We start from the raw sequence: 56449 nt of genomic DNA on the forward strand, positions 1-56449 counted from the left end.
ATCCGCGTGAATGCGGTGGCACCCGGGCCGATCTGGACGCCGCTCAATCCGTTCGGCGGCGCCACCAAGGAAAAGCTCGCCCATTTCGGGGAAAGCACGCCGATGGGCCGGCCGGGCCAGCCGAACGAGGTCGCGCCGAGCTTCCTGTTCCTCGCCTGCGAAGATTCGAGCTACATGAGCGGTCAGGTGCTGCATCCCAATGGCGGCATGATCGTCGGCAGCTAGACCGGCGTGGCGCTACTCGGGGTCGATGGGCAGTTCGGTGGTCTGCTTGACCGTCTTGAGCGAAAAGCTGGAATTGACCGCCGTGACGCCCGGCAGCCGCAGGAGCTTCTGCTTCAGGAACGCGTCATAGGCCTCGATGCTGCGGCACAGGATCCGCACGAGATAGTCGCTTTCCCCGCTCATCGAGTAGCAGGCCACGACTTCGGGATGCCCACTCACCGCCGCCTCGAACGTGTCGAGCGTGTCGCCGTCATGATGGCTGAGCCGGACATGCGCGAACACGTCGACGACCAGACCCAGGCGCCGGGCATCGAGCAGCACGGCGCGCCCCGCGATATAGCCATGCTGTTCCAGCGCCTTGAGCCGCCGCCAGCACGGCGTCTGCGAGAGGCCGATCCGCTCCGCCAGCGCACTGATACTGATCTCCGGAGCGGCCTGCAACTCGGCCAGAATCTTTCGATCGAACGGGTCGAGAGAAAATTCTTCCGTTTTCATGGCTGAGATAGGATCATTGTTCCGGATTCATGCGCTCTGCCTCTGCAGAAAGCAATGTCGTTCCGCGGGCGGCTGTGAGACACTTCCCCGAGAAGAACAGACCTGGAGAGGTTGCCGATGAGGAATGAACCATCATTCTCTCTCTACATTCCCGAGCCGGATGCGCGCCCCGGCGGCGTGCCCGACTTTTCGCATCTGCGCCTCGAGCCGGCAGGTGCGGCGGACCGCCCCCATCCCGAGACGCGGGGGCTCGACATGCGCGAGGTGCCTTATCGCTTCGTGCGAGTGCTGGATGAGGATGGGCAGGCCGTCGGTCCGTGGAAGCCCGATATCCCTGTCGCGATGCTGATCCGCGGACTGCGCGCCATGATGCTGACCCGCATCTTCGATGATCGCATGTTCCGCGCGCACCGGCAGGGCAAGACCAGCTTCTACATGAAGTCGACGGGCGAGGAGGCCATTCCCGTCGCGCAGTCGCTGATGCTCGGCAAGGGCGACATGTGTTTCCCCACTTACCGGGTGCTGGGCTGGCTGATGGCGCGGGACTATCCGCTCATCGATCTGGTCAACCAGATCTTCTCCAATGAGCGCGACCCGCTCAAGGGGCGGCAATTGCCCATCCTCTATTCCGCGCGGGATTATGGCTTCTATTCCCTCTCGGGCAATCTGGGCAGCCGCATGGGTCATGCGGTGGGCTGGGCCATGGCCTCGGCCTACAAGGGCGACGACAAGCTGGCGCTGGCCTATGTGGGCGACGGCACCACGGCGGAAGGCGACTTCCACGAAGCGCTGACTTTCGCTTCGGTCTATCATGCGCCCTGCCTGCTGTGCATCACCAACAACCAGTGGGCGATCTCCAGCTATTCGGGCTTTGCCGGCGCGCAGGAAGCGCCGCTTGCCGCGCGGGCCATCGGTTTCGGGCTGCCCGGTCTACGCGTCGACGGAAACGACTTCCTCGCCGTCTGGGCCGCGACGCAATGGGCGGTGGAGCGGGCGCGCGCCAATCTCGGCGCGACGCTCATCGAGTTCGTCACCTATCGTGTGGCCGGCCATTCCACGTCCGACGATCCCACCCGTTACCGGCCGAGCGACGAAGCCAGCCATTTCCCCCTTGGTGATCCCGTCGAGCGGCTGAAGCGGCACCTGATCGCGCTCGGCGAATGGGACGATGCTCGCCACGCCGCACTGACCGAGGAACTCGATCAGGCGGTGCGGGCGGCCATGAAGGAAGGCGAGGCGGTCGGCACGCTGGGCAAGTCCAAGCCGCCGGTGAGCGAGATGTTCGAGCATGTGTTCAGCGAACCCGACTGGCGCGTGATCGAGCAGCGCCGCGAGATGGGAGTGTGACCGGCCCATGGCGCTGATGAACATGATCCAGGCGCTCAACAGCGCGCTCGACGTCAAGCTGGCGCAGGATCCCGACGTGGTGCTGTTCGGCGAGGACATCGGCTATTTCGGCGGCGTGTTCCGGGTGACGGACGGGCTTCAGGCGAAGCACGGGCTCACGCGCTGCTTCGACACGCCGATTGCGGAAGGCGGGATCATCGCGACCGCCATCGGCATGGGGGTCTACGGGCTGCGGCCGGTCGCGGAGATCCAGTTCGCGGACTATATCCTGCCGGCCTTCGATCAGCTCGTGTCGGAGGCGGCGCGGCTGCGCTACCGGTCCGGCGGCGAGTTCTGGGCGCCGATCACGGTGCGGTCGCCTTATGGCGGCGGCATTTTCGGCGGGCAGACGCACAGCCAGTCGCCCGAGGCGCTGTTCGCGCATGTGACCGGGCTCAAGACCGTGATCCCCTCCAATCCCTATGATGCCAAGGGGCTGCTGATCGCGTCGATCGAGGATGATGATCCCGTCATCTTCATGGAGCCCAAGCGCATCTATAACGGGCCATTCTACGCGCGGCCGGACGAACAGCTCAAGAGCTGGGCCGGCACGGGCGATCCGCTCGCCGAGGTGCCGGAGGGGCACTATACCGTGCCGCTGGGCAAGGCCGCGACGGTGCGCGAGGGCAAGGACGTGACGGTGCTCGCTTATGGCACCATGGTCCATGTCGCCAAGGCGGGCATCGAGGAAAGCGGCATTGATGCCGAGCTGATCGACCTGCGCTCCATCGTCCCGCTCGATATCGAGGCGATCACCGCCTCGGTCGCGAAGACGGGGCGCTGCGTGATCTTTCACGAGGCGACGCGCTTCGGCGGCTTCGGCGGCGAGCTTTCGGCGCTGGTGCAGGAGCGCTGCTTCTGGGCGCTCCGGAGCCCCATCCTGCGGGTCGCCGGCTGGGACACGCCTTATCCCCACGCATTCGAGTGGGATTACATGCCCGGCCCCGGCCGGCTGGCGGCCGCGCTCCGCAAGGCCATGGAGGACTGACGCGATGGGACGCTATCTCTTCCGCCTGCCGGACATCGGGGAAGGTGTGACCGAGGCGGAGATCGTCGCCTGGCATGTGCAGCCGGGCGCCCGCATCCGCGAGGACGATAATCTCGCCGATGTGATGACCGACAAGGCGACGGTGGAAATGACCTCGCCGGTCGATGGCACGGTGACCGCCGTTCATGGCGAGGTCGGCGCGATGCTCGCCGTCGGCGCGGTGCTGGTCGAGCTTGAGGTGGAAGGCGAGGGCAATGCCCCGGCGCAAGCCGCGGCCGTCGCCCCCGCCGAGCCGCCGGTGCCTCCGCCATCGGCAGCCGTGGAGAGCAGCGCGGAGGCGGCCCCCGCCGTCGCGCCGGACCGCACATCGCCTGCGCCGTCCGCGCGCCGCGCCGCGCCGCCTTCACCGTCTCCGTCCCCGTCTGAGAAAAGCCGCGCCGTGGCGGGGCGCGTGGATATCCCCATCGGCCCCCGGCAGGTCTTCGCGGCCCCGGCCACGCGCCGCCGGGCCTATGAGCTCGGCATCCCGCTCCAGTTCGTGCCCGGCACCGGTCCGGGCGGGCGCATCCTGCCGTCCGATCTGGATGACTTCATCGCATCGGGCGGCATGGCGCGCGCGCCCGGCGGGCTTGCGCCGCGCACGGGCGGCGAGGATGTGAAGATCGTCGGCCTGCGCCGCCGCATCGCCGAGAAGATGCAGGAAGCCAAGCGGCGCATCCCGCACATCGCTTATGTCGAGGAAGTGGACGTCACGCAGATCGAGGCGCTGCGCGCCGAGATGAATGCCCGGCCGGACGAGGGCCAGCCCAAGCTCACCTTGCTGCCGTTCCTCATCCGTGCGCTCGTGCGGGCCCTGCCGGACTTTCCGCAGGTCAATGCGCGCTTCGATGATGACGAGGGCGTGCTGCATGTCTCCGCCGGCGTGCATGTCGGCATCGCGACGCAGACGCCGGGCGGGCTGATGGTGCCGGTGCTTCGCCATGCCGAGGCGCTGACGCTTGCGGAGATCGCGCGCGAGATCGCCCGACTCTCGACTGCCGCGCGCGATGGGACGGCGAAGCGCGAGGAGCTTTCCGGCTCCACCATCACCATCACCTCCCTCGGGCCGCTCGGCGGCATCGCGACGACGCCGGTCATCAATCACCCGGAAGTCGCGATCATCGGGCCGAACCGGATCGTCGAGAAGCCGGTCGTGCAGGGGCAATTTGTCAGCGTGCGCAAGGTGATGAACATCTCCTCCTCCTTTGATCACCGCATCGTCGATGGCTATGACGCCGCCTCGTTCATCCAGGCGCTGAAGCGGCTGATCGAGCATCCCGCGCTCATCTTCATGGGAGACGGCGCATGAGCGGCCGGACGCTTCGCCCGCGCGTGCTTGTCGTCGGCGGCGGGCCGGGCGGCTATGTCGCCGCAATCCGCGCCGGGCAACTCGGCCTGGAGACCGTACTGGTCGAGGCCGGCCGGCCGGGCGGCACTTGCCTGACGCGCGGCTGCATTCCTTCCAAGGCGATCATCCACGCGGCGGACCTTTTCGCGGAAACGTCCCGCGCGGCGGCGCAGGGCGGCCATCTCGGCATCCGTCTCGCCGCCCCGCCGACGCTCGATCTGGCCGCGACCATGCGGTGGAAGGACGGGATCGTCGACCGGCTGAGCAATGGCGTCACGGCCCTGCTGCGACGGGCGCAGGTGACGGTGCTGAAGGGCTGGGCCAGTTTTGCCGATGCCAAGAGCTGCACGGTCGAGACGGCGGAGGGCCCGGTCAGGATCGAGCCCGAGCATGTCATCCTCGCCACTGGCTCCCTGCCGGTCGAACTGCCGTCGCTGCCGTTCGGCGGGGATGTGCTGTCCTCCACCGAGGCGCTTGCGCTCACCGAATTGCCGCGCACGCTGGCGGTGGTCGGCGCGGGCTATATCGGCCTGGAGCTGGGGATCGCCTTCGCCAAGCTGGGCGTGCGCGTGGCGCTGGTCGAGGCGGCCGAGCGCATTCTCCCGCTCTATGACGAGTTGCTTACGCGCCCGGTGCTGGACTGGCTGCATGCGCATGACGTCGAGCTTCACCTGCAGGCGCGGGCAGGCGGCCGATCGGCGCGCGGGCTGGATATCGAGACGCCGCTGGGGGATCGCTTCGCCATCCCCGCCGAGAAGATCCTCGTCACCGTCGGCCGCCAGCCGAACACGCAGGGCTGGGGCCTGGAGACCATGGCCATCGCGATGGACGGGCGCTTCATCAAGGTGGACGAGCGCTGCGCCACCTCGACCCGCAATGTCTGGGCGATCGGCGACGTGACCGGCGAGCCGATGCTGGCCCATCGCGCGTCCGCGCAGGGCGAGATGGTCGCGGAGATCATCGCGGGCAAGCGCCGCCGCTTCGATCCGGTGGCGATCCCCGCCATCTGCTTCACCGAGCCGGAGATCGTGACCGTGGGCGTCGAGCGGGCGGACGAGAGCCACGTCGTCGGACAGTTTCCCTTCATGGCCAATGGCCGCGCGCTCAGCATGGAGGCGGGCGACGGCGGCGGCTTCGTGCGCACCGTCGCGGAAAAGGGCAGCGGACGGATCGTGGGGCTGCAGGCCGTGGGCCGCCATGTCTCCGAGCTCGCCAGCGGCTTCGTGGCGCTGATCGAGATGGGCGCGACGCTCGAGGATGTGGCGGGCATGATCCATGCGCATCCCACGCTCGGCGAGGCCGTCCATGAAAGCGCGCTCAAGGCGCTGGGCCATGCCATCCATGTCTGAGACCGACGGTACGGAGCCGCATGGCGCCCTGCCGGACGAACAACCGACCATCCGCGTCACCGCAATGCCCGCCGATGCCAATTTCTACGGCGACATGTTCGGCGGCTGGCTGGTCGGGCAAATGGATCTCGCCGCGAGCGCTTTCGCCTCGCGCTACTCGCGGGGGCGGGCGGTGCTCGTCGCGATCGAGGGCATCGCTTTCCTGCGGCCCGTCCGGGCAGGCGATGAACTCTCCATCTACACGCGGCTGGACCGGCTCGGCCGCAGCTCCATGCGCATCGCGGTGCAAGCCTGGAGCCGCCCGCGCGACGGCGATGCCGCGGCGAAAGTGACGGACGGCATCATCACCTTCGTCGCCGTGGACGAGGCCGGACGGCCAAGAGCCGTGGAGCCCGGCTGAAGCGCCGGGGCGCGGCGTTGGCGTGCCCGTCAAAAGGGGCCGGCCGGACAAGAGGGACAAGGTGACGTCCGCCCCCACGACATTCCGTTGTTCCGGCGGCCGTCACAAATCTCCGAAACCCGCCCGGCAGCGAGACGGGGGCTGGCCAGTAGCCGCCTTTCCGGACACGACGCCAATGGAGACGTCACCTCTTCTCACGAAAAGTGGGAAATCTCCGCTCTCCACCCCCGTCGGTCGTCCGCCTCGCCATTCTCGGTGCCTGAAAGCCATCGGTGAGCTTGCCGCCTGGCAGCAATAGGCGTGATACGAGAAATTTGCCGCCGCAAGGTCCCTCCGCTTGCAGGAAGGAACCCACTCGCCCCCCCCCGTCCGCAACGTCACCGGCCTCGCCACGGCCCATCAGCCGTTCGTGGCTTGCGCCATGGCGAGGATGCGGCGGGCCTGCGCCAGATGGGGGCGATCGATCATGCGTCCGTCGAGCGACAGCGCGCCCGCGCCGGGATGCGTGGCGAAAGCCTCCACGATCGCGCGCGCCCGCGCGACTTCATCGGCATCGGGCGTGAAGCCGGCATTGATGACGGGCACTTGCGCGGGATGCAGCGCGAGCATCCCCGTGAAGCCGTCCCGCCGCGCGCGCGCGACATAAGCGGCGAGGCCGTCCATGTCCGAGAGGGCGGGGAACACGGTGTCGATGGCCGGCACCCCCGCCGCATGGGCTGCGAACAGGGCGAGGCTGCGCACCATTTCATAGGGCGGGGTGTAGCGCCCGTCCGCCTCCCGCGCGGTGCTCGCGCCGATGGCGGCGGGCAGGTCCTCCGCGCCCCAGCTCAGCCCGGCGAGCCGGTCCGCGCAGTTGCGGTAGCTGCCGAGTTCGAACAGCGCGGCAGGCGTTTCCGTGGCGATGGGGATCACCGGCACCGTCTCCGTGCCGAGCAGCTCGTCGAGCAGATTGATCGATGCCGCGCCTTCCGCCTTGGGCAGCATCACGGCATCCGGCCGGGCGGCGCGCAGGCAATGAATGTCTTCCCGGATCGCATCGCTGTCGAGCGGGTTGATGCGCAGGATGGCGGGGACCATGCGCTCGCCGGCCATCCACTCCGTCACGGCCGCCCGCGCCGCCGCCTTGCGCTCGGGCACGACCGAATCCTCAAGGTCGAGGATGACCGCGTCCGCGCCGCTCGCCGCCGCCTTCCCGAAGCGATCCGGCCGGTCGCCGGGCACGAACAGCAGGGAGCGCAGGGCCTTCATGCCGCCGGCTCGCGCAGGAGCAGGGCGGTGCGCAGCCCCTTGCAGACGATCTCGTCGCGCTGGTTGGAGAGGCGATGCTCCCATGTCGCGATGCCCGCATTGGGGCGGGACTTGCTCTCGCGCAGGGCTGTCACTTCGCTCTCGCAGCGCAGCGTGTCGCCGATGAACACCGGGGCGGGCAGCACGATCCTGTCGAAGCCCAGATTGGCGATGAGGCAGCCCATCGTCGTGCCCTCGACCGAGAGGCCCACCATGAGGCTGAGCGTGAAGGTCGAGTTGACGAGGATCCGACCGAACTCGGTCGCCTTTGCGGCCTCGGCGTCGAGATGCAGCGGCTGCGGATTGTGAGTCATCGCCGACCAGAGGAGATTGTCCGTCTCCGTCACCGTGCGGCGGACGGGATGGACGATGATGTCGCCGATCCTGAGTTCGTCAAAGAAGCGGGCGGTCATGCTCTTCTCCGTCGTGCTGCTGTTTGCGTGCCGGGAAGCATGCGTCAGGAGGGGGGCTGAAACAAGGTCAGGCCGATGCTACGGGCTCGATGCGCGCCAGCAATGCGTCGACCTGCACCTGCCCGCCGACGCCGGCATTGAGCGCGGCCACGGTGCCATCGAATGGCGCGGTGAGGCTGTGCTCCATCTTCATGGCCTCGAGCGTGAGCAGCTTCTGGCCCCGCGTGACGCTCTGTCCCTCGGTCACGTCCACCGCGATGATGCGGCCCGGCATGGGGGCGAGGATGGCGCCGTCCGAAGCGCCGCCGGTGGCGTCGGCCGCATAGCGGGCTTCGGTCAGCATGAAGCTGCTGCCGTCCTCATTGACGAGATAGCCCTCGCTCACGACGCCGACGGGCACGAATGCGCCGCTCTCATCCTCCGGCACGGTCAGGGCATAGTCGCGCTTGCCGTCGGTCAGGCGGATGGTGACGGGCGCTGCCGGGCCATTGAGCCGGAAGCCGCGCAGGTCGGCCCATGGTCCCGATCCCGCCGCCGCATGGTCGGTCCGGCCGGGCAAGTGATTGGTCGCGATCCGCGCCACGGCCTCGAGCGCATGCGTGCTCGGCTCGCCGGCGGGGGTCAGCTCGGCCAGCTTTCGCTCGATAAGGCCGGTATCCACTTGCCCCGCGGCAAAATCGGGATCGCGCAGCAGCCGGCCGAGGAAACCGGCATTGCACCGCACCGGCCAGCAGATCACATCCTCGCAGATGCCGCCAAGGCTCTGCATGGCGATCTCCCGCGATGCCGCATGCGTGACGAGCTTGGCGATCATGGGATCATAGAAGGGCGAGATGGCATCGCCCTGCCGCACGCCGGTCTCGATGCGGGCATGGCTGCTCTGCGTCCAGCCATCGATGTGGAAATGGGTGAGCGGGCCGGTGGACGGGAGGAAGCCTGCCGCGACATCCTCGGCATAGAGCCGCGCTTCGATCGCATGGCCCTGGATGGCCAGCTCGTCCTGCCGCTTGGGCAACGGCTCGCCGCTGGCGACGCGCAATTGCCACTCCACCAGGTCGACCCCGGTGATTTCCTCGGACACCGGATGCTCCACCTGCAGCCGCGTGTTCATCTCCATGAACCAGATGCGATCGGCGGAGAGCCCCTGGCTGGCATCGGCAATGAACTCGATCGTGCCGGCGCCGACATAGTCCACCGCCTGCGCGGCGCGCACGGCAGCGGCGCAGAGGGCTTCGCGCGTCGCCTCGTCCATGCCGGGGGCGGGCGCTTCCTCGATCACTTTCTGGTGCCGCCGCTGGAGCGAGCAGTCGCGCTCGAACAGATGGACGATGTTGCCATGGGTGTCGCCGAACACCTGCACCTCGATATGGCGCGGCGAGAGGATGTATTTCTCGATGAGCACGCGATCGTCGCCGAACGAGGCGGCTGCCTCGCGCTTGCAGGAAGCGAGAGCATCGAGGAAATCGGCGGCCGCGTCCACCCGGCGCATGCCCTTGCCGCCGCCCCCTGCCACGGCTTTGATGAGCACGGGATAGCCGATGGCGTCGGCCTCCGCCTTCAGCCGCCCGGGGGATTGGTCCTCGCCGAGATAGCCGGGCGTGACGGGGACTCCGGCCGCCTGCATCAGCGCCTTGGCGGCATCCTTGAGGCCCATCGCGCGAATGGAATGCGGCGTGGCGCCGACCCACACCAGCCCGGCATCGATGACCGCCTGCGCGAAGTCGGCATTCTCGCTGAGGAAGCCGTAGCCGGGGTGGATGGCCTGCGCGCCCGTCTGCTTCGCCGCTGCGATGATCTTCTCGCCCACCAGATAGCTCTCCCGAGCGGGGGAGGGGCCGATATGCACGGCGTCGTCCGCTTCCCGGACATGCAGCGCATGGGCATCCGCATCCGAATGGACCGCGATGGTGCGAATGCCCATGGCCCGCGCGGTGCGGATGATCCGGCAGGCGATCTCGCCGCGATTGGCGATGAGGAGGGACGTGATCATGGATGGGCTCGCGACGGCAAGGTGGTCGGGTGGCTGAAGGCTGAAACCAGCTCGGCATGGCGCGGATGAGGAAGGCCGCACGTCATATCCATCACATCCGGAACAGCCCGAAGGCTGCCCTTTCCGGGATGGGGGCGTTGAGCGTCGCCGCGAAGGCGAGGCCCAGCACGTCCCTCGTCTGCGCGGGGTCGATGATGCCGTCGTCCCACAGCTGGGCGGTGGCGTGCCAGGGATTGCCCTCCGCCTCGAAGCGCTCGCGGATCGGCGCCTTGAAGGCTTCGGCTTCCTCGGGCGTCCAATTGTCCGCGTCGCGGTGGACGGTGGCGAGGACGCTGGCCGCCTGCTCGCCGCCCATCACGCTGATGCGGCTGTTGGGCCAGGAGAAGAGGAACCGCGGGGAATAAGCGCGCCCGGCCATGCCGTAATTGCCTGCGCCGAAGCTGCCGCCGATCAGCACCGTGATCTTGGGCACCTGCGCGGTGGCGACGGCCGTGACGAGCTTTGCGCCATGTTTCGCAATGCCTTCCGCTTCATATTTTCCGCCGACCATGAAGCCTGAAATATTCTGGAGGAAGAGCAGCGGCGTGCGGCGCTGGCAGGCCAGTTCGATGAAGTGTGCGCCCTTCTGCGCGCTTTCGCTGAACAGCACGCCATTGTTGGCGAGGATCGCGACGGGCATGCCCCAGATATGGGCGAAGCCGCAGACCAGCGTCGAACCGTAGAGCGCCTTGAACTCGTGGAATTCGCTGCCGTCCACGATCCGGGCGATGACCTCATGCACGTCATAAGGCGCGCGGACATCCTCGGGGATGATGCCGTAGAGCTCCTCGGGATCATATTTCGGCGGGCGGGGGCGGGTGAGCGGGATGTCCGCCGTGCGGTCGGCGGGGAGGTGGCTCACAATGTCCCGCACGATCGTCAGCGCATGGTCGTCATTCTCGGCGAGATGATCCGCGACGCCGGACTTGCGGGCATGCAGCTCGCCACCGCCCAGGTCCTCGGCGCTGATCTCCTCGCCCGTCGCGGCCTTCACCAGCGGAGGCCCTGCAAGGAAGATGGTGCCCTGGTCCCGGACGATCACGCTTTCGTCGGACATGGCGGGCACATAGGCGCCCCCGGCCGTGCAGAAGCCCATCACGCAGGCGATCTGGGCAATGCCTTGCGCGGACATGTTCGCCTGATTGAAGAAGATGCGGCCGAAATGATCGCGATCCGGGAAGACCTCGCTCTGGTGCGGGAGGTTGGCGCCGCCGCTATCGACCAGATAGATGCAGGGCAGGCGGTTTTCCGCTGCGATCTCCTGCGCCCGCAGATGCTTCTTTACCGAGAGCGGATAATAGGTGCCGCCTTTCACAGTGGCGTCGTTGCAGGCGATCATCACCTGACGACCCGCCACGCGGCCGATGCCGGCGATGATGCCGGCGCCGGGCACGTCCCCGTCATACTCGCCATGAGCGGCGAGCTGGCCGATCTCGAGGAAGGGGCTGCCCGGATCGAGCAGTCGCTCGACGCGCTCGCGGGGCAGCAGCTTGCCGCGCGCCACGTGCCGATCCCGGGCACGCTCGCCCCCGCCGAGAGCGGCCTTCGCGACATCGGCATGGAGCCGGTCCCGCAGCGCCCGGTTGTGCGCGGCGCGGTTCGCGAACTCGGGACTCGCGGCGTCGATCGCCGTGGGGAGGATGGGGCCGGTCATGCGGGCGCCTTCTTGCGAATGAGATAGCGATAGACGCCGGTCGCGTTGATGACGAGCAGCGCGATGTTCTGGAAGCCGATCCCTTCGCTGTCCGGCTGGAGGAAGCCCCAGGTGATCAGCGCGAGCGAACTGGTGACGAAGAGCACGAAGGCCCAGCCCGTCACGCGCCTGCCGAGATCGAGCGCCACGATCAAGGCGGCGAGGGTGGCGGCGGCCGCGCCATAATATTGGAAGGCAGTGAGGAGGGAATCGCTCATGAGGTGCTCCGACCGGCGCGTCCATGCCGCTCCGTGGTGCGGCTGGCGGCTGTGCGGCCCGGCATCTGCGGCTCTGTCCCCGCCCGGCGATGGCGGAGCAGGCGGATGGCGCGCATGGTCATCCCCCGGCGCCCACCAGTTCCCGGCCGATCAGCATGCGGCGGATCTCGTTGGTGCCCGCGCCGATATCCAGCAGCTTGGCATCGCGCAGATAGCGCTCCACCGGCCAGTCTGTCGTGTAGCCCGCGCCCCCAAGCGCCTGCACCGCCTCCAGCGCGACCTTCACGGCATTCTCGCTGGCGAGCAGGATGGCGCCGGCCGCGTCGAAGCGGGTGGTCTTGCCCGCGTCGCAGGCCTTCGCCACCGCATAGACATAGGCGCGGGCCGAATTGAGCGCGACATACATGTCCGCCACCTTGGCCTGCATGAGCTGGAAGGCGCCGATGGGCTTGCCGAACTGGCGGCGCTCGCGGACATAGGGCAGCACCGTGTCGAGGCAGGCCTGCATGATGCCGAGCTGGACGCCGGACAGCACGACGCGCTCATAATCGAGGCCGGACATCAGCACCTTCACGCCGCCGCCCAGCTCCCCGAGGATATTCTCCTGCGGCACATGGCAATCATCGAACACCAGTTCCGCCGTGGGCGAACCGCGCATGCCCATCTTCTCGATCTTCTGGCCGATCGCGAAGCCGTCCATGTCCTTCTCGATCAGGAAGGCCGTGATGCCCTTCGATCCGCCGGCCGCGTCAGTCCTCGCATAGACGACGAGAGTCTGGGCATAAGCGGCGTTGGTGATCCAGAATTTGGTGCCATTGAGCACATAGCCGCCCTGCACGGCGTCGGCGCGCAGCTTCATGGAAACGACGTCCGAGCCCGCGCCGGTCTCCGACATGGCCAGGCTGCCGATATGATCGCCGGCGATGAGACCGGGCAGATATTTCGCCTTCTGCTCCGGGGTCGCCCAGCGCGCGATTTGGTTGATGCACAGGTTCGAGTGCGCGCCATAGGAAAGGCCGACGGAAGCCGAGGCCCGGCTGATTTCCTCGCAGGCGATCACATGCTCGAGATAGCCAAGCCCGAGCCCGCCATCCTCTTCCTTGACGGTGATGCCGTGCAGGCCGAGCGCGCCCATTTCCGGCCACAGGTCGATGGGGAAACGGTCTTCACGGTCCACCTGCGCGGCGATCGGCGCGATCCGGTCGGCAGCGAAGCGGCGGCAGGTCTCGCGGATCATGTCCGCTGTTTCGCCGAGCGAGAAATCCAGTTGCTCCATGCGCCTCTCCTGTCCGGCCGCGCCTTACCCGGCGGCCTGTTCCTGTCCTCATTATCCTAACGGGGTGCATTGGAAAAATTGAAATCAAGGGAAGCAAGACATAGACAGCATCTATGCTGGACCGATATCTCCTGCGCTACTTCCTCGCCGTGGTGGACCAAGGCAATTTCTCCCGTGCAGCGGCGTTATGCCACGTCTCGCAGCCCACGCTTTCCGTGGGCATCGCAAAGCTGGAGAACGAACTCGGCGCGGCGCTGTTCCTGCGCTCCAGCCAGCGGGTGGAACTGACCGCCGCCGGCGCGCGGTTTCTCGTCCACGCGCGGCGGATCGAAAGCGAGTATAATCTGGCCGAACGCGCGCTGGCGGATGTCCAGCCCGCGCGTCGCTTGCGCATCGGCTGGCTGTCGAGCGTGCCATCGGATCGCCTTGCAGCGGCGCTTGGCGCCGGCCGGGGGGAGAGGCCAGGAAGCCAGATCGAGATCGTCGAAGGCAATGAACGGGACATCCACGCCCATCTGGCGCGCGGGCGGATCGACCTGGCTGTGTCCATCATCCGCCCCGGCGAGACACGGTTCCGGGAAGAGGCGATCCTGGAGGAGGGCTACCGGCTGGCAATGCCCGCGGGCCACAAGCTGGCGCAGCAGTCCGTCCTGACCGCCGAGGCGCTGGCGAGCGAGACGATGATCGTCCGGCGCCATTGCGAAGCGCTGGCGGCCACCAGCCGGCATTTCACCGAACGCGGGGTTCGCCCCTTCTTCGCCATGCGATCGACCAATGACGAGCGGGTGCTGGCGATGGTGGCGGCGGGGCTGGGCATCACCGTCATGCCGGAAAGCCATGCCCATGAAGGCGTCGTCCGACCGTTGCTCGCGGGGTTCGACCTGCGCCGGACGATCGGCTTCCTGTTCGGACCGCATGGCGATCCCCCGGCGCTCGCCGATCCGCCGTTCCTGGACGCGCTCCGCACTGCGCTGCGGACGGCGAGGGTTGGCGCGCGGGAGCCCCTCTGAGATCGGGGCGCAAGATAGAGGGGGACATGGCTCTCTTTGCCATTGGCTTGTGTTTCGCCGCCATCGGCGACAAGAGGGCAAAGTCAACTTGGGCTTGCCTCGCTACGGAGTCGCAGGCGGAGCCTTGTGGAGAGGGAGAACAATCATGTCGAAAATCGCGATCCTTGGCGCCACGGGCAATGCCGGTCAGCGCCTCGTCGATGAAGCGACTCGCCGGGGGCACAGCGTCACCGGCATTTCCCGCCATGCGGACGAGCAGGCGCCCCGCGACGGCGTGACCTGGGCGAAAGCGGACATCAACGATGTCGATGCCACAGCCGCATTGCTGGCCGGCCATGACGCTGTCATTCTCTCGATGCCGTTCAAGGACCTGAATTTCGATGCGGTCTTCGCCATCGCCGGGAAAGCAGGCATCCGCCTGCTCGTGGTCGGCGGGGCCGCGAGCCTGAAGAATGATGACGGCGTCGTGCTTCTCGATACCCCCGGCTTTCCGGACTTCATCAAGGTGGAAGCCGCGCCGGCGCGCGATTTCCTCAATCGCCTCAAGGACAGCGCCAGTTTCGAATGGACCTTCCTGTCGCCCGCGATGTTCTTTGGCCCCGGCGAGCGCACGGGGACGTTCCGCCTCGGCAGCGACACGCTGCTCACGGCCGGGGACGGCAAGAGCTCGATCAGCTACGAGGATTTTGCCATTGCGATGATCGACGAGATCGAGGAGCCCCGGCACAGGAACATGCGCTTCACCGTCGGCTACTGAGCGCTGGGAGCGGGCGCGGGCGCGGGGCTTGGCGCGCCATGCCCCGCTCAGTCGCGTATGCATTTCGTCGCAAAGACCTTCAATCCGGGGCGGGAATCCGTTAGGTTCGCGATGCTTCTGAACAGGGGAAGCTCAACAAAAACCGTACGGAGACGAGCGCATCGTGATGATGGGCCGCAGACCGATTCAGGCCACGCTGCTGCTGGTTGCCGCCAGCCTGACGGCGCTTGCCATGGTGCCTGCCGGTGCGAAGCCGGCCCCCGGCCAGCAGTCAGGCAGCGAGGCGCCGCGCCGGTTCATGGCCGAGCTCGCCGCGTTCGCGGAGAAGGACGCAGGTCTGCCGGCGCAGGCGGGCGGGGTCCTGTTCCTGGGCTCGTCCAGCGTCAGATTGTGGGATCTGCGGGCGAGCTTCCCGACAGCCCATACCGTCAATCGCGGCTTTGGCGGCTCGACCGTGACCGATGTGCTGGCGAGCTATGATGTGCTGGTAGCCAAGCAGCGACCGGACAGCATCGTCGTCTATGTCGGGGAGAATGACATCGCGCTTGGGCGCGGCGCCGGCACAGTGGCGCGGGACGTAGCCAGGCTGATGGCGCGCCTGCGGAGCGACTATCCCGATGCGCGCATCGCCTATCTGTCCATGAAATATGCGCCCGCTCGCAAGGAGCGCCACGGGACGATCAAGCGGGCGAACCGGCTGATCGAGAGGCAGGCGCGCAAGACAGGGTCATTCGCCTTTGTCGATGTGGCCTCGGACCTGCTGGGCGAGGAAGGCCCGGATCAGGCCTGCTACGGCCCCGACCGGCTCCATCTGAGCACGATTGGTTACGAGCGGTGGAACAGGATCGTCGGCGATTATCTCGCGGCCATAGTTCCGCAGGCGCAGGCCGTGCCGACAGACACGCTCAAGGCGAACTGACAGGCCACCCTTTCCAGGGCTGTGGGCGCTTAAGGGTTGCCCGAATCGTCATCACCCCCCAACAAGCGCTGGACCAATGGCGCGGAGCCCGCGCCCCAGCGCATTCCCGGGGAGGAGATCGGATGAAGACACGTGCTGCCGTCGCGTTCGAGGCGAAAAAGCCGCTTGAGATCGTGGAACTGGATCTCGAGGGGCCGAAGGCTGGCGAAGTGCTCGTCGAGATCATGGCGACCGGCATCTGCCATACCGATGCCTATACGCTCGATGGCCTGGACAGCGAAGGCATCTTCCCGAGCGTCCTGGGTCATGAAGGCGCGGGAATCGTGCGGGAAGTCGGCGCCGGTGTCACCTCGGTGGTGCCGGGCGACCATGTGATCCCGCTTTACACGCCCGAGTGCCGCCAGTGTAAGTCCTGCCTGTCCGGCAAGACGAACCTGTGCACCGCCATCCGCGCGACGCAGGGCAAGGGGCTGATGCCGGACGGCACGACGCGCTTCTCCTACAAGGGCCAGCCGATCTACCATTATATGGGCTGCTCGACCTTCTCGAACTTCACTGTGCTGCCCGAGATCGCGGTTGCCAAGATCCGCGAGGACGCGCCCTTCAAGACGAGCTGCTATATCGGCTGCGGCGTGACGACTGGCGTTGGTGCGGTCATCAACACCGCCAAGGTGCAGGTCGGCGACAATGTCGTCATCTTCGGCCTCGGCGGCATCGGCCTCAACGTGATCCAGGGCGCGCGGCTTGCTGGTGCGAACAAGATCATCGGTGTCGACATCAACCCGGACCGCGAGGAATGGGGCCGCAAGTTCGGCATGACCGACTTCCTCAACAGCAAGGGCATGAGCCGCGAGGATGTGGTGGCGAAGATTGTCGCGATGACCGACGGCGGCGCGGACTATACCTTCGACGCGACCGGCAATACCGAAGTGATGCGCACGGCGCTGGAAGCCTGCCATCGCGGCTGGGGCACCTCGATCATCATTGGCGTGGCCGAGGCGGGCAAGGAGATCAGCACGCGTCCGTTCCAGCTCGTCACCGGCCGCAACTGGCGCGGCACGGCCTTCGGGGGCGCCAAGGGCCGCACGGACGTGCCCAAGATCGTCGACATGTACATGACCGGCAAGATCGAGATCGATCCCATGATCACGCACATCATGGGCCTGGAAGAGATCAACACCGCCTTCGACCTGATGCACGCCGGCAAGAGCATCCGCTCGGTCGTGGTGTTCTGATCGCATCGATCGGCTGACCGCGCTTTTCGTTTCCGGGAGACACGCCCTTGTTGAGGCATATGGTTCTGGGTGCAGACGATCTTGCATCGGCACGCGCCTTTTATGACGCGACCTTCGCGGCGATCGGCGTCGCGACGGCGCAGGCGGACGCCAAGGGCCGTCTCCTGTATCGGCATCAGGGCGTGATCTTCATTGTCGGCCATCCGATCAACGGCCAGCCCGCAACCCATGCGAACGGCGGCACCGTCGGCTTTCTTGCGCCTTCGCCGGAGGCAGTGAAAGCCTGGTATGCCGTTGGCCTGACGCATGGCGGCCAGGCCTGTGAAGGCGAACCGGAATATCGTACCTCGTCCGGCACAGGCCGGGGCGTCTGGGTTGCCTATCTGCGCGATCCGGCCGGAAACAAGCTTTGTGCCGCCTGGGATGAGCCGGATTAAGGCCCAGGGCGCGCAGGGAAATCCAATCAAGACCACTCCACCCAATATTGAGGAGAGAGATACAATGTTTACTCACGTCATGGTCGGCACCAACGATCTCGCGCAGAGCACGAAGTTCTACGATGCGGTTCTTGGCGCGCTGGGCGCCGGTGCAGGGCACAACATCGGCGACCGCGCTTTTTACTCGCACAATGGCGGCACCTTCGGCTTCGTGACGCCGATCGATGGCGCGCCGGCCACGCATGCCAATGGCGGGACCATCGGCTTCGCGGCGGCTGACAAGGACCAGGTCGATGCCTTCCACGCTGCCGGCCTCGCCAATGGCGGCACCTGTGCGGGCGAGCCGGGCAAGCGCCCGCAGGCGCCCGGCAACGCTTATGGTGCCTATCTGCGCGATCCGTTCGGCAACAAGGTTTGCGCCTTCTGCCAGCTGCCTGAAGGGGCCTGATCCATGACGCTGGAGACGCTCTCGACGAACAAGGCCTATGGCGGCGTCCAGGGCGTCTACCGGCATGACTCGGCGGAGACGAAGACGGCGATGACCTTCGCCGTCTTCGTTCCAGACCATGAGCCCGGCGAAACCCTGCCGGTGCTGTTCTATCTCTCGGGCCTTACCTGCACGCATGCCAATGTGATGGAGAAGGGCGAGTATCGCGCGGCGTGCGCGGCGGAGAAGATCATCTTCGTCGCCCCCGATACCAGCCCGCGCGGCGAGGGCGTCCCCGATGATCCCGAGGGCAAATATGATTTCGGGCTCGGCGCGGGCTTCTATGTCGACGCAACGCAGGCGCCATTCGCGGCCAATTACCGGATGCGCAGCTACATCGAGCAGGAATTGCCGGCGCTGGTCGCGGCGCACTTCCCCGTGGATATCGATCGGCAGGGCATTACTGGGCACAGCATGGGCGGCCATGGCGCGCTGACCATCGCCCTGCGCAATCCGGATCGCTTCCGCTCGGTCTCGGCCTTCGCGCCGATCGTCGCGCCCGCGCAGGTGCCATGGGGGCAGAAGGCGCTGGGCGGCTATCTGGGCGACGATGTATCGGCCTGGGCGCAGCACGATGCCGTGGCGCTGATCGAAGGCGGCGCGAGACTGCCCGACCTGCTGGTCGATCAGGGGGACGCGGATAATTTCCTGGAGCAGGAGCTGAAGACGCATCTGCTTGAGGAAGCCTGCGCGAAGGCCGGGCAGAAAGCCACCATCCGCATGCAGCCCGGCTACGATCACAGCTATTATTTCATCTCGACCTTCATGGCGGAGCATGTCCGCTGGCATGCGGCGCGCCTGAAATAACGAGAGGCAACGGCGAGGGGGGGGCGGTGGCGCCCCCACCCCCCGGATCAGACCCGGCGAAGCGCCGAGAGCGCGGCTTCCCGGCGCCTGAGATAGGGATCGTTGAGGAATGTCCCGAACGGGAAGAAGGAGGCCAGCGTCGTCCTGATCCAACCCAGCGCCCCGAAGCCCCTGCCGGGCAGCACGAACAGCATCACGGCGATATAAGCGAGAAACGCTATGCCGTGGATCATGCCGACCGGACGGATCAGCACCGGATTGTCGAAGCCATATTTCAGCGGCATCGCGACGAGGAACAGGGCAAGCGTGGTGATGCCCTCGACCAGCGCGACATAACGGAACAATCTCAGCACATTGCCTCCCTGCCTTGTTGCTGGCCTTCTGTAAGCGGGCATGGCGGCGGAGGCCAGTCCTGTTAAAACACCGGCTGGATGCGGTGCCGCCGGCCCGGCAGGCGCACAGGCTGCCGTCGGTGACAAGTCAGTGGACAGAGTCCACGAAGGCGCTAGGCTGGGCACGACCTGCTCGGGGGAGAGGATCGCTTGGACGCCTGGCTTCAACCACTGATCGACTGGCTCAACGGCCTGCCGCTGCAAGCGGCCATTCGCGAGACGAGCTGGGCACTGCCGCTTATCCAGACCGTGCATATCCTCGCCGTTGCGATCGTGCTGACGGCTTCCCTCATCATCGCGCTGCGCGGCATAGGTCTGGTCGGGCGCGACTGGAGCCTCGCGCGCTGGCAGGCGCGGTTCGGGACGTCCGCCGCCCTGGCGCTCTGGACGTTGCTCGGCACGGGGTTGCTGATGATCCTGGCGGAGCCCGAGCGTGAACTGTTGAACTGGCTGTTCCGCGCCAAGATGCTGCTGGTGATCGTCACGCTCATCCTGGCGCACGCTCTCGCGCGGGCGTTGCGGGCCACGCGGACGGACAGGCAGGCCGGGCCGGGTGTCCGGTTGCTCGCAGTGGTGGTTTTCGCGGCCTGGATCGCGGTCGCGATGGCCGGCCGCTGGATTGCTTATGTGGGCTGAGGGAGGCGAGGCGTGATCGAGACCCTGCTCGAAGCGATCGGCAACAGCGCCATCGGCACCTATGTGGCCGAGGACCCGCTGGCGTTCCCCTGGATCGAAACAGCCCATGTCATCAGCCTTGCGATCCTGTTCGGGTCGATCCTTGTGGTCGATCTTCGGCTGATGGGGCTTGCCTCGCGCGATTATCCGATCCGGTCCCTCGGCCGGTCCATCCTGCCCATCACCTGGATCGCGTTCATCGGTGCGATGGTCACTGGCGGTCTTCTGTTTGCTTCAAATCCCTATGGATATTTCGGCAACACCGCCTTTCGCGCCAAGATGATCCTGCTGGTGCTGGCAGGCGTGAACATGGCGCTGTTCCATCTGGTGGTGCAGCGCGGGAGCCGGCTCGATCGTCGCGGGCCGCCACCGGGGAGCGCGCGGCTTGCAGGCTTTCTTTCGATGGCGATATGGATCGCGGTGATTGCCTGCGGGCGCTGGATAGGCTTTACCATGTCGCCTTTCTGAGCAGGGATTGGAGGATCAAGATACTGTCGGAGCTGATCGAGGAGCGCGTGGAGACATCGGAGCGGGAGCCCCTGTATCTTCGGATCGTGGGCGCCCGGCTCTCCAACCTGCTGCGCCTGATCCGGGAAAGCGGTCTGCCGGTTTACGAGCGCGAGGTTGGTTACAAGGAGATCCATCGCCAGCTCATCATCATGATCGGCATATCGGGCGGGCTCAGCTCGCAGGAGATCGTGGCGATCACGGGCCACGAGAAAGCGCAGGTGAGCCGGGCGATCAAGCCGCTGGAGACCGCGGGGCTGATGGAGCGCGAGCGGCTGCGGGCCAAGCTGACGCTGCTGCCCCCCGGCCGCAGGATCTACGAGCGCATCATGGCGATCGGCCGGAGCCGCGATGGCGTGCTGACGAACGGCATCGCGGCGGCGGACCTCAAGCGCTTTGCCGCCCTGTGCGAGCAGCTCACGGTTCAGGCGGCCCAGCTCTACGCGGAAGAGCGGCAGCTGAGCGCGGAAGCGGGCATCATCAATGCGCTCTCGCAGCCTCCGCTGCCCTCGTCCTGGTCGACCGGGGCGGACGGGCGGCCGATCCGGCCCCCACCGAGCCATCTGGTCACGCCCCGGATCATCAGCCTCGTCGCTTATCTCAAGCGCAGCGCGATGCTGGCTTATCAGCGCGCGTTCGGGCTTTCCCATTTCCAGTGGCAAGTGCTCTCGATCATCGGCGAGAGCCCGCCCATGCCGCTTGCCCGGCTCATCCAGCTCATGGCGCGGGACAAGAGCCAGATCGGCCGCACTGTGGGGCATCTGGAGCAGGCGGGTCTCATTGTCCGGTCGCGCCCGACGCGTCGCCGCGACATCATGCTCGAGACCACGGCCGAGGGCGCGGCCATGTTCGAGAAGATGTACCAGCTCGCCGCCTGTCGCGAACAAAGACTGTGGAGCGGGCAGGAGCCTGGAGAGCGCATGTTCTTCATCAGCATCATCGATGCGCTCACCGAGAACGCGCGGCAGATGATCGAGGACGGCAAGGCGCAGGATCAGTCCTAGGCGCCCGGGCGGGTTCAGGAACCCGGCCGGTCGGGCCGCGTCGTCGGGCTGTCGAGCTGGCGCTTGACGGTTCCATCGCTCAGCTTGACCGTCACGTTGAAGCCGCCCTTGCGGCCGTCCTTGAGCGGATAATAAGTGAGGTCGATCCGGTCGCCGGGCTTGAACATGCGCTTGCTCCAGCCGGTCCGTCCAAGATGATTGGGGCTCATGCCTTCGAACGCCCAGTGCTCGGTCTGGCCATTCTTGCCCGGGAGCGCGACGTACAGGAAGGTGTGCGGATTGGTCCAGTCCCAGCGCTCCACCACGGCGCCCTTCATTTCCACTTCCTTGCCCCAGTGGAACATGGCGGTGGAATGATGCGCCGATGCGGGGATTGCGGCCAGCATCAACCCGGTCCCGCCAAGCAGGACAATTCCAAGGCGACGATTGCGGACAGGCTTCCCGGGCATCATCCACTCCTCCATCGCCCCGTGCGCGGGGCGGGCCGGCTTTTGTCGGCACATGACCTTCATCTGCCGTTCGCAATCGATGAGGTCAACAGTCATGCGCGCGCGGAAGGCGTGCGGCGACGGGCTGCATGACCGCTGCCGGCAGGGATCGGGCGCGAGATGACGCTTGACTCGCAGTTGAGGGAATCCACTATGCAAGCGCACCGGATCAGGAACGCGCGCAAACGCACGGCGTCGGTGAGGGAGGACGCATGAAGCCTGCCATGCAGAGAAGCATCCCGGCATTCGCTGCCGTGCTGGCGGTCTGGCTCGCGGTCGGGGCAGGGCCAGTGACGTCTGCCTTTGCGCAGGATGACGCGGCGAAGAGCCGGCCGGATTATTCATCGCTCAATGATCTGCCCGACTGGACGATCGGGGTCTGGCAGCCGGACTGGTCGCGGCTGTTCGGCGCCGGCACGAAGCCTCAGTTCACGCCGGAGATGGCCAAGGCAGTGGAGGCTTTCAATGCGCGCAAGCAGCATGGCGAGAATCTCCAGAGCGCAGCCGCCAATTGCCGCCCTACCGGCATGCCCGGCATCATGCGCCAGCCCTATCCGATCGAATTCCTCTTCTCGCCCGGTCGGGTGACCATCCTGCATGAGACGTTCAGCCAGGTACGCCGCATCTATACGGACGGGCGCGCATTGCCCGACGATCCCGATCCCGCCTTCAATGGCTGGTCGGTTGGCCGGTGGGAGGGGGATGTGCTGGTCGTGGATACGAATGGCCTCAATCCCATCACCAGCCTGATGGAAGGCGTGCATCCCACCGAGAACACCCGCATTCGCGAGCGCTTCTTCCTGAGCGCGCCGGACGAGATGACCGTGGAGACGATCATTACCGATCCGGCCATCTTCGCCGAGCCCTTTCGCGTCACCCAGACTTATCAGCGCAAGCGCGACTGGCAGATCCGCGAATATGTCTGCGAGGAGAATAATCGCGACGCTGCCGACGAGCAGGGCCGTCCTACGATGAACATCGAGAAGTAGGGACGGCGGGAAGCCGGTCGCCATGAAGCACAGCGAGACCGAAGCCCGCAATCTCGCGATCGCGACCGCCATGTATCGCGACATGCTGATGAAGTTCGATTCGCGTCACGTCGATCGCTTCATCGCGGAGGATTATATCCAGCACAGCACGGCCGCGAGCGGCGGACGCGAGGGGCTTCGCGCCTTTCTGGATGATCGCCGGGCGGGATTTCCCGACGTCGATATCCGCATCAAGGCGCGTTATGCAGACGGCGACGTCACCATCTTTCATATCCATACCGTCCGCCATCCCGGCGACCCGGGCATGAATATCGTCGACATATTCCGACATGGCGCTGACGGGAAAGTGTGCGAGCATTGGGAAGTCGTCCAGGAAATTCCCGAGCGATTGCCTCATGATAACGGGATTTTCTGAGAAGATTTGCGCGTCGGGCTCCGGCTGAATCGGTCGGATGACGTCGCGCGCCTGCCCTCACTGCGCCGGCGTGCCAGCGCCCTCAGCGATTGGCTTCTCCAGCGCGTCGAGCGAATCCTGCTCCTGATCGAGGTAGAGGCCGAACGGATCGAGGCAACTGGCACCCAGTGCCGCTTCGAAGCCCGCCTGTGACGACTGTGCGGCGAGCTCGCTTTCCGCTGCGCCGCTCAGGTTCGATCGGAAGATGCCGGCCGCGCTGACGGGCAGGAAGTCCTCATAAGTGATCGGCGTGGCGACCAGATGGCCGGCCTCCACCAGAGCCTCAGGCGATCCGGCCGGCAACGGGCCCTCGCCCAGTGCCGGGGAGCGGGCATAAGTGAAATAAGCGAGGCCGTGCCGACGGATCGTTTCGAGATCGTCGGGGAAGCGCGCGAAAGCAGCGGCGAGGCGCGCCTGATAATCGCCGGCATCGGCGCGGGCCGCCTCCACATCCGCAAGAATCTCGTCATAAAGCGCGCGCCCGGCCGGCGTCAGTGCGATGCCGCGCTGCTCGATCTCGCCGAAACGGGCCGTGTGGGCGCCCTGCACCGCATCGTCTCCTTCGCGGAACAGGATCGGTTCTTCCAGTGCCTGAAAGCTGGTCTGCCGCAGCAGGATCGGCACGTCGCGGCGTGGCGGCCCCTCGATCAGCGGCTTGGCACGAATGCCACGCGCGACCATCTCGGCCTGCGCGGCATCGATGTCGAGCGCGCGCGGCGTCAGATGATTGATGTGGGGGCCGCGGAAGCAGACGATATCGGCGATCAGGCGATGCGTGTCGTGAAAGGCGCGATAGGTCGCGTGGTCCACCAGCGCTTCGCCATGCCAGCGAAAGGTCTCGAGCGCTTCCAGGACGAAGGCCTCGGCATCTTCCGCCATCAGGCCGCCTTCGGCCTCGAACCGCTCGATCATCATCAGCGCGCCATCGGTTACGATACGGCGCCGGGCGAGGATTTCGCCGGCGCGGTCACGCAGCGCCGGGTCCGCGATGAGATCGATGCGCAGCAGCGAGCAGAATATCCGGAACGCGCAGCGGGAAAGCGCGGCATTGTCGATCGGGCGAAAAGCAGTGGAGTGGACCGGCAGGCCGGCTGCGGCCAGATCGTAATAGCCGACCGGCACCATGCCCATGACTGCGAAAAGGCGGCGCATGAGCGCCAGTTCCGCTGCCGTGCCTACCCGGATGGCGCCATGACGCTCGGCATTGAGCCGATCCAGTTCGCCATTGGCGCTCAGAGCAGCGCGCAGGGCGGGATCGGCCGCCAGAACACGCTCGTTCGTGGTGGAAACGATGTCCAGCAAATCACCGTAAAGTGGCACTTCCTGGCGATACATGCGGGACATGGCATCCGAGAAGGCCAGCCGGATGTCGTCGGCCGGAACGAAATGGGAAGCAGTCATGTCAGAGGCTCCTCAAGCGCGTCGAGCAAAGTCGTCCGGGCATGTTCGATGGCGTCCCAGGTCTGCGGGAGCGCCAGATCGGGCAGGGAAAGCTGCGCGGGCCAGTGCGCCGAGATGATCCGTTCGAGACGGTCGGCGCTTCGCTCGTCGAGCAGATGAGCTGGGTGGACGGCGCGTTCGGCCTGCGCGGAAAGCAGCACGCGCAGCCGCAGGCAGGCGGGGCCGCCGCCATTATGCATGGACTCGCGCACGTCGACGAACCGCACGCCATGGATAGGGCCATTGGCGCCGACATTGGCGTCGATCCATGTCTTGACCGAGGGAGTCTCCGCGCATTCCATCGGGACGACGAGCATGCGGCTGCCATCCGGCAAGGTGACCAGCTGCGAGTTGAACAGATAGGATGCAATGGCATCCTCCAGCGACACCTCGTTCGCCGCGACTTCCAGGATCACCACATCCGGGCAGCGCGCCTCGATGGCGCCGTAGAGGGCGGCCTTGTCGGCAAAGGCATGTTCATGGGCGAACAGGATGTTCTCATGCGCCACGGCCACGACATCGTTGTGAAAGGCCCCCGCCGCGATGGCACGCGGGGATTGCTGGGCGATGAGGCCATCCTCCACGCCATGGGCACGGAAGATCGCGCGGCATGCTTCGGCTGACTGGCGGGCAGGGAAGGGGCCGCCCGGCTCTCCATAGACCATGATCTCGATGCCCGGATCATGCGCGGGTGCCGCCAGCCGCATGAAGTTGGCCGCGCCCTCGTCGCCGAAGCGCCCGGGTACGGGCCCGTGCACGGCGAAGAAGCGCGGATCGGCGAAGATGCGGCGCAACTGCGCCAGCGTCTCGGGCCATTCATGGCTGCGATGCGCCATGGTGGAGAGATTGGCCGGGGTGAAATGGACGCGCCCGTCTGCGGTGTCCGGCGCGGGCGACACGGTTGCCGCGTTGGCGGCCCACATGGGTGAAGCGCTGGTCGCCTGCACGAACAGCAGCGGCTCTTCCGCCCAGGCCTTCGCGCAGACCTGATGATCGCTGCCGTCGAAGCCGAAGCGGCGCAGCCAGCCCACATCGGGGCGCTCGTGCGGAAGGAAGAAGCCCTGTCCCAGCCCCAGCGAAAGCATGAGCCGCATCTTGGCGAGACCCTCCAGCGCCGCCTGCCGAGGGCGGGAAACCTGCCCGGCATGCATGGTCGCTGCGAGATTGCCGAGGCTCAGCCCGGCATAATTATGGCTGGGGCCGATCAGGCCATCGAAGTTGACTTCGCGAAAGGGAGGAGGCGTCGTCATGTTTTTCAGGCAGCCGGTCGACCGGAGGGGAAGGGCGAGCCTTGCCGGAGCATGTTCATCCCTTCAGGCCCACGCCGAGTGTGCCCTCGATGGCGGCGGCTTCCATGCCCGCGACGGGCCATGCGCAATAATCGGCTGCATAATAAGCGCTTGGCCGCAGGTTGCCGCTGTCCCCGGCGCCGCCGAAAGGCTGGGCCGAGCTGGCGCCGTTGGTCGGCCGGTTCCAGTTGACGACGCCGGCCCGGGTCTGCGTGCGAAACCTGTCGAACAGCGTGCGCGTCCCGCCCAGCATCGCGGCGGACAGGCCGAAGCGCGTCGCATTGGCGCGTGCGACGGCGGCATCGAAATCCGTCTCCCGGTAGAGCTGCACGACGGGGCCGAAAATCTCCTCGTCCGGCGCATCCTCAATGCCGGTCATGTCGATCAGCGTCGGTGTCAGGAACGGCAGATCGGGTGCGCGGCGGATCAGCGGGCGGATCGGCTGCCCGCCCAGCGCCAGCAGATCGGCGACGCGGCGTTCCACCATGTCCGCTGCGCGATTGTCCACCACCGGCCCCATGAAGGGTTGCGGCTCGTCGAATGGCGCGCCCACGATCAACCGGTCGAGTGTTTCCGCGATGCGCGGGATCAGCGTGTCGGCAAGGCTCTCCTGCACGATCAGCCGGCGCGCGCAAGTGCAGCGCTGCCCGGCGGAGAGCCAGCCAGACTGGACGATGAGCGCGACGGCAGCATCGATGCCATCCGCCGGCAGATCCCAGACCAGCAGCGGGTTGTTGCCGCCCATTTCGAGCGCGAGGATGCGCCCCGGCGTCTCCGCGAACTGGCGGGCGAGAAGCTTGCCGGTGGTCGAACTGCCGGTGAACAGCAGTCCGTTGGTGCCGGGGTGGCTCGCCAGCGCCTTGCCGGTCTCGCCATCGCCCTGCACGATCTCCAGCACGCCTTCCGGCAGGCCTGCCTCGTGCCAGAGCTCGCCGGTGAGCTCCGCCGTTGCAGGGGCCAGTTCGCTCGGCTTGAAGACGACGCTATTTCCCGCGAGCAGGGCGGGGACGATATGGCCGTTGGGCAGGTGCGCCGGGAAATTATAGGGGCCAAGCACGGCAAGGACGCCATGCGCGCGATGCCGCACCGCCTGCGTCACCCCGTTGGCATCGATGAGCGTTTCGCCCGCCCTGTCCGCCTGCGCGGTGATGGAAATCTCGACCTTGGCGGCGACGCTGGCCGCTTCCGTCCGGGTTTCCCACAAGGGCTTGCCCGTCTCGCGGGAGATGGTGCGCGCGACGTCTTCCGCCCGCGCCCTCACGCGCGCGGCATAGGCCCGCAGGATAGCGATACGCTCCTCGATCGGTCGCGCTTCCCACGCCGGCTGCGCGGTGCGGGCGCGCGCAACGGCGGCATCGACGGCCGCCGCATCACTGACGGGGCCACGCCAGACGACGGCGCCGGTGCAAGGATCGGTGGAAACGAGCTCATGCATGTCGATGATCTCCCGTCACGGCGTCGGCACGTAAAGCGCGAAATCGCCTTCGCGCAGGCGGCCGAGCTTCATGCAGTCGGGCGGCAGGCACAGGGTTTCGCCCTCGTCACGCGTGCGGCCTTTCCCACGCCATGCTCGGAAGTCGAGCAGCCGCCCCGTGGCGAGCAGCATGCGCGTGGCGCCATCGCCGCCCGCCTCGTCGGCCTGGATCATCGCGCTCGCGCTATCCTTCACGGTGCGCAGGTCGCCCACCTGAGCCCGCATGGTCGGCCCGGCGTCGAACAGGTCCACATAGCCATCATGGCGGAAACCCTCCGCTTCCAGCAGCCGCATGGCGGCGGCCCCGCTCTTGTGCGGCTTGCCGATGGCGTTCTGCGCCTCTTCGGAGAGCAGGATGGTGTAGATGGGATATTTGGGCATCAGGTCGGCGATGAACTGGTTGCCGTTCAGGGCATGGAAGCGATCCGCCTCCGCGAATTCCAGATTGAAGAAGCGCTTCGTGAGCCCTTCCCAGAAAGGCGAATAGCCTTCCGGCTCCTGAAAGCCGCGAAGCTCGGTCAGCACCTGCTCGCCGAAGCGTTCGCGATGCAGCGCCATGAACATGTAGCGGCTGCGCGCCAGCAGCACCCCCAGTCCCGAGCGCCGCAGCGCGGGAACGAGGAACAGGCCGCCCACTTCGCTCGCCCCCGCAAAGTCGTTCACGAGGTTGAGGACATTGGTGGTGACGATGCGCTCGAGTTGGCGGCTATATTGCGAGAGGCGCGTGATCTTGTAGCTGTAGAAGGGCTTCTTGGTGCCGACGCTGGAGAAGATGAGCGCGGTGCCGCCGATCTCGCCGCTGGCCGCGTTCTCGAGCACGAACATGTAGAGCTCATCATCCGGTCCGCTGGTCAGATCCGCCTCGAACGCCCGCTGGCTGCGCTCCAGGCGCAGATGCAGGGCGTCGCGGTCATGGGGAAGGTTGGTGAAGCCCGGGCCGGTCTGGCCGGCCAGATCATATACCGCGTCGAGATCCTCCACGGTCGCCGGACGAACGAGCCAGCCTTCGGTCATGCAATCTCCCCCTTGAGGCCGAGCGCGGCGTCGAGCCGTCCTTCGGCGATGCGCAATATCGTGACAGCGGCGAGCGCGGCGCGTTCGCTCAGCGAGTCGATGATGAGAAACTCGTCCGCCGTGTGGATGCTCCCGCCGCGCACGCCCATCGTATCGACCACCACCACATTCTCGGCCGCGATGTTGTTGCCATCGCATACGCCGCCACTGGGCTGCCAGTCGATAGCGAGGCCAAGGTCCGCGCCCGCATCGCGCACGAGCATGAACAGCGCCTCGTGCCGTGCATCGAAGGGCTTGGGCGGACGAGCAAAACCGCCGGACAGGCTGATGGCGACCTCATGCTCCCGCGCGATTGAGGCGACGATCTCCGCCATGGCATGGTCGGCCCTCTGCTGGGCCTCTACGTCCAGGGGGCGCATGTTCCAGCTCAGCATTGCCTTGTCCGGCACCACATTGTTCGCGCCCCCGCCGCTCATCCGCGCGACATTGACCGTGAGACCGGGAATGGTGCGCTTCAGGGCATCCAGCCGCAGGGCAAGATCGGCCGCGGCGACGAGCGCGTTGCGCCCGTCCTGCGGATTGCGCCCGGCATGGGCGGATCGTCCGGCGAGTGCGGCGAGAAAATTGCCGCTTCCGCGCCGCGCGCTCGCAAGGCGGCCCTCCGGTGTTACCGAGGGCTCGAAGGTCATGCCGATCTGACAGCGCCGCGCCACGTCGCGCAGCAGCGCCGCGGAGCCGAGCGAGGCGACTTCTTCGTCCGCGTTCACCACGACATCCCAGCCGAGGCCGGGAATGGCGTTCGCCGCCTCCAGCGCCGCCAGGGCCTCGATCATGACGATGAGCCCGCCCTTCATGTCCGCCGTGCCGGGGCCGTTCATCGTGCCCGCGTCGAGCATGCGGCAGGACTGGAAAGGATGGTCGGGCGGGAACACCGTGTCCATGTGCCCGGTCAGGATCATCCGCCGGTTCGCCGCCGGGCGCTTGCGGGCGAGCAGATTCGCGCCATGGGGCACGGGCACCTGCGTGCCGTCCTCGGCCAGTGTCGTCACCGGGTCCGGCTCGCGCGTCTCCACGCTGTCGGCGATCGGCGAGAGAGCATCGGCGATGCGGGCGCGCATCTGTGCCAGTCCGTCGAGATTGCGGCTGCCGGAGTTGATCTGCGCCCACGCCACGACCTGCGCGGCCATGGCGCTCTGCCGATCCCGGATCGCTGCGACAAGATGGGTTTCGGGCGTCGAGAGTCCGGCCATCGGCTCCTCTTAGACCAAGTTCTTCGGGCGGGCTAGGGCAGGCCGCGTCACCGCAGCGAGGTCGGTCCGCGCCGCACCGTTCACGCGCTCGCGGAGGGATAGCGCCGCGCTGTCGAGAAGATGATGGCCGCGAGCACCGCCGGTATGGCGAGCAACACGCAGATGAGCGGTTTGCCCATCCCGGCGGCAAGCAGATAACCGGCCGTCAGCGGGCCGAAGATCGAGCCAACCCGGCCGACCGTGCTGGCGATGCCGAGGCCGGTCGCCCGCAATTGCGGCGGGAAGGCATAAGCGATGGTCAGCCAGCAACCGCAGGCGGAACCGAACAACATGGCGCCGAGCAGAAGTGCATTGCCCACGAGGAGCGGCAGGATAGGCGGCAAGAGGCCGAACAGTACGATCATGGCGGCCATGCCCGAGAGGGTCACGAAGGTGAGCCGCTTCACGCCCACGCGCCCGGCAATCCACCCGGCCACAAGCCCGCCCGCGATGCCGCCGACCGAAACATAGATGGAGTAGGAAATGCCGGCGGCAGTCGAGAGGCCCAGCTCGGTCACCCATTTGGTCGCCCAGTTGATGATGAAATAGAAGGAAAACATGTTGAGCGGATGCGCGATGCACAGGAGGAGCAGCTGCCCGCGATGCTCTTGCGCGGAAATCTCACGGATCGACGCCGCGCCGTCATGGGCGCTTGCCGCGACCGGCGGCAGAACCTCGAGCGGCGGCAGCCGGAGGCGCTTGAGGACTCGGTTGGTCTTCGCGAGCGCGCCGCGTGGCTGGCGGGTCAGCAGGAAATCGAGCGATTCGGGGAGCCACAGCCAGGCGACGGGCAGCAGGATCGCCGAAAGCATGCCGCCGACCCAGAAGATGCCGCGCCAGCCGAATTCGTCCAGCACCGCGATGGCGACGAAACCCCCGATGATGGTGCCGACCGGATAGGCGGAAGCGACTGCGCTGGGCGCGAATTCACGGCGTTTGTCCGATGCATATTCCATGGCGATGGCACCGGCCGTGCTCGTCATGCCGCCAATCCCGATGCCGGTCACGAAGCGTGAGATCGCCATGCCCCAGTAGCCGTGGCTGAGCGCCGCGCCGAACATGCCGGCGCTCATCAGCACGAGGCAGAACAGGATGGCCGGGCGCCGCCCCTTGGTATCCGCGACCGGCGAGACGCCGAGCGCGCCGATCGCCATGCCCGCCAGGCTGAAGCTCAGCAATTCCCCCAGTGCGTCCGGCCCGAGCGCCCATTCGTCGGCCAGCACGGGCGCTGCCATGGCGAGCGCGAGAATGTCATAGCCATCCACCATGTTGATGCAGACCGGAATGAGGATCATCAGCCACTGGACGGGAAGCATAGGCCGTGCGCCGAGCTCCCTGCGCGGATCATAGTCGGTCGCCATCCTCATCCCTCCGGACGCTTGCGCGCGCGTCCGCCGCGTCGTTTTCGCCACGCTATGGTGGGGCTGCGGCGAATTCAATCGGCCTCCGCCGCATCTTGTTGACGCTGAGCGAACTGGGCGCGTCCCTCTGTTGCGCGCGTCGTTTGATGAGCATTAGAAGCTTTACCGAACGGAGAGGAGCAACGGGACCATGAACCCGGTAATGGCCAGGCTGAATTATGTGGTTCGCGGCGAGAGTGCGGTGTTCAATGCCGCCAATCGCGCGGAAAGCTATTGGCCCAAGGAAGAGCATGTCGTGCCGATCCACGATGTGCGGCCGCTTGCAGACCAGCTGTCCTTCGATCGCAACGGCTTCCTGCTCGTGCGGGAGGAATCCGCTGTTGCCGCGGCGCCGACCGACGAGGAGAAGAAGGCCGTCTTCGCGCAGGAAGCCGCTGCGCTCATCACGCGGCTGACCGGCGCGGCCAGGGTCGTGACTTTCGGCACGATGCTGCGCACTGACGCGCGGGACGCTGGCGACGGCAATCTGCCGGCCTTCGGCGCGCATGTGGATTATGGCGCGCGCACGGTGCGCGATTTCACACTGGACCTGATGCCGCAGGAGGAAGCGGAGCGGCGCCTGGCCGGCCGGCACATGCTCATCAACATCTGGCGGCCGTTGCGCATGGTGGAGCGATCACCTCTGGCGCTGTGCGATGCCAGCACGGTGCGACCCGAGGATCTGTTCCCCAGCGAGGTCCGCGGGGGACTGGGCGATGCGCGCCGGCGTTCGCTCTGGGGCTTCAACCTTGCCTATAATCCCGAGCATCGCTGGTATTACGCACCGCGCATGCAACCGGATGAAGCCTTCGTCTTCCGCCTGTTCGATTCCAATCCCGATGCGGTGCAGTGGACCGGCCATAGCGCATTCGAGGACCCAGCCTCCCCGCCCGATGCGCCGCCGCGCCAGAGCATCGAAATCCGCACGATCGCTTATCTGGACTGACGCCTGAGCGGACGGGCTCGGTCAGGGCATGTGGACAAATTCCAGCCCCAATGAACGTCGGTTCTCAGAAGCCCTCGATGTGGAGGGAACGGAAGGAATGAGGTGGAGAGCGGCCGTAGCCCTCTCCCCTTCAGGGGAGAGGGTTGGGAGAGGGGAGGTCGCAAGCTGACAAGCCTCCGTTTCTCTCCCCTCAAGGGGAGAGAGAGCAACAACAGCAAAGCCGTCGCATCCGGAAGGTCTGATAATCGCTTGAAATGCCCCGATAGCGGGCGTCTTATCGACCCGGGAATCTGTCCGCGCGGCCCTAGAGAACATCCCCGAACATCAGCCAGAGCATCACGAACCAGGCGATGAGTCCTGCGATGCCGATGATGATGTGCAGGCGCGCGCGCAGCCAGTGGAGCGGGCCGGTCGGGTCTTCATCCTCATCGTTCATATCGGGGCGATAGTGGAAAGCGGGGCGGGGGCGCAATGCGCCTCTCGCCGCGCCTGTTCCAACCGGGCGATCGGCAGGCTTCGCCGCTATGGACAGACCGCTCCGCGCAACTGTCGCTTCCGCTGAGGGCAAGACGGTATGCCCGGCGACTGGCAGGCGCGGGGCAGACGGGCCTCGCGGCCCCGGCCAGACAAAGGGGAGGCGATCCGTGGCCCATGACAACCTGCTGAAACTCAATGCAGAGCTCGCGCTCCAGCTTGCCGATTATTGGCACGAGATCGATACCAATGGCGGCCGGAACGCATCGGCTTACTATACCGAGGATGCGGTGTTCCATGGCCAGTTCGCGTCCTATGAAGGCGTTGCCAAGATCCAGCAATTCTACGACTGGCGCGTTGCGCAGGGGCCGCGCCTCGCCGTGCATGGCTTCACCAATTTCCGTGCATGGTTCACGGGCGAGGATACGGCCGAGGCGACGAACTATCTGTATCTTTACGCCGCCAACGGGGTGAAACCTCTGCCCACTCATGCACCCATCACCATTTCGCTCGCCACGGACAAGTATCGCAAGGTGGGCGAGCGCTGGCTGTGCACCTATCGGCGCTTCGAGCATCTGTTCGAAGGCGATACGCCGATCACCAATCCCAATCTCGACGAGAAATAGGCACTGGCTTCTCCTGGCCGGCTGCCGCTGCCAGCGCATGGCGGCCGCGCCAGGATTGCCGGGTCTGCAATGCGCGCCGGGCGCGGGGGCTTGCGTGCGCCAGCGCGGCCCGACATCATTTGATCCATCCACGAGGCGAGCGGACGAGCGACGATGGCGAGCCAGGTGACGGGAGGGGGCGAAGACGCGGACGATCGGCGGTTGCCGCGTTCGCAAGGCTTCGTCGAGGAAGTGCTGAACATCATCCGCTCGGATATCATGTCCCTGCGTATCCGCCCGGACAGCCGCATATCCATCGACCAGCTCGCTCGCGACCTGGGTGTTTCCCAGACGCCGATCCGGGAAGCTCTTTCGATGCTGGAAGCGATGGGGCTGGTCACCAAGCGGCGCTATTCGGGCTATTGCAGCACGCCCCAGCTCAGCCGTCGGCAGCTTGACGAACTCTATGAAGTCCGCGCGCTGCTCGAGCCCTATGCGGCGCGCCGCGCGGCGCAGCGGATGACGCAGGACGCCGCCCTGCGCCTGCGCCAGCTTTCCGGCGCGATGGGCCCCGACAGGGCGTCACAATCCTATGATGATTTCGCGCGCCTGGATTCCGAGCTTCACGATGCGGTCGCCGCTGCCAGTGGTAACGACCTCATCCAGGAAGCGCTCGCGCGCCTGCACGCGCATTTTCATGTCTTTCGCCTCCGCCGCCACAGCGAAGTGACGAGGGAAGCCTTCCTGGAGCATGAGATGCTGGTGGAAGCCCTCGCGGCGGGTGATGCCGAAGGGGCCGAGCAGGCCATGCGCGAGCATATCCGGAAATCCTATGATCGGCTGATCGCCTTCGCCCGGGAATGATCGGAGCGTCGCGGGGCTGCGATATTCGCGGTGGCAGTTTATCGCTCTGTGCGCCCGGCGCGCGTCATTCCGCCCAGCGCCTTGGCGGGAGCACGCAGCCAGTTCAACAGATCGCCCTCGGAGAGCAGCAGCGGCGTCGTCCCGCTTTCGTCCTCCTCCGTCACGATGGAAAAGCGGGGCTTCTGCCGACCATCGGCAACCCAGAGCGCGGCCGCGCATGTGATGTGATCGCTCAGTGGCGTCACCCAGCGGTGAGTCCACATTTCGCCGTCCCGCACCGGCACCGAGTAGCGGGTGAGGGGAACGATGCAGCGCCTCTGCGCCAGCCGGCGCAGTGATCGGGGTGATTTTCCAAGCTCGCTCAGGCGCACCGTGGAATCGGTGAGGATCTCGTCACTGCCCGCTGCATCGGGCTTTCCCCATTGCATCCAGTCGAACGCAAGCACCCCTTCAGGACCGTCATAAAGCACCAGTCCCATGCCGCCCGGAAGCGTGAGCCGATCCTTGGGCAAGCTGTCCGGCGGCGTCGCATCGGGCACGATCTGGTCGAAACGGGCCTGTTCATAGCTCAATATGGGCTCGATACGCCGCGCGGCTCGAAACAGGAGGGGCTCGGCCGCAGCGAGGTCGGCGCCTAGCAGTTCACCGAAGGGAAGAGGTAACTGCGCAGGTCGGAGAAGCGGCGATGTGGCCTGTGCGCTTGCGCGCGGTGGGCGCAGTCGCTTCGTCAACCGTCCCGCAAGCGAGGCGGGCGCGGCGCGCGATCCCGGGCTGTCCAGGTCTGTCGCGTTGAAGTCCTCGAAACCCAGTCGCAACATCACTATCGGACTGCGGCGTCTTGGAATTCCCTGCGCGAGCATGCCCTCCTGAACGGACGCCCGCTTCCCATCGGCAGCTCACCCCGCATGGCGCGGCGGATGCAGCCAACTGCTCCCTCATTCATCATGCGACCCCCTGGCGCTCGTTGTGGAGCGCTACCCACATCCCGTTAATCTATGTGGGTATCCGATCGCAAGAACGGAAGGGGAAACAGCGAGATTTCAGTGTCCCGCTGTGGAGCGTCTGCGGGGAAGGGGGATCTGGCACCTTCAGGCCAGCAGCATTAAATAGCCGGAAGATGCCAGATCGCGGGCCTTCAACGAGCGGCGAGCATTGTGGTTCCAATGCGATCTCGGACTTTTTCAGACGTCTTATGCTTCGTCAGACGAATGTTCGCTGTCCGCGTCCGCGTCTTCCCGCGCACCGGCCTGCCAGCGCATCGCCGCATAACCCAGAGTGATCGCACCGGCCGCGATGGCCGCTGTCAGCACGGGATTGCGCCGCACGAAGCGGGCGGCCTGATGAACCACCGGCACGGCGCCCAGCGTCGCCAGACCCGATTTCGCTTTTGCCTTCGCTTCACTCGCGGCATCGCTTGCGGCGCTCGGCGTGGCGTCGCGGATCGATTTCGCCATGGATCGGGAGGTCGAGAGGGCGAAGCTGGCGATGGCCTGACCTGCCTTCTCGGCAGCCTCGGCCGCTGCGGGGATGCTCGCGACCCTCAGATCATGCGCTTTGCTGCGCACGACATCATAAGCGTCACGGCCATTGGCGTGGGGAACGATTTTCAGGGCTGGGCGGCTCATATCCATCTCCATGCGAGTTGCGTCTCCCAATGGAAACGGCGCTCCGGATGCATGGTTCCGTCCAGAAGGCGGCACGGCCAGTTCTTGTAACGGTTTGTCGGGAGAGGAAGAAGTGGCCGGTTCCCACACTTTGGGGGGTGAGGAGGGTCGGGGAACCGGCCAGGTGGCAATTGGCATTTCGGGGGCAGGTGAATGCCAATTGACGTGGTCGAAACGCGCCTGCCAAGCCCCGGTTCCCGGACCATGAAAAAATAAAACTGTTGTCGCATGTGGCCGTACCCTCCTAATTTCGCGCGGTCGCGGGGGACACCCCCCGCCGCGTCGGCGTGCCCTTTTGCGACGCCGGCCAATGAATGGAGGTCCAGAATATGGCTCTTTCGGATCTGATCGCGCGGCAGCTTCCCTATCTGCGGCGTTATGCCCGCGTGTTGACGGGTTCGCAGTCGCTGGGTGACGGGTTCGTGCGTGAACTGCTCGAGGCCGCGCTTGTCGACGCCGACCTGCGCGAAAGCATCTCCAGCTCGCGCGTCGGCCTTTTTTCCGCTTTTACCAAAATCTATGCATCGGCCGGAGCCGAGCTTGCCGTCGAGGGCAGCGGCTCGGAAGAGGTGGCGACGGTGGCAAGCCGTCTCGAACTGGTGACGCCGCTGGCGCGCCAGGCGCTTCTGCTCAGCTCCATCGAGGATTTTTCCTCCGAGGAAATTGCCGAGATCCTGGATTGCCCTGCGCAGGACGTTCCCGGGCTGATCGACGATGCGCTGTCCGAGATCGAGGCAGGCAGCCGGACGGACGTTCTCATTATCGAGGACGAACCTCTCATTGCCCTGCAGATCGAGGAGATCGTGACGTCGCTGGGCCACAATGTCGTGGGAACGGCCGCCACGCACGCTCAGGCGGTCAAGCTCTTCGATGCACACCGGCCCAGTCTGGTGCTGGCGGACATCCAGCTTGCCGACGGAAGCTCGGGCATCGACGCCGTGAACGAAATCCTGGCGAAGTTCTCGGTGCCGGTGATCTTCATCACGGCTTTCCCGGAACGCCTGCTCACCGGCGAGCGGCCGGAGCCGACCTATCTCATCACCAAGCCGTTCAGCGACGACTTCGTGCGGGCGACGATCGGTCAGGTGACTTTCTTCGGGTCGACCGCTCCGCTTCGCTGAAACTCTGTCCGTTCCGGCTCCGGTCTATTGCCGGAGCCGGAAGGACTTGGGCTTGCGCAGGGGAATGGCGAACTGGCAACGCAAGCCACTCTCCGCAAATTCGATCGTGATCGGACTGCCCAGTTCCTGGGCCAGCGCGCGCTGGATGAGGTTGAGGCCGAAGCCGCGCGATTTCGGCTCCGTCACCGCCGGGCCGCCGCTTTCCCGCCATGAGACCGCCACGAGATCCGAGCCGGCGATATGCCAGCTGATGTCGACGCGTCCGTCTTCCGTGGAGAGCGCGCCATAGCGCGTGGCATTGGTCAGCAGCTCGTGCAGCGCGAGCCCGATTGACAGCGCATCATTGGGCGAGATGAGGATGCTGGGTCCATCGATGTGGATGCGGCCGGCTTGCGCAGGCGAGCTGAGCTGCGCCTCGACCAGCCCCTTGAGATCCGTGGGGCCCCATTGCGCGCCATCGAGCAGGGAGTGGCTCGCGGCAAGGGCTCGCACCCGCTCGAGAAGATTGTCGGTGAAGCTGTTCAGGTCCGCCGCATTGCGCCGGGTCAGCGAAATGATCGAGGTGACGTTGGCCAGCGAGTTCTTTACCCGGTGATTGAGCTCGCGAACGAACGCAGCGCGTTCCGTCTCCCGTTCCGCCTGTGCCGAGACAAGGGCTTCCAGATCCTCGTTGCGGCGCTGGACGAGGAGAATATAGGCCAGCAGCAGCAGCGCGAACGAGATTCCGCCGACGAGCACGACGAGCGTCAGGGGGCCGAGTGATGTGCCCCCGGGCGGGTAATAGCGCAGCAGCCATTGCTGGTCGAAGACTGCAAGGCGCTGCTCTGCGGGCGATCCGAGAGAATGACCGGTCTTGCCGGAGGTATAGATCAGCTCCTGCCCTTGCGAGGTGAGATCATAGATATCGACGCGGCCTTCCTCGGGCATGCGCGTCTCGACCGCGGCCGCAATGAACTCCCGGGTTCGGATGGGGCTGTAGACATAGCCCTTGAATCGATTCTCGGGTCCAAGCGTGCGGACGGGCATATAGACGAGGAAGCCCGGGGACTTGGCAGTGTTGCCGTCTTGAATGAGGTGCACCGAGTCGCTCGCGGCGACGGCATTGGTGCGGCGCGCGCGATCCATGGCGGCAGCGCGCCGCGCTTCGGAGTACATGTCGAAGCCGAGGGCTATTCGATTAGGCGGCGTTTCGGGCTGAAGCATCGTGATCACCTGAAGCAGGCGCGCGTCCCGCCGCGGCTTCGGATAGATGCGGAAGTCGATATGTCCCTGCTCGATCATCCGCCGTTCGACCTTCGCGATGTCGCGCGGCATGATCGTTTCGGACCAGCCCATGCCAAGCACACCGGTCAGGTGTTTCGGCAACCGCAGGCGATCGACGAATTCCTGGAAGAAAGCCGGGGAGACGTCCATCGAACTCATGAAAAGCGCGCTGGTGGATTGCAGGTAGGCGCGCGTCGTCGCCGCCTGACGCTCGATCGCGCCCGCTATCTCTCCCGCCTGTACTTCAGCAGCGGCACGATTTGTGCGTTTCGTCGCCAGTTCGACGGACCAGGCACTGGCCCCGACCAACAGGAGTACGATCAGAAAGACGGCAATAGGTGTGGCGCGTGGATATTCCCGCAGCCATCGGTCAAACCGACCCTTTGCCCATTCCCCAGGTTTCCAGCCCTTCATTTACCCCAACCATTTGATCCCTCCCGCCTGCTTTGGAACTCTTTCGGATGGAGATCGTTCCACTTTCCGTCCCGCCAACAGGAGAAGCCCCAATGGCAAATGCCGCACTGCAATCCAAGCCGAAGGAGCAATCTTTCGACACAGGAATCGATCGGGCGGGCATGGACGCCACGGCAGACGCGCTTGCGACAGCACTGGCAGACAGCTTCACCCTTTATCTGAAGACGCTTGGCGTTCACTGGAACATCGTCGGACCCAGCTTCTTCGGTCTCCACAAGCTGACGGAAGCTCAGTACGAGGATCTGGCCATCGCTATCGATGCGATCGCGGAGCGCATTCGCTCGCTGGGTCATCTGGCCCCGGCTGCCTTTGGCGATTTCGCCGAGCGCAGTGTCATCGAAAGCAAGACTACGCTCGCGAGCGCCGAGGATATGATCAGTGCGCTCATCAAGGATAATGAGGCGGTCGCGAAGCGCATGCGCAAGGCTGTTTCGGTCGCGGAGGATGCGGACGACGTGTTCACCGCAGACATGCTGACGGCCCGCATCGGCAAGCATGAAGAAAATGTGTGGATGCTCCGTGCGATCGCGTCCTGAGACGTGGGTCGTATCGCTGCGCAAGCATTTGAATTTGATAAGATAGAGGCTTTTTGTCAGACCGTGGAATCTCATCTCGACATTTTCCCTCATGAGGGTGCAAGAAGGGCTATGTCCAGCAAGCCGGATTCTCCTGATGGTGAGCCCCGGACCCCCAAATCCGGCAACAAGCCGGTTTGGGCGGACGGGCTTCGCCGGATGTATGATGAAGTCGTCGACGAAAAGCTTCCCGACGAATTCATCGATCTTTTGAAGCGGCTGGATCAGAGCAGTGAGCGGAGCTGATAAGGCGAAAGGCTTCGATTTTCGGGCCGAACTCACCGGGGTGATCCCCCACTTGCGCGCCTTTGCTCGCGGTCTGTGCGGCCGTCCGGATTTCGCGGACGATCTTGTGCAGGAAGCGTTGCTCAAGGCCTGGGCCGCGCGCGAATCCTTCCAGCCGGGCACCAGCATCCGGAGCTGGACATTCGTGATCCTGCGCAATGTCTATCTCAGCGATGCGCGCCGCAACCGGTTCCGGGGCGACTATGACCCCGATCTTGCCGAGACGCTGCTCAGCCAGTCGGCGAGCCAGGAGGACGGGCTTCACATGGGCGACTTGCGATCGGCCATGATGCGCCTTTCTCCCGAACGGCGCGAGGCCCTTCTGCTCGTGGGCGCCGGCGGTTTCAGCTACGAGGAAGCGGCCGACATCGCGCAATGTGCGGTGGGCACGATGAAGAGCCGGGTGGCACGCGCGCGCAGGAGCATCGAGGATATGCTCGGGGACAATCCCTCGGGCGGCGGCGGCAAGTCCCCTCCGCGCTCAGTGTCGCACCGGGAAATCCTGGACGACCTCGACAAGGTCGCCAATCTGTAACTTTCGCCGGGTGCATTCGGCCCCGGCGAAGGAGCCTTCTTTGTCCTCGCCTGCATTTCCGTGGACGCGGCCGGCGTAAGCTGGCACATGCCGCGCATGAACCTGCGTACCAACGGGAGCGAAGAGCGCCCTGTCCCGAGCGTGGTCCTGATTGTCGAGGACAACGCCATCATCGCGATGAACACCGAGTCGTTGCTTCTCGACCTGGGCGTGGCGGATGTCCGCAGTGCGTCGAGCGTGACCGATGCCCTGACGCTCATGGACGAAGTGGATTTCCAGTTCGCCATCCTCGATTTGCGCCTCAGCGAGGATGAAACCAGCCTGCCGGTCGCCGAGCGGCTCCTGAAGGCAGGCACGCCTTTCGTCTTCGCCACCGGTTTCGGGGAGGAGGCGGACATGCCGGCCGGTTTTTCCCACGCCCCCATTCTCAAGAAGCCCTACGGGTTCGAGGATCTGTCGCGCGTCCTGCGCGGCTGAGTACAGAGGCAGGTCCAGCTTCTCTCGGGGGAGCGGCCTTCTGGCGCTGTTCGCCGGACAGGCCGAAGAGCGCCGCCCGCCTTTTACGCTGCGTCCCTTGAGGTGCGCCGGGGGGCAGACAGGCCGAGCCTCCGCAGGAAATCCTCCAGCGCCATCGGACGGCCGATATGATAGCCCTGGATGATGTCGCACTCCATGCGGGCGAGCGCATCGAGGACATTCTGGTCCTCGACGCCTTCGGCCACCACCTGCATGTCGAGCTCATGGGCGAGCTTGATCGTCGAGTTGATCAGCACGGCGTCGCTTCGACTGGTGAGCACCTGCCGGACGAAATTCTGGTCGATCTTCAGTTCCGAGGCCGGCAGGCGCTTGAGATATGAGAGCGTTGACTGGCCGGTGCCATAATCGTCGATCGAGATGTGGACGCCGAGCGCGCGCAGCGCCTCCAGCTCGGCGATGCCCTGGTCGTCGGCCATGTTGGCGGATTCAGTGATTTCCAGCGTCAGCTTGTCGGCCGGCATGCCGTAAGTATCGAGGAGCACGCGCAGGGGCGCTTCCAGCCGGTTCTTGCCGAGCATGCGCATCGAGAGATTGACCGCGACCGACAGGCCCAGCGGTGCGAAATCCGCAATGGCCCGTTCGAGCACATAGAGCGTCAGCCGTTCGATCCGGCCCGCATCCTCGATGGCGCGGACGAAACGGTCCGGCCGGATGAAGCCCCGTTCCGGGTGGCTCCAGCGGATGAGCGCCTCGGCGCCCGTGATCGCGCCGGCGTGGAGATCGAGCTTGGGCTGGTAGGCCACCCAGACGTCGCCGCGCTTTAGCGCCTGCTCGAACTCGTTCAGGATGGAGAGCTTCCAGAAGACCTCGTCGTCATCGGTCTCGTAGCGCTCCCACAACACGCCGCGATTGATCGCGTTGGTCGCGGCGAGCACGGCCTTGGGAAGAGCTTCCCCCACGGAAAGCGAGGGCTCGTCGCAGAAGCCTGCGTTGAGGGCGATGTCGACGGTCAGCTGGTCGACCTGCACGCCCGGGCCGAACAGCGCTTCCAGGCCTTCGAGGCTTCCCACGACTTCGGGCACCTGTTCCTCGCTGCGCCAGGCGAAGCTGTGATTGTCGATCTGGTAGATGCGTTCGTGGCCCGCGGCGAGGATCAGGCGGTCGCGGATCTTGCCGAGCAGCTTGCCTTGCGCCGCGAAGCCGAGCAGCGCGGTCGTTTCCACATAATTGCGCAGGCAGACGACGACCGTCACGCCTTCTTCCCGCTCGTTCAGCTCCATCGCCGCCATGTTGGGCAGGCCCGCCTCCGCCGACTTGGTGATGCGATCGAGCATCGATTGCGCGGTGGCCAGCAAGATGTGCGCGACCAGTCCCGCGCCGATCGCGATCGTGGCTGCGCCGATGTCCAGCCGGACGAGCGAGAGATGCTCGATGATGATCTGCCCGAGCGGGAAGGCCAGGATGCCCAGGGCCAGCACGAAGGAGCGGAAGAGCGCGGTCAGGGGGACGGCAGCGCAGACCAGCAGCAGTGCCGCGAAGAGAGCGGGCCAGTCGCCGAGATCGGTGGGCCTGCCGGCTAGCAGCGTCTCCGCCGCCACCGCCTGAATGTACATCCCCGCCACCTTGTTGTGATAAGGCACGCTGTACTGGTCGCCGATGCCGAAGGCGTCATAGCCCACCAGCACGGATTTGCCCTTGAAGAAGCCCTTGGGGAAATTGCCCGCGAGCACATCGGCATAGGAGATATGCGGTATCCGCTCGGGCCAGTAGGACCAGTCGATAAGGAGCCGGCCCTCGTCGGGGAAGGTCGTCCCGGCGAGCGCTTGCGCCAGCACCGGCAAGGTTTCGCCCAGGACGGGCATGTTGAGCGGGATGCGGCGGTGGAACTGGTCCGGGTCGCTCTTCACCCAGATGCTGACCGGCGTGACGAAGGGCAGCAGCGCCGCGGTCGGCAGGGCCTGGTGCACGTCCCGGGTGTTCAGCCGGTTTTCCAGCAGCGTGGCGAGATAGATATCGCTGTGGCTGCGCGAGAGTGCCCGGGCGAACAATTTGTCCTGCCGGAGGTCCGCGGCCGGCTGGTCGAAGATGATGTCGAAGGCGATGCGGCGCGCGCCGTCGCCATCGATGGCGTCGATCAGCTCGCCATGGCGGCTTCTGGGCCATGGCCATGTGCCCAGGGTCTTGATGCTCTGGGTGTCGATGGTGACGACGACCAGATCCCCGCTCGGGGCCTTGGGAAGATGTTCGTAGCGTTTCTCGCGGACCTGATTGTCGAAATCGCGACCGGCGCCAGCCAACGCCGCCGCAATGCCAACCAGGCATGCAGCGATCAGGACCAGGCTGCGGGCCGACCTCGTCAGGCCCGCAAGGAGGCGCAATCGAACCATCTTCCATACTCGGGGCGACACAGTCCGCCCACGATCCAGATTGCAGAAAACTATGAAGAACTTCTTCCCGGCCGCGGAAAATGAACGGATTTCGGAGCGCGGCGGGGAAGCGACGAGACCTGCGGTGTCAGCCTTCCGCGATCTTGCCGCCAACCAGCCGCACGACCCGATCCGCCGCGGCGATCGTTTCCGGCCGGTGCGCGATCACGATGCGCGTGATCCCAAGGGCACTGACCGCGCGATTGACGGCGGCCTCATGATCCAGATCGAGATGCGCGGTGCCTTCATCCAGGAGCAGCACATCGGGCCGGCGATAAAGCGCGCGAGCCAGCAGGATGCGCTGTTTCTGGCCCCCCGACAGCGTCGAGCCCATGTCCCCGACGAGCGTGTGATGGCGCATCGGCATCGCGTCGATGTCATCGAGGATCGAGGCTGCGGTCAGGCAGGCGCGCAGATGCTCCATGTCGACCTCCTCGAAGGAAGCGACATTGTCGGCGATCGACCCGGCGTAGAGCACGTCGTCCTGTAGCACGGCCGCGACATGCTGGCGGAAGGCGCGGCGGCCATATTGGGAGAGGGGGCGGCCATCGATGAGCACGTCGCCCTGCACGGCGTCGACAAGGCCGAGGATGATCTTGGCGAGCGTGCTCTTGCCGCCACCCGAGGGCCCGGTGATGGCGATATGATCCCCCGGCGCGATCGACAGGTCGATGCCCGCCAGCACCAGCGGGTCATGCGCGCCGTAGGAGAAATGCACGTTGCGCAGCTCGATCCTGCCTTCGAATGCGGGCTGGACCAGCGGCTCGGCGAAACCTCGGTCCTCCTGCGTCTGGGCAATGTCGGCGATCTGATCGAGATGGAGGTCGAGCAGACGCAGCTTGATCCCTTCGTCCAGGAGCGATTGTCCGGCCTGCACGAACTGCTGGCGATAGGCGAGATAAGCGAAGAGCGTGCCCAGGCTGAGGGCCCCCGCCATGCTGCCCCGAATGGCGAGAAAGACGACCAGCACCAGCTCGATCGCGGGGATGAGCGTTTTCGCGGTTTCGTGCCAGGCCTTGACCCGCTCGTGAAGGTAGCGCGCGCCCAGCGCATCGGTGAGGCGGTTCTGCCAATAAGCATGCCGCATGGCTTCGCGGCCGGAGAGGCGCAACGTGACGATGCCGCGCAGCGTCTCGATGACGGCGCCCTGCTCGCGGGCCAGCGCCTTCACATATTCCGCCTCGCGCTGCTTCTCCGCGCGCAACAGGCCGAGGCGGACGGCGCTGTAGGCAAGGAGACCGAGCAGCGAGACAAACGCGAGCTGCGGGGCGATCAGCATCATCATCACCAGCGTCAATACCGAGAGCAGACCGTCGATGAGAGCGATCGGCGCGCTTTCGATGAGGAAACGCTGAATTGGAAGGATGGATTGGAACCGGGTGAGGATGTCCCCCACCTTCCGCTTTTCAAACCAGGCGATCGGCAGGCGGAACAGGCGCCGCGCCAGATTGGAGGTGATGCCGTAGGACAGGGCGGCACCGGAGGAGAGGAGAACGAGCTTGCGCAGCAGCGAGGCGCCCGCGCCGATCAGCGCCAGCGCCGCAAAACCCACCGCCAGCGTGATAAGCAGGTTGCTGTCCAGGCTGGAGAGCGCCTCGTCCACGGCCGTGCGCAGGTAGAAGGGCGAGGCGAGCACCCATGCCTGCATGACGATGCTGAGGATGATCGTTTGCGCCAGCGCGCGGCGCAGGCCGGTGATGCCGCTCCACAGATCCCGGAACCGCAGCGGCCGCTTGGCCCGCACCGCGCGAAAATCCTGCGAAGGGCGCAATTCCAGCGCGACGCCGCTGAAATGGCGCCCCACCTCGTCGAATTCATACCAGCGCGCGGTCCCGGCCGGGTCGACGATATAGGCCCGCTCGCGCTCCACGCGCTCCAGCACGACGAAGTGATTGAGATCCCAGTGGAGGATCGCGGGTAGGTTCAGCAGGTGCAGGCCCGCCATCTCGAGCTTGAGCGGGCGCGGCAGCAATTGCATCGCATCCGCCGTCTGCATGAGCTGGCGCAGCGACATGCCCCGGGCACTGAGGCCAAAGCGCTGGCGCAGCATGTTGAGGTCGATCTCGTGCCCGTGCCAGTTCGCGATCATCGCAAGCGCGGCGAGCCCGCATTCCGCCGCTTCGGTCTGGCGAATGAGGCTGATCCGCCGGCGACCGGAAAAATTGGCGGGGAAGATGTTCATTGCCGCGCCACCGCTGCGAACGGATCGACCAGCCATTGCAGGAAGGAGCGGCGGGCCAGCACGATCCGGGCATCGAGCGCGAGGTCCGGGCGCAGCACCACGTTCCGGGCCCGTTGCCGCTCGCTGAGCGGTTGGAGCCGCGCGGTGACCAGGAAATAAGGCTGCGCGTCAGCCACGGGCGCCGCCCCGACGGTCTCCACCACGGCGCGGAACGTGCCATAATCCTGCACCGGATAGGCTGGCAGCGTCACGCGCACGTCCTGCCCCGGTGCGATCTGGGCGATCGTGGAGGTCGGCACCCGGAGCTCGGCGAGCCATCCCGTGCCGGGCGGTACGATGCGGCCGTAGATCGTGCCGCGCGCCACGCTTTCCCCCTCGCGAAAGCGAAGGGCCGTAAGGATGCCGGCGCGGGGCGCGACGAGATCGATCGTCCCGGCATTGGCGAGCGTGGCGCCTTCGCGCCGCACCTGCGCGAGCTGCGCGTCATAGCTGCCCTGTCCGGCACGCAAATGGCTGGCGAGCTGGTCCCGCTCGATGCGCGCGGCTGTCAGGGCATTGGCGTGGAGGCTGCGGCTCTGCTCCAGCCGGGCCAGGTCCTGACGGCGGGTGATGAGCAGTTCGCGCCGTTCCTGGAGATCGCGGCCGGAAATGAAGCCATCCCGCGCCACCGCCTCGACGCGCGCCAGCTCCTGCCGGGAGGAAGCGATCAGTGCCTCCTGCGCTTCGATCTGCCGGTCGATCGCGCTGATCTGGCGTTCCTCGTCGCGGATGCGCTCGTCCAGCTTGCGCCGGTTTTCCTCGATCGCTTCGCCGGCGGCGCGGCGCTGCGTGGCGAGGGCGGCTTCCTCCTGGCCGAGGGCCTCGCGGCGCTCCTGCACCAGCGAGAGCCCGTCGGCGGCCTGGGGGCGCGCGATGCGGGCAATGAGCTGGCCTTCCCGCACCGGCTCACCTTCGCGCACGAGGACGGAAGCGATCACGCCATCGTCCGGCAGGGCGATGCTGGCGACGCTGGTGGCGGGGCGCAACGCGCCGCTGGTCGTGATCGTCCGGCTGTAGGAGCCGAGCGTCAGGAAGAGGACGAGGGCGAGGACAAGCGCCAGCAGCAGCCAGCCGATCGCCTGCCAGCGCAATGGCGGCACGAGGAACACCTCGCCATGGAGGCGGTGCTGATGATCGAGGGCCTGTTGCCTGAAAAGCTGCATATGTTCACCACCCTTGCCGGCTTCTAGGATGGCGGGCGGGGTCAGGGCTACAGCGAAATCGCGCGCGGGCGGCCAGGCGCGCCGCTCGGCGATCCGAAACGGGGCATCCGGCACCGCAAACGAAAATCCGGGCGGACAGGGGCCACGAAGCCCTTCATCCGCCCGGCTGTCATTTCAGTCCTTCAGAGGACTGCAACGGCTCAGTTGTAGCCGCGAACACCCGTGTTCGATTCGTCGTTCGGCACGCCGCCGGCGACAAGGTCAATTTCCTGCTCGTTGAGCTCTTCAATAATCATCGACGACTCCTGTTTTCAGTCGGCATTTCGGCCGACTTTTCAGGGGATATAGGAAGGTTAATCGAGCGTAAACCCAGGTTAACCCTTAGTTGCGACAGATGGTTATCGAAAATAAAATTATGTAAAATCAATAACATGTTGCAGAATTGGGGCTGCATGCCTTGCGAGATGGTGAGTCTGCACAGCCTCTGATGGTTGAACTGTCCCAAAACGGGCCACCGCATCATTGGCGCGTTTCGTCTGACTCGCCATTGACGAGGTAGCCGCAGTCAGCAGCGATGGCCCGGTTGAGATCGATCCGCCTCTGACTCGGGTGTCCCCTAGGATAGCCGGAAGCCAACCGGTTCCGGCCAGAAGCCGCTCGGCGGTCTGCACCAGGTCCCCGGTTTCTTCATGTCGGCGATACGGCGGTCAGCGCCCTCCTACACGCCGTGGGTACGGCCTTGAGATAGTTCACGCGACGAAGGTGGGGTCCAGTCCTTGGTACGTCCAGCGCCAGCGGGGTCGCCAGCCTATCCGCTGTTTGCAGCAAACTGGGCTTGCGGTCCCACTGCAACGGCATTCACGGCGAGACGTGCAATGCGCCAGCAGCACCAAATGCCTCTCGTAGTCCAGCCCGACGATGAAGCCCCACAGGTCCGCTACGTCACGAGGCATCCGCTCGGCCCATGCCTCGTGCCGCTCGCTCGCCTTCGCGGCCTGCGGGGTATCCTCGCTCCAGTCAGCGTGACCCCCGAGCGGCGTCACGGTCGGACGAACATCAAGGTAGCCCGCCTCGCTTAGCTGCAGAAGAGTTGCGCCGTGAGCATGTGACTCAGGGCGATCAGCGCCAGATCGGGCCGCTCGCCCAGCGCTACACGCAAGGCCGGGTGTTCGACAGGCGGACAGGTCGCGGGTAAGGCTGCCGGAAATCGGCCGCCCGGTTCCTCATCCTCTTCCTCGATCTCCTGCGTCCTCGTCGCTGTCCTCCGCCTGCTCGTCCGCGACGGCCCGCGGGCCGATGGCTTCGCCTTTGCTCTGCAGCGAAGCCCGCCAACCGGTCGATCCGGCGCCGCGCCCCAGGCAATCAAGCAACAATCGAACGGTGTATGGGCGGCCGAACTGGCCAGAGTTGGGTAATCGGCGCCGGTTATTCCAGACAGAGAAGGCGGGCGACCGCCGGGATCGCCCTTCAGGCGCCTCAGTTGGTGTTCTGCACCGTCTGCACCGCAGCCGTAATCGTCAGGATGGGTGAAAACAGCTGGCTGATCAACTGGATGAGCTTGCTGGGCTGGTTGGCCGCGGCATTGCCGAAGTAAAGCACATCCTTGTCTCGCATGGCGAAGCGCTGGGCGAGGAAATACGACCCGGTCTTCATCATGTTGACATGATAGACCATCGGTATCTCGTTGCCCTGCTCGTCGCGGACATAGCGGAACAGGAAGATCGCGGCGGGATTGCCAATGCTGGGATTGACGCCGCCGGCAGTCGCGATCGCCTCGGCGAGGGAAACCGACGACCGCCTGAACGGAACCTGTTCGACTCGCCCGGAAGCGCCCAGCACCGAGAAGGTGCGGGGATCGTCGATCAGCGTCAGGCGGTCGCCCGGATAGGCGCGCACATCCAGTTTCGGATTCTCGACGAGGTCGTTGATGCGCAAGTCAACACTTTGGCCGCCGCGAACGATCCGGAGAAGCAGGTCCTTGGCCTCTCCTCGATAGCCACCGGCAAGCGCGATCACGTCGGACAGTGTTTCCCGATTCGTCTGCAACACGAGACGGCCCGGCTTTGCCACTTCGCCCCCGACGATGATCGAATTGGTGATGGCCTGATTGAGCGTGACGATCACTTGCGGATTTTGCGACATCCCCGCCAGCGAATTGCGAATCATCGTCTCGACTTCGCCGGTCGTGACCCCCGCGACATGAAGCGTGCCGGCATAGGGAATGCTTATGTCCCCCAGGTCATCCACCCGCGTCGGCGGCAGCTTCTGCACCTGCACGCCGGGACTAGCGCCGACCTGGCTCAATCCCCCATTTCCGCCGGCCGCCGAAAACAGCGTGACCCCGGCTTCGTAGATATTGATGTCCAGCACGTCGCCCGGACCGATCATGTCGGTCGGCGGTGGTGCCAGCTCGGGCAATAGCCCCGCCGCCACCTGATCCGCCTCCGGAACATCCGCAATCGTCTGGATGGGGACAATCTGGATCGGCGAGGCTTCATGCCCGGGTGTTTGGGCCGTTTTCTCGATCTGCCCCCTGGTAGGACCGTTGGAGGGAAGCGTGGCGCAACCCGCAAGTCCTGCAAGCAGGACCAGAAAAACGCTATTCTTAACTTGCATCACTGATGAACTCGGAGGCTTGCGGCATCGATGGCCGCACGCCTTAGCACCGGGACCGGAGAATGGACAATAGTTCCTCTTGCCATAGCTCGGCAGGTCGCTGCTTGGCCTTGCGCCCCGCTTCATGTTGGCCTAGCGCAGGACGGCTCAGATCCCCATGTCAGGCATTACAAAGACTTTATGAACGTAAACCCATCGTTCCCCGTCGAGGCCGAAGCGACGGTCCATCGATCCGCATTTTCTCAGTGGATGAGGAAACGACGCTGGTTTCTGGGGTTCGTCGTGGCACCGACGATCCTGGCTGCGACCTATTATGGCCTGATTGCCTCTGATGTCTACATTTCGGAGTCGCGGTTCGTCATCAAAAGCCCTGACCGGAAGGGATCGCAAGTCTCCACCCTGGCCAATCTGGTCCAGACGACCGGACTTTCCGCGGGGCAGGAGCAAACGAATGAGGTGCTCGCTTACGTGCGCTCGCGTGATGCCCTCAGAGCCCTGGAAAAGAATTCGGGCATTCGCGAGCGGTTTTCGTCAAGCCTTGCCGATCGCTTCTCCCGATTCCCGCATCCGTTTTCCGACAGCAGTTTCGAGAGTTTATTCAAATATTACGACGGTATGATTGACGCTCGTCTTGATACCAGCACGGGCACTGCCATCATTAAGGTGAAAGCCTTCACTCCCCAGGACGCTTACATAATCAATCGTCAGTTACTCGACCTGAGCGAGGGGCTCGTCAATCGCCTGAACGCCCGCTCGCAAACCAAGAGCATCGCCGAAGCTCAAAGGCAGGTCGATCTTGCTACTGAAAGGGCTAGAGCAGCTCGGGTGGCCTTGGCGCGGTATCGCAATACCCAGGCATTGATCGATCCAGAGAGGCAGGCAGCGGGAGTTCTGGAACTCGCCAATAGCATGATTGGTGAACGGGCCGCCCTGCAGGCTCAGCTCGACCTTATGCAGCGTGTGGCCCCGAACAACCCGTCGATCCCCGCGCTTCGCAGCCGGATCAATGCAATCACGGTTCAGATCGCATCCCAGGACGGCCGAGTGGTCGGCACCGGGAGCGGCATTGCTTCCAAAATGGGCGACTACGAGAACCTTCTCGTCGAGCAGGAATTTTCGACCGAAAGCCTGAACGTAGCCAATGCGGCCCTCGTGCAGGCAAGGGCCGAAGCCCAGCGGCAGCAATTCTATCTCGAGCGCGTTGTTAACCCGAACTTGCCGGACACGCCGCTCCTTCCGAAGCGTATCCTGAGTGTGATAATTTTCGCTGCGGCTGCGACCTGCCTTTACTTCATCGCATGGATGTTTGTGACAGGCATTCTTGAACACGCGCCGGAAGACTGAACAATGGCTGATGCCGGCTTTCAAAGACTGCAATCGGGATGGGCGACGCAGGTTCGTGTAATTCATGCCCTCATGATCCGCGAGCTGCATACGAGGTTCGGCCGAGAAAATATCGGCTTCCTTTGGATCATGGTCGAGCCCCTATTGTTCGCAATTCTCGTGGCGATCGTCTGGAGATTTATAAAAGGGCCAGAAGAGCACGGAGTAAGCATCGTTGCTTTTGTGATTTCTGGATATATCCCCATCACCTTATTTCGACACGGAGTTTCACGAAGCACTTCGGTGTTTACGGCTAATTCTAGTTTATTATATCACAGGCAAATAAAGATTCTTGATTTCATATTGGTCAGATTTGCTATCGAGGTTCTGGGCGGTATGATGGCTTATTTATTTATCGCGCTAATATTGATACCGCTTCAACAGTTCCCAATTCCAGCGGATATAGGTTTATTTATCGCGGGCTGGTTTACTTATGCAATATTCTGCTTTTCCCTTTGCTTGGTGATCGGGCCACTTTCTGAAATGTCAGAAGTTGTCGAAAAATTTGTTCCAGTTACAACATATATCATGATTCCAATTTCCGGCCTGTTTACCATGGCATCATGGGTCCCTCCTCCGTTAAGGGACTATCTACTTTATTCTCCATTTGTGAACGCAATGGAGATGATGCGCAAAGGTCTATGGGGGGATCAGGTAACCGCCTATTACAGTATATGGAACCCAATTGGCTGTTCCATGGTGGCCGCAGCAATCGGCCTTGCTCTTTGTCGTCGCGTACGCAGGACCCTCACTGTCGAATGATAATTTGTCAGAATATCTGTAAATCGTACCCACAAGGTGCGGGACGGAAACGCGTGCTCGATGATGTCAATCTTATCGTTGAGCGGGGAGAACGCGTCGCATTGCTTGGTCGCAATGGGGCAGGCAAGAGCACCCTCATTAAGTTAATCGGCGGCGTCGAGATGCCGACTTCGGGCAAGATTACCCGGCAGATGTCCACTTCCTGGCCATTGGGTTTTGCAGGCGGCTTCCAAGGCAGTCTGACCGGTTACGACAATGCTCGATTCATCGCCCGTATCTACGCGCGGGATTATACTCAGATTCGAGCATTTATTGAGGATTTCACCGAACTGGGAAGCCAACTAAAGATGCCGGTGAAGACCTATTCATCGGGCATGCGCGCGCGCTTGGCATTCGCCCTGTCGTTGGCGATCGAGTTCGACTGCTATCTGATTGATGAGATCATCTTGGTCGGCGACCAAAACTTTCATCGGAAATGCCATTACGAACTTTTTGAAAAGCGCAGTGACCGCGCCATGATTCTCGCGTCGCATAGTTTAGATATTGTACAGAAATACTGTAATCGTGCAGTAATTATAGATAAATGCAAAGCAATTAATCATCCAAATGTGGATATTGCTATCGCAAATTACACAAAGCTATAAATTGCAAATATAAAGTAAAACATGAAATAATTCTGATTTTTAGTATCATATCTAGATTTTTATTATATAAAAATGACAGGTGTCAGTGTGAATTTCTGCCCCACGTTTAAGGCGTAGGCTGACATCATGCGGAACCTGCGGAGCTGAAAAGCCAACTGCTTTAGCTATCATTGTCGCAATTGTTGGCGCGGCGCCTGCCCTTCTGCCTCGTACAGGATGGCGCCGTGACGTTCTCGGCTGAAATGTGAGCGATTTTGAGTAGAGCCCGATGTGGAGGGGTCGGATGAAGATGAAGCGCAGCAGGTTCGGCGAAGAACAGATCATCGCGATCTTGAAGATGTAGGGGGCCGGGATGGCAACCGCGGACATGTGCCGCCATGGGATCAGCTCGGCGACGTTCTACAAGTGGAAGTCGAATTATGGCGGTCTGGAGGTGTCCGAAGCCCGGCGCCGGCGCACGCTCGAGGAAGAGAACGGCCGGCTGAAGAAGCTGCTGGCCGAACCCATGCTGGACAACGTGGTACTGCAGGATCTGGCATCAGGAAAATGGTGACGCCCGGCGCTAAGCGGGATGCCGTCGCCCGTGCCGTGAGCATCACGGCTTGAGCGAGCGTCGGGCGTAAACCTGATCGGTGTAAGCCGGCGGGTGATCCGGTGTCGATCGTCGCGGCCGGACGATGGCCCGCTGCGGCAGCGGCTGCGCGAGTTGGCGGTGGAACGTCGCCGGTTCGGCTATCGGCACATGGGCTATCTGCTGGCTAGCGAGAGCATCACGCCCAACCAAAAGAAGCTGCTTTGGGTCTATCGTGAGGAGAACCTGCGGATCCGTCGACGCGGTAGCCGCAAGCGCGCCCTGGGCACACGGTCACCGATGGTGCTGCCGGACGGCCCCAACCAGCGTTGGTCGCTGGACTTCGTCTCCGATACCGACACCCTGACTTGCGGCCGCGTTTCCGCATCCTGTGCGTGGTCGATGACTACACGCGCACTGGTGGCCGACACGTCACTGTCGGGCGTGCGGGGCGCGCGGGAACTGACGCGGCTGATCGGAATGCGCGGCAAGCCGCATACGGTGGTCAGCAGCAATGGCACGGAACTGACCTCGTCGGCCATCCTGCGCTGATTGCAGGAGCGGCGGATCGAGTGGCATTACATCTCCCCAGGCAAGCCGACTCAGAAGGGCTTCGTCGAGAGCTTCAACGGTCGCTTGCGCGGCAAATGCCTCAACGAGACGCTGTTCACATCGCTGCCGGATGCCCGCTTCGTGCTGGACGCTTGGCGACACGACTGCAACCACGTGAGATACACTCGAAACTGGGCGGAAAGACCCCGCCGAGATCGCCGCCCAACGTGTCGGGAGGCATGCCCCCCGATACGTCGCCATCCATCAAACAACCATCATGAAGGAGCGAGACTCTACTACCTCTAGCCGATAACAATCACGGGAGCACGTCGAGAACATTCGCTTTTATCAGTGACAGGTAAAAAAAGGGGACAGACGCATCAGCGCGTTTCAAGCTTCCCGGAAATTGTCGCGGTTTTTCAGAAACCAGCGGTATGTTGACTCGATCCCCTGCGATAAGCTGATTTTGGCGCGCCAGCCCATACTGGCGAGCCGGCGTACATCCATCAGCTTCTGGGGCGTGCCATCCGGTTTCGAGGGATCGAAACTGATTCGTCCCTTATAGCCCGTAACTTTCGCCACCAGCTGTGCAAGCTCCGCGATCGAAACATCATCGCCATAACCGACATTGATGTGACTGAGCATGGGTTCGGTGTTAGCTTCATAGACATCTTTGGACAGGTCCATGACGAACAAAGATGCCTCTGCCATATCATCGACATGCAAAAATTCCCGGCGCGGCGTTCCAGTGCCCCACACGACGATTTCCTGAATTCCTGTCTCGACGGCTTCATGGAAGCGTCGCAGCAGAGCGGGTAGCACGTGGGAGTTGGCGACGTGGAAATTGTCACCCTCGCCATACAGATTAGAAGGCATTACGCTGCGATAGTCGGTGCCATATTGCCGGTTGTAACTTTCGCACATCTTGATGCCGGCGATCTTCGCGATGGCATAAGGCTCGTTGGTCGGCTCCAGAACCCCAGTCAGCAGCGCATGCTCCTCCATGGGTTGCGTGACGGCGCGTGGATATATGCACGAAGACCCTAGGAAGAGTAGGTTCTGGACACCGGCTTCGAAAGCCTGATGGATAAGATTGCATTCGATCATCAGGTTTTCATAGATGAACTGCGCAGGATAGGTATTGTTGGCATGGATTCCGCCGACCTTGGCTGCCGCAATAATGACGGCATCCGGCCGTTCGGCCTGCATGAACGCACGCACGGCAGCCTGATCCTGCAGATCAAGAGCGTCACGACCTCGGGTGATAGTCCCGATGCCCCGTTCCTGCAGCTTTCGCAGGATGGCTCCGCCGACCATCCCGCGGTGACCGGCGACAAAGACCCGTCTCGGAAACATGTCAGTTTTCCACCGATACCGGAATGTCGTAACCGTGCGCCTTGAGCAACGCATGGCGTTTCGCAACCTTCAAGTCAGCCGCGACCATCTCGGCGCACATTTGCTGCGCCGAGATTTCGGGAACCCATCCGAGTTTTTCCTTGGCGTTCGTGGGATCACCCAGCAATGTTTCCACCTCTGCCGGACGGAAATAACGAGGATCGATCCGTACAATCACGTCGCCGGGCCTTACGCTGCACTCCCGGGGCTCGCGAACAGTCTCCACGATCCCGACCTCATCAACGCCCTCTCCAGCGAAACGAAGACAGATGCCCAGTTCGGCGGCGGACCAAGTGATGAACTCACGGACGGAATATTGGCGGCCGGTCGCAATAACGAAGTCTTCCGGCGTTTCCTGCTGCAACATCATCCACTGCATGCGTACGTAATCGCGGGCATGGCCCCAATCGCGTAGCGAGTCGATATTGCCCATGAACAGGCATTCCTCCAACCCCTGGCTGATATTAGCGAGGCCGCGCGTGATCTTGCGGGTTACGAATGTCTCGCCGCGCCGCGGACTTTCGTGATTAAAGAGTACGCCGTTACAGGCATACATCCCATAGGCTTCCCGATAATTGACCGTGATCCAGTATGCGTAGAGCTTTGCGACGGCGTAGGGCGAGCGCGGATAGAAGGGAGTGGTTTCCCGTTGCGGGATTTCCTGGACAAGGCCATATAATTCGGACGTCGAGGCCTGATAGAAACGCGTTTTTTCCAAGCCTAGAAAGCGGATCGCTTCCAGCAGGCGAAGGGTCCCGACCGCGTCAACGTCGGCGGTATATTCCGGTGCTTCGAAGCTGACCGCGACATGGCTCTGAGCGCCGAGGTTGTAAACCTCGTCGGGCTGGACGTCCTGGAGGATACGGGTCAGGTTGGAGGTGTCCGACAGATCGCCATAATGCAATTTCAGGTGCGCGGATTCCGCATGGGGGTCTGCGTAGATATGGTCAATCCGCTGCGTGTTGAACGAGGATGCACGGCGTTTGATACCGTGAACTTCATATCCCTTTTCGATAAGAAACTCAGCAAGATAAGATCCGTCCTGGCCAGTGACTCCGGTTATGAGTGCTACTTTTCCACCTGTCGTATTGGAGGTCATGCCTGTTCTATGGCCCTATCGTACAGTTGCTGATCTCAAAGACGGCTCGACGAGGCTACCGAACCCTCAGAAATTCGTTCGCTATTTCTAGTCCACCGATCGACGCAAGGCTCGCTCATGTGCTTCGCGCCGAAGGAGATTGCCGAAGGAAGCTGCGGAATCGCTGTAGCTCCATCGCCTGCGATCGTCCAGAATGATAGAATTCAAGCGCTCTCTGTCTTTTAACCATCGTTCATGGCCAAGGCGAACTCGCTGAAACGCGCCGGTGCTGATACGATCAAGATCCGATTTCGACAGGATAGGCAAGCTTAGCGGCGCATCCGGATCATAGAGAATGCCGGAGGACAGATGGCCGATATACTCGTTCATCGTCGGGGCATCGGGGGCGAGGACGATCTGCCCCCTAGCCATGGCTTCGAGGAAGGTGGCTCCGATACCCTCTTGCGTGCGCGGCGCGAAGTAAAAGCGGAAGGTGCTTGCGCAGGCATCCAGTGCCGCCCGGTCGTCGAACCAGCCTGAAACGCTGACAGGGACGGCGCCATCTTTCATTTGCGCAAGGCGGGCCGACTGGGCAATCCTATGGTGAGGACGATCGGGAGCGGCGTGTACATGAAGCTTGGTCAGGCCCAGCGCCCTGCATTGAGCCCGGACCTGGCTCGCGTTCGTTCGCTCCATCGGGCGCCTTTCCCAAAAGAAGGCGCCTTCGGGTTCGGCGAATGTGATGGGTTCCGCAGCTGGTTCGGGGAAATACTGGAAATAGGAGCTGTCCAGTCCCGCGCACTGCAGGGTTTCGTGCATCGCGCGGGAGAAGGCGATGAAGCGATGCATCTGGAAGCGCTGCCACCATGTCTCATCATAGTGAGAGGCCGCGTCGAACATTGGGATCAGGATCATCCGACCGAACTCGGTCGCGCACAGCAATTCAGACGCAATGTACTCCGTCTGCCAGAAAATGTAGCGATCAAATCGTTTCGCCGCGATCGCCGCAACGATGTCGTCGGCAGGGTCCCTCGGATCATCCGGCGAATGATAATATTCCTCGACGGATCCGAGCGCTTTAAGGATGTCGAGGAAAAAGATGTGCGATCGGCTCAGCTTGTGAAAAGCATGCCCAACAAAAC

55 protein-coding genes and 1 pseudogene (2 of these 56 only partly in view) are annotated in these 56449 nt (G+C 64.4%); 30 read left to right on the forward strand and 26 right to left on the reverse strand.

The features are described from left to right. Positions 1 to 225 carry the final stretch of an SDR family oxidoreductase gene (locus SLG_RS04725; protein ID WP_041392637.1) on the forward strand. The gene continues 627 nt to the left of window position 1, outside the view, so the window shows 225 of its 852 coding nt (coding positions 628-852); its start codon lies off the left edge, out of view; it ends in the stop codon at positions 223 to 225. Between the two features lie 12 nt (positions 226 to 237). Here the strand turns inward: SLG_RS04725 and SLG_RS04730 are convergent, their stop codons facing one another. Further along, positions 238 to 720, reverse strand: coding sequence for an Lrp/AsnC family transcriptional regulator (locus SLG_RS04730; RefSeq protein WP_014075290.1), 483 nt, complete (start codon positions 718 to 720; stop codon positions 238 to 240). A gap of 117 nt (positions 721 to 837) precedes the next feature. Between SLG_RS04730 and SLG_RS04735 the strand changes: the two genes are divergently transcribed. The 5 genes from SLG_RS04735 to SLG_RS04755 are packed head-to-tail and all read left to right on the forward strand — an operon-like array spanning position 838 to position 6230. Continuing rightward, complete coding sequence (locus SLG_RS04735) at positions 838 to 2067, forward strand: thiamine pyrophosphate-dependent enzyme (RefSeq protein WP_014075291.1); 1230 nt, start codon at positions 838 to 840, stop codon at positions 2065 to 2067. Between the two features lie 16 nt (positions 2068 to 2083). Further along, positions 2084 to 3094, forward strand: coding sequence for an alpha-ketoacid dehydrogenase subunit beta (locus SLG_RS04740; protein WP_269453896.1), 1011 nt, complete (start codon positions 2084 to 2086; stop codon positions 3092 to 3094). Between the two features lie 4 nt (positions 3095 to 3098). After that, positions 3099 to 4442: a dihydrolipoamide acetyltransferase family protein gene (locus SLG_RS04745; protein ID WP_014075293.1), complete on the forward strand. Its 1344-nt coding sequence runs from the start codon at positions 3099 to 3101 to the stop codon at positions 4440 to 4442. Then, positions 4439 to 5830, forward strand: coding sequence for a dihydrolipoyl dehydrogenase (gene lpdA / locus SLG_RS04750; RefSeq protein ID WP_014075294.1), 1392 nt, complete (start codon positions 4439 to 4441; stop codon positions 5828 to 5830). Before SLG_RS04745 ends, lpdA begins: the two co-directional genes overlap by 4 nt. Beyond that, a complete protein-coding gene (locus SLG_RS04755; protein WP_014075295.1) occupies positions 5823 to 6230 on the forward strand; it encodes an acyl-CoA thioesterase in 408 nt (135 codons plus the stop codon). The genes lpdA and SLG_RS04755 overlap by 8 nt, the downstream gene beginning before the upstream one ends. A gap of 399 nt (positions 6231 to 6629) precedes the next feature. On the opposite strand, the gene SLG_RS04760 is transcribed toward SLG_RS04755, so the two are convergent. The 6 genes from SLG_RS04760 to SLG_RS04785 form a co-directional block, all read right to left on the reverse strand. Then, on the reverse strand, positions 6630 to 7478 hold the full coding sequence (locus SLG_RS04760) for an HpcH/HpaI aldolase/citrate lyase family protein (RefSeq protein ID WP_014075296.1): 849 nt from the start codon (positions 7476 to 7478) through the stop codon (positions 6630 to 6632). Next, entirely contained in the window at positions 7475 to 7978 is a 504-nt protein-coding gene (locus SLG_RS04765; protein WP_331386531.1) for a MaoC family dehydratase, read from the reverse strand. The genes SLG_RS04760 and SLG_RS04765 overlap by 4 nt, the downstream gene beginning before the upstream one ends. A 19-nt stretch (positions 7979 to 7997) precedes the next feature. Next, positions 7998 to 9920: an acetyl/propionyl/methylcrotonyl-CoA carboxylase subunit alpha gene (locus SLG_RS04770; RefSeq protein ID WP_014075298.1), complete on the reverse strand. Its 1923-nt coding sequence runs from the start codon at positions 9918 to 9920 to the stop codon at positions 7998 to 8000. Between the two features lie 91 nt (positions 9921 to 10011). Further along, on the reverse strand, positions 10012 to 11613 hold the full coding sequence (locus SLG_RS04775) for a carboxyl transferase domain-containing protein (RefSeq protein WP_014075299.1): 1602 nt from the start codon (positions 11611 to 11613) through the stop codon (positions 10012 to 10014). Further along, positions 11610 to 11870, reverse strand: coding sequence for a hypothetical protein (locus SLG_RS04780; RefSeq protein ID WP_014075300.1), 261 nt, complete (start codon positions 11868 to 11870; stop codon positions 11610 to 11612). Before SLG_RS04780 ends, SLG_RS04775 begins: the two co-directional genes overlap by 4 nt. Positions 11871 to 11988: 118 nt before the next feature. Continuing rightward, positions 11989 to 13146 (reverse strand): acyl-CoA dehydrogenase family protein, encoded by a 1158-nt coding sequence (locus SLG_RS04785; protein WP_014075301.1) that lies wholly within the window; start codon positions 13144 to 13146, stop codon positions 11989 to 11991. Positions 13147 to 13259: 113 nt separating this feature from the next. Between SLG_RS04785 and SLG_RS04790 the strand changes: the two genes are divergently transcribed. The 7 genes from SLG_RS04790 (at position 13260) to fghA (ending at position 18798) form a co-directional block, all read left to right on the forward strand. Beyond that, positions 13260 to 14156 carry a LysR family transcriptional regulator gene (locus SLG_RS04790; RefSeq protein ID WP_014075302.1) on the forward strand — a complete coding sequence of 299 codons (897 nt, stop codon included), beginning with the start codon at positions 13260 to 13262 and terminating at the stop codon, positions 14154 to 14156. Between the two features lie 145 nt (positions 14157 to 14301). Next, positions 14302 to 14913: an NAD(P)-dependent oxidoreductase gene (locus SLG_RS04795; RefSeq protein ID WP_014075303.1), complete on the forward strand. Its 612-nt coding sequence runs from the start codon at positions 14302 to 14304 to the stop codon at positions 14911 to 14913. A 169-nt stretch (positions 14914 to 15082) separates the two neighbouring features. Further along, a complete protein-coding gene (locus tag SLG_RS04800; protein WP_070098763.1) occupies positions 15083 to 15832 on the forward strand; it encodes a GDSL-type esterase/lipase family protein in 750 nt (249 codons plus the stop codon). 122 nt (positions 15833 to 15954) lie between these two features. Further along, positions 15955 to 17067 carry an S-(hydroxymethyl)glutathione dehydrogenase/class III alcohol dehydrogenase gene (locus SLG_RS04805; protein ID WP_014075305.1) on the forward strand — a complete coding sequence of 371 codons (1113 nt, stop codon included), beginning with the start codon at positions 15955 to 15957 and terminating at the stop codon, positions 17065 to 17067. A gap of 47 nt (positions 17068 to 17114) precedes the next feature. Then, entirely contained in the window at positions 17115 to 17504 is a 390-nt protein-coding gene (locus tag SLG_RS04810) for a VOC family protein (protein ID WP_014075306.1), read from the forward strand. A 64-nt stretch (positions 17505 to 17568) separates the two neighbouring features. Continuing rightward, a complete protein-coding gene (locus SLG_RS04815) occupies positions 17569 to 17952 on the forward strand; it encodes a VOC family protein (protein ID WP_014075307.1) in 384 nt (127 codons plus the stop codon). Between the two features lie 3 nt (positions 17953 to 17955). After that, positions 17956 to 18798, forward strand: coding sequence for an S-formylglutathione hydrolase (fghA, locus tag SLG_RS04820; protein WP_014075308.1), 843 nt, complete (start codon positions 17956 to 17958; stop codon positions 18796 to 18798). Between the two features lie 47 nt (positions 18799 to 18845). Here fghA and SLG_RS04825 read toward each other — a convergent pair whose 3' ends face one another. After that, on the reverse strand, positions 18846 to 19151 hold the full coding sequence (locus SLG_RS04825; RefSeq protein ID WP_197535679.1) for a DUF3817 domain-containing protein: 306 nt from the start codon (positions 19149 to 19151) through the stop codon (positions 18846 to 18848). Between the two features lie 189 nt (positions 19152 to 19340). On the opposite strand from SLG_RS04825, the gene SLG_RS04830 reads away from it, so the two are divergent. Genes SLG_RS04830 through SLG_RS04840 form a run of 3 tightly spaced genes read left to right on the forward strand, consistent with a single transcriptional unit; the run spans position 19341 to position 21376 of the window. After that, positions 19341 to 19826 (forward strand): DUF6644 family protein, encoded by a 486-nt coding sequence (locus tag SLG_RS04830; protein WP_014075310.1) that lies wholly within the window; start codon positions 19341 to 19343, stop codon positions 19824 to 19826. 12 nt (positions 19827 to 19838) lie between these two features. Beyond that, positions 19839 to 20333, forward strand: coding sequence for a DUF6644 family protein (locus tag SLG_RS04835; RefSeq protein ID WP_014075311.1), 495 nt, complete (start codon positions 19839 to 19841; stop codon positions 20331 to 20333). After that, positions 20276 to 21376, forward strand: a complete 1101-nt coding sequence (locus SLG_RS04840; RefSeq protein WP_083853308.1) for a MarR family winged helix-turn-helix transcriptional regulator — start codon at positions 20276 to 20278, stop codon at positions 21374 to 21376. The genes SLG_RS04835 and SLG_RS04840 overlap by 58 nt, the downstream gene beginning before the upstream one ends. Positions 21377 to 21390: 14 nt before the next feature. Here SLG_RS04840 and SLG_RS04845 read toward each other — a convergent pair whose 3' ends face one another. Beyond that, a complete protein-coding gene (locus tag SLG_RS04845; protein WP_148276488.1) occupies positions 21391 to 21921 on the reverse strand; it encodes a DUF6152 family protein in 531 nt (176 codons plus the stop codon). 167 nt (positions 21922 to 22088) lie between these two features. Here SLG_RS04845 and SLG_RS04850 point away from each other — a divergent pair, with 167 nt between their 5' ends. Beyond that, positions 22089 to 22853 (forward strand): hypothetical protein, encoded by a 765-nt coding sequence (locus tag SLG_RS04850; protein WP_051003693.1) that lies wholly within the window; start codon positions 22089 to 22091, stop codon positions 22851 to 22853. Between the two features lie 22 nt (positions 22854 to 22875). Next, entirely contained in the window at positions 22876 to 23268 is a 393-nt protein-coding gene (locus SLG_RS04855) for a nuclear transport factor 2 family protein (protein ID WP_014075315.1), read from the forward strand. A gap of 57 nt (positions 23269 to 23325) precedes the next feature. Here the strand turns inward: SLG_RS04855 and hglS are convergent, their stop codons facing one another. The 6 genes from hglS to SLG_RS04885 form a co-directional block, all read right to left on the reverse strand. After that, positions 23326 to 24708: a 2-oxoadipate dioxygenase/decarboxylase HglS gene (gene hglS, locus SLG_RS04860; protein WP_014075316.1), complete on the reverse strand. Its 1383-nt coding sequence runs from the start codon at positions 24706 to 24708 to the stop codon at positions 23326 to 23328. Beyond that, positions 24705 to 25997 (reverse strand): N-succinylarginine dihydrolase, encoded by a 1293-nt coding sequence (locus tag SLG_RS04865; RefSeq protein WP_014075317.1) that lies wholly within the window; start codon positions 25995 to 25997, stop codon positions 24705 to 24707. Before SLG_RS04865 ends, hglS begins: the two co-directional genes overlap by 4 nt. 55 nt (positions 25998 to 26052) lie before the next feature. Further along, entirely contained in the window at positions 26053 to 27471 is a 1419-nt protein-coding gene (astD, locus tag SLG_RS04870; protein ID WP_014075318.1) for a succinylglutamate-semialdehyde dehydrogenase, read from the reverse strand. 15 nt (positions 27472 to 27486) lie between these two features. Beyond that, positions 27487 to 28524 (reverse strand): arginine N-succinyltransferase, encoded by a 1038-nt coding sequence (locus SLG_RS04875; RefSeq protein WP_014075319.1) that lies wholly within the window; start codon positions 28522 to 28524, stop codon positions 27487 to 27489. Further along, positions 28521 to 29774 (reverse strand): hydrolase, encoded by a 1254-nt coding sequence (locus SLG_RS04880; protein ID WP_014075320.1) that lies wholly within the window; start codon positions 29772 to 29774, stop codon positions 28521 to 28523. The genes SLG_RS04875 and SLG_RS04880 overlap by 4 nt, the downstream gene beginning before the upstream one ends. 80 nt (positions 29775 to 29854) lie before the next feature. Continuing rightward, positions 29855 to 31174, reverse strand: a complete 1320-nt coding sequence (locus SLG_RS04885; protein WP_014075321.1) for an MFS transporter — start codon at positions 31172 to 31174, stop codon at positions 29855 to 29857. A 202-nt stretch (positions 31175 to 31376) separates the two neighbouring features. Here SLG_RS04885 and SLG_RS04890 point away from each other — a divergent pair, with 202 nt between their 5' ends. Then, positions 31377 to 32159: a CmcJ/NvfI family oxidoreductase gene (locus SLG_RS04890; RefSeq protein ID WP_051003694.1), complete on the forward strand. Its 783-nt coding sequence runs from the start codon at positions 31377 to 31379 to the stop codon at positions 32157 to 32159. Positions 32160 to 32463: 304 nt separating this feature from the next. Here the strand turns inward: SLG_RS04890 and SLG_RS22350 are convergent, their stop codons facing one another. Next, entirely contained in the window at positions 32464 to 32595 is a 132-nt protein-coding gene (locus SLG_RS22350) for a hypothetical protein (protein WP_014075323.1), read from the reverse strand. Between the two features lie 208 nt (positions 32596 to 32803). Here SLG_RS22350 and SLG_RS04895 point away from each other — a divergent pair, with 208 nt between their 5' ends. Both SLG_RS04895 and SLG_RS04900 read left to right on the forward strand, forming a co-directional pair. Then, positions 32804 to 33259 carry a nuclear transport factor 2 family protein gene (locus SLG_RS04895; protein WP_014075324.1) on the forward strand — a complete coding sequence of 152 codons (456 nt, stop codon included), beginning with the start codon at positions 32804 to 32806 and terminating at the stop codon, positions 33257 to 33259. 153 nt (positions 33260 to 33412) lie between these two features. Continuing rightward, the gene (locus SLG_RS04900) at positions 33413 to 34102 is read left to right on the forward strand and encodes a GntR family transcriptional regulator (protein ID WP_014075325.1); all 690 of its coding nucleotides are present in this window, start codon (positions 33413 to 33415) and stop codon (positions 34100 to 34102) included. 38 nt (positions 34103 to 34140) lie between these two features. Here the strand turns inward: SLG_RS04900 and SLG_RS04905 are convergent, their stop codons facing one another. Both SLG_RS04905 and SLG_RS04910 read right to left on the reverse strand, forming a co-directional pair. Next, positions 34141 to 34923, reverse strand: a complete 783-nt coding sequence (locus tag SLG_RS04905) for a hypothetical protein (RefSeq protein WP_231848755.1) — start codon at positions 34921 to 34923, stop codon at positions 34141 to 34143. Between the two features lie 369 nt (positions 34924 to 35292). Beyond that, positions 35293 to 35727 (reverse strand): hypothetical protein, encoded by a 435-nt coding sequence (locus SLG_RS04910; RefSeq protein ID WP_148276490.1) that lies wholly within the window; start codon positions 35725 to 35727, stop codon positions 35293 to 35295. Between the two features lie 368 nt (positions 35728 to 36095). Between SLG_RS04910 and SLG_RS04915 the strand changes: the two genes are divergently transcribed. Next, entirely contained in the window at positions 36096 to 36887 is a 792-nt protein-coding gene (locus tag SLG_RS04915; RefSeq protein WP_014075328.1) for a response regulator, read from the forward strand. 24 nt (positions 36888 to 36911) lie between these two features. Here SLG_RS04915 and SLG_RS04920 read toward each other — a convergent pair whose 3' ends face one another. Next, positions 36912 to 38459 carry a CHASE domain-containing protein gene (locus SLG_RS04920; protein WP_041391729.1) on the reverse strand — a complete coding sequence of 516 codons (1548 nt, stop codon included), beginning with the start codon at positions 38457 to 38459 and terminating at the stop codon, positions 36912 to 36914. Between the two features lie 197 nt (positions 38460 to 38656). Here SLG_RS04920 and SLG_RS04925 point away from each other — a divergent pair, with 197 nt between their 5' ends. The 4 genes from SLG_RS04925 to SLG_RS04935 all read left to right on the forward strand — a co-directional run bounded on the left by SLG_RS04925 (position 38657) and on the right by SLG_RS04935 (position 40496). Then, entirely contained in the window at positions 38657 to 39160 is a 504-nt protein-coding gene (locus tag SLG_RS04925) for a Dps family protein (protein WP_014075330.1), read from the forward strand. Between the two features lie 111 nt (positions 39161 to 39271). After that, positions 39272 to 39445 carry a NepR family anti-sigma factor gene (locus SLG_RS21635; RefSeq protein WP_014075331.1) on the forward strand — a complete coding sequence of 58 codons (174 nt, stop codon included), beginning with the start codon at positions 39272 to 39274 and terminating at the stop codon, positions 39443 to 39445. After that, positions 39432 to 40019 (forward strand): sigma-70 family RNA polymerase sigma factor, encoded by a 588-nt coding sequence (locus SLG_RS04930; RefSeq protein ID WP_014075332.1) that lies wholly within the window; start codon positions 39432 to 39434, stop codon positions 40017 to 40019. Before SLG_RS21635 ends, SLG_RS04930 begins: the two co-directional genes overlap by 14 nt. 96 nt (positions 40020 to 40115) lie before the next feature. Then, complete coding sequence (locus SLG_RS04935; protein WP_041392656.1) at positions 40116 to 40496, forward strand: response regulator; 381 nt, start codon at positions 40116 to 40118, stop codon at positions 40494 to 40496. Between the two features lie 83 nt (positions 40497 to 40579). Here SLG_RS04935 and SLG_RS04940 read toward each other — a convergent pair whose 3' ends face one another. From SLG_RS04940 to SLG_RS04955, 4 genes are all read right to left on the reverse strand, one after another. Then, complete coding sequence (locus tag SLG_RS04940) at positions 40580 to 42793, reverse strand: EAL domain-containing protein (protein WP_158512679.1); 2214 nt, start codon at positions 42791 to 42793, stop codon at positions 40580 to 40582. Between the two features lie 217 nt (positions 42794 to 43010). Next, positions 43011 to 45104 (reverse strand): peptidase domain-containing ABC transporter, encoded by a 2094-nt coding sequence (locus tag SLG_RS04945; protein ID WP_014075335.1) that lies wholly within the window; start codon positions 45102 to 45104, stop codon positions 43011 to 43013. Continuing rightward, on the reverse strand, positions 45101 to 46306 hold the full coding sequence (locus tag SLG_RS04950; RefSeq protein ID WP_041391730.1) for an HlyD family secretion protein: 1206 nt from the start codon (positions 46304 to 46306) through the stop codon (positions 45101 to 45103). The genes SLG_RS04945 and SLG_RS04950 overlap by 4 nt, the downstream gene beginning before the upstream one ends. Positions 46307 to 47782: 1476 nt before the next feature. Continuing rightward, entirely contained in the window at positions 47783 to 49048 is a 1266-nt protein-coding gene (locus SLG_RS04955; protein ID WP_231848756.1) for a polysaccharide biosynthesis/export family protein, read from the reverse strand. A 156-nt stretch (positions 49049 to 49204) separates the two neighbouring features. Between SLG_RS04955 and SLG_RS04960 the strand changes: the two genes are divergently transcribed. The 4 genes and pseudogenes from SLG_RS04960 to SLG_RS04975 all read left to right on the forward strand — a co-directional run bounded on the left by SLG_RS04960 (position 49205) and on the right by SLG_RS04975 (position 53115). Then, positions 49205 to 50266, forward strand: a complete 1062-nt coding sequence (locus SLG_RS04960) for a capsule biosynthesis protein (RefSeq protein ID WP_231848757.1) — start codon at positions 49205 to 49207, stop codon at positions 50264 to 50266. A 3-nt stretch (positions 50267 to 50269) separates the two neighbouring features. Beyond that, complete coding sequence (locus tag SLG_RS20775; protein WP_014075339.1) at positions 50270 to 51067, forward strand: ABC transporter permease; 798 nt, start codon at positions 50270 to 50272, stop codon at positions 51065 to 51067. Further along, the gene (locus tag SLG_RS04965; protein WP_014075340.1) at positions 51064 to 51711 is read left to right on the forward strand and encodes an ABC transporter ATP-binding protein; all 648 of its coding nucleotides are present in this window, start codon (positions 51064 to 51066) and stop codon (positions 51709 to 51711) included. Before SLG_RS20775 ends, SLG_RS04965 begins: the two co-directional genes overlap by 4 nt. A gap of 289 nt (positions 51712 to 52000) precedes the next feature. Continuing rightward, positions 52001 to 53115, forward strand: a pseudogene (locus SLG_RS04975) (IS3 family transposase). Between the two features lie 109 nt (positions 53116 to 53224). Here the strand turns inward: SLG_RS04975 and fcl are convergent. The 3 genes from fcl to SLG_RS04990 all read right to left on the reverse strand — a co-directional run. Then, entirely contained in the window at positions 53225 to 54190 is a 966-nt protein-coding gene (gene fcl / locus SLG_RS04980) for a GDP-L-fucose synthase (RefSeq protein ID WP_041391732.1), read from the reverse strand. 1 nt (position 54191) lies between these two features. Then, the gene (gmd, locus tag SLG_RS04985) at positions 54192 to 55328 is read right to left on the reverse strand and encodes a GDP-mannose 4,6-dehydratase (RefSeq protein ID WP_014075344.1); all 1137 of its coding nucleotides are present in this window, start codon (positions 55326 to 55328) and stop codon (positions 54192 to 54194) included. A gap of 87 nt (positions 55329 to 55415) precedes the next feature. After that, a protein-coding gene (locus SLG_RS04990; protein ID WP_014075345.1) for a glycosyltransferase crosses the window boundary here: on the reverse strand, positions 55416 to 56449 show its 3' portion. It continues 10 nt past the right edge of the window; the window shows 1034 of its 1044 coding nt (coding positions 11-1044); the start codon falls outside the window, past its right edge; it ends in the stop codon at positions 55416 to 55418.

Origin of the sequence: Sphingobium sp. SYK-6, assembly GCF_000283515.1 — a bacterium.
Classification (GTDB): Bacteria; Pseudomonadota; Alphaproteobacteria; order Sphingomonadales; family Sphingomonadaceae; genus Sphingobium; species Sphingobium lignivorans.

Bases quoted from the DNA above. Each gene is read 5' to 3' on its own strand.
- SLG_RS04885 (WP_014075321.1), bottom strand. From the start codon at position 31,174: ATGGCGACCGACTATGATCCGCGCAGGGAGCTCGGCGCACGGCCTATG.
- SLG_RS04855 (WP_014075315.1), top strand. From the start codon at position 22,876: ATGAAGCACAGCGAGACCGAAGCCCGCAATCTCGCGATCGCGACCGCC.
- gmd (WP_014075344.1), bottom strand. From the start codon at position 55,328: ATGACCTCCAATACGACAGGTGGAAAAGTAGCACTCATAACCGGAGTC.
- SLG_RS04910 (WP_148276490.1), bottom strand. From the start codon at position 35,727: ATGAGCCGCCCAGCCCTGAAAATCGTTCCCCACGCCAATGGCCGTGAC.
- SLG_RS04865 (WP_014075317.1), bottom strand. From the start codon at position 25,997: ATGACGACGCCTCCTCCCTTTCGCGAAGTCAACTTCGATGGCCTGATC.
- SLG_RS21635 (WP_014075331.1), top strand. From the start codon at position 39,272: ATGTCCAGCAAGCCGGATTCTCCTGATGGTGAGCCCCGGACCCCCAAA.
- SLG_RS04925 (WP_014075330.1), top strand. From the start codon at position 38,657: ATGGCAAATGCCGCACTGCAATCCAAGCCGAAGGAGCAATCTTTCGAC.
- SLG_RS04745 (WP_014075293.1), top strand. From the start codon at position 3,099: ATGGGACGCTATCTCTTCCGCCTGCCGGACATCGGGGAAGGTGTGACC.
- hglS (WP_014075316.1), bottom strand. From the start codon at position 24,708: ATGACTGCTTCCCATTTCGTTCCGGCCGACGACATCCGGCTGGCCTTC.
- SLG_RS04845 (WP_148276488.1), bottom strand. From the start codon at position 21,921: ATGACTGTTGACCTCATCGATTGCGAACGGCAGATGAAGGTCATGTGC.
- SLG_RS04890 (WP_051003694.1), top strand. From the start codon at position 31,377: ATGGCCAGGCTGAATTATGTGGTTCGCGGCGAGAGTGCGGTGTTCAAT.
- SLG_RS04760 (WP_014075296.1), bottom strand. From the start codon at position 7,478: ATGAAGGCCCTGCGCTCCCTGCTGTTCGTGCCCGGCGACCGGCCGGAT.
- SLG_RS04805 (WP_014075305.1), top strand. From the start codon at position 15,955: ATGAAGACACGTGCTGCCGTCGCGTTCGAGGCGAAAAAGCCGCTTGAG.
- SLG_RS04785 (WP_014075301.1), bottom strand. From the start codon at position 13,146: ATGGAGCAACTGGATTTCTCGCTCGGCGAAACAGCGGACATGATCCGC.
- SLG_RS04780 (WP_014075300.1), bottom strand. From the start codon at position 11,870: ATGAGCGATTCCCTCCTCACTGCCTTCCAATATTATGGCGCGGCCGCC.
- SLG_RS04755 (WP_014075295.1), top strand. From the start codon at position 5,823: ATGTCTGAGACCGACGGTACGGAGCCGCATGGCGCCCTGCCGGACGAA.
- SLG_RS04880 (WP_014075320.1), bottom strand. From the start codon at position 29,774: ATGGCCGGACTCTCGACGCCCGAAACCCATCTTGTCGCAGCGATCCGG.
- astD (WP_014075318.1), bottom strand. From the start codon at position 27,471: ATGCATGAGCTCGTTTCCACCGATCCTTGCACCGGCGCCGTCGTCTGG.
- SLG_RS04740 (WP_269453896.1), top strand. From the start codon at position 2,084: ATGAACATGATCCAGGCGCTCAACAGCGCGCTCGACGTCAAGCTGGCG.
- SLG_RS04800 (WP_070098763.1), top strand. From the start codon at position 15,083: ATGGGCCGCAGACCGATTCAGGCCACGCTGCTGCTGGTTGCCGCCAGC.
- SLG_RS04735 (WP_014075291.1), top strand. From the start codon at position 838: ATGAGGAATGAACCATCATTCTCTCTCTACATTCCCGAGCCGGATGCG.
- SLG_RS04900 (WP_014075325.1), top strand. From the start codon at position 33,413: ATGGCGAGCCAGGTGACGGGAGGGGGCGAAGACGCGGACGATCGGCGG.
- SLG_RS04775 (WP_014075299.1), bottom strand. From the start codon at position 11,613: ATGACCGGCCCCATCCTCCCCACGGCGATCGACGCCGCGAGTCCCGAG.
- fcl (WP_041391732.1), bottom strand. From the start codon at position 54,190: ATGTTTCCGAGACGGGTCTTTGTCGCCGGTCACCGCGGGATGGTCGGC.
- SLG_RS04955 (WP_231848756.1), bottom strand. From the start codon at position 49,048: ATGAAGCGGGGCGCAAGGCCAAGCAGCGACCTGCCGAGCTATGGCAAG.
- SLG_RS04950 (WP_041391730.1), bottom strand. From the start codon at position 46,306: ATGCAGCTTTTCAGGCAACAGGCCCTCGATCATCAGCACCGCCTCCAT.
- SLG_RS04795 (WP_014075303.1), top strand. From the start codon at position 14,302: ATGTCGAAAATCGCGATCCTTGGCGCCACGGGCAATGCCGGTCAGCGC.
- SLG_RS04875 (WP_014075319.1), bottom strand. From the start codon at position 28,524: ATGACCGAAGGCTGGCTCGTTCGTCCGGCGACCGTGGAGGATCTCGAC.
- fghA (WP_014075308.1), top strand. From the start codon at position 17,956: ATGACGCTGGAGACGCTCTCGACGAACAAGGCCTATGGCGGCGTCCAG.
- lpdA (WP_014075294.1), top strand. From the start codon at position 4,439: ATGAGCGGCCGGACGCTTCGCCCGCGCGTGCTTGTCGTCGGCGGCGGG.
- SLG_RS04770 (WP_014075298.1), bottom strand. From the start codon at position 9,920: ATGATCACGTCCCTCCTCATCGCCAATCGCGGCGAGATCGCCTGCCGG.
- SLG_RS04730 (WP_014075290.1), bottom strand. From the start codon at position 720: ATGAAAACGGAAGAATTTTCTCTCGACCCGTTCGATCGAAAGATTCTG.
- SLG_RS22350 (WP_014075323.1), bottom strand. From the start codon at position 32,595: ATGAACGATGAGGATGAAGACCCGACCGGCCCGCTCCACTGGCTGCGC.
- SLG_RS04965 (WP_014075340.1), top strand. From the start codon at position 51,064: ATGATAATTTGTCAGAATATCTGTAAATCGTACCCACAAGGTGCGGGA.
- SLG_RS04850 (WP_051003693.1), top strand. From the start codon at position 22,089: ATGCAGAGAAGCATCCCGGCATTCGCTGCCGTGCTGGCGGTCTGGCTC.
- SLG_RS04815 (WP_014075307.1), top strand. From the start codon at position 17,569: ATGTTTACTCACGTCATGGTCGGCACCAACGATCTCGCGCAGAGCACG.
- SLG_RS04790 (WP_014075302.1), top strand. From the start codon at position 13,260: ATGCTGGACCGATATCTCCTGCGCTACTTCCTCGCCGTGGTGGACCAA.
- SLG_RS20775 (WP_014075339.1), top strand. From the start codon at position 50,270: ATGGCTGATGCCGGCTTTCAAAGACTGCAATCGGGATGGGCGACGCAG.
- SLG_RS04945 (WP_014075335.1), bottom strand. From the start codon at position 45,104: ATGAACATCTTCCCCGCCAATTTTTCCGGTCGCCGGCGGATCAGCCTC.
- SLG_RS04840 (WP_083853308.1), top strand. From the start codon at position 20,276: ATGGATCGCGGTGATTGCCTGCGGGCGCTGGATAGGCTTTACCATGTC.
- SLG_RS04935 (WP_041392656.1), top strand. From the start codon at position 40,116: ATGAACCTGCGTACCAACGGGAGCGAAGAGCGCCCTGTCCCGAGCGTG.
- SLG_RS04915 (WP_014075328.1), top strand. From the start codon at position 36,096: ATGGCTCTTTCGGATCTGATCGCGCGGCAGCTTCCCTATCTGCGGCGT.